The sequence below is a fragment of the Polyangium sp. 15x6 genome, assembly GCF_029960785.1.
Classification (GTDB): domain Bacteria; phylum Myxococcota_A; class Polyangia; order Polyangiales; family Polyangiaceae; genus Polyangium.
In genome coordinates, this window is record NZ_JASBQE010000026.1 from 1 (window position 1) to 57,671 (window position 57,671).

Sequence of the window (57,671 nt, forward strand, 5' to 3'; positions counted from 1 at the left end):
GGTATTGACTCGACCTGTTCGATGAACTGCGCATCGCGCAGTTCATCGACCCTGGGTCCAGCGCTTGCGCTGGTCCGGGTCCAGGGGCGGATAGCCCCTGGTCGGGTCCGGGGTGAAACCCCGGCGCTGCGCCGTGGGTTCGTCCTGCTCAGTTGCCGTCGTTCGAGCAGGCCAGGAACTGCATGCCGCAGCCGTTCGACGAGTTGTCGAGCAGGCAGTTCTCGCAGTCGGACGCGGGGACCTGGCTCGACATGCAGGCTTCGCCGCACACGGACGCGCAGGCGCCGAGACACTTGCAGTCGGTGAAGGCCTCGTAGAGCGGGACGGACTCGGGGCAGAGCTCGGGCGGCATATCGTCGAGCAGGAACTGCTTGCACGACGCGCACGTCGATGCGCCGCCCGATCCTCCCTCGCCGCCGGCGCCGGCCACGCCGCCGGCTCCGCCGCTGCCGAAGCCGCCGACGCCGGGGGCGCCGCCGACGCCCTGGGCGACCGAGGGCCCGGGCGGGAAGGGGCCTGGCTCGGGGACGCAGGTCGCGAAGGTCGAGCTGTCCTCGGTCACGTCGTAACAGCAGGTGTCACCTTCGAATGAGCCCTCGCTGTTCACCTCGGTGATGCTGCTCGAGCAGAAATCACCCTGGAAGAAGTCGAGCGCATCGCCTTGCGCGGGACAGGCGCCTTCGAGCTCGGTCCAGTAGAAGCAGGCGCGATCGGTCCCGCATCCGGAGCTCGACACCGTGAGGAGCAAGCCGGTCGCGAGCGCGAGCGAGAGGAGGGGAAGCGGCAGCGAAGAGAAAGAAAAGAAGCGCGGGTGTCGCATGCCGTTCAGCGTGCCGCCTCGCGATCGAAAATTCAATCAGGCGCGTGAGATCGGCGCCGTCGAGATCGCGCGCCGTTCCCTCGTGCGTGGGAGGTCAGCGCGGCGCGGCGGGCCGGTCCTCGGGCGGCGAGGCGAAGAAGCGGAGCAAGCGCTCGGCGAGCACCTCGGGCGCGGTCCAGTGCATCATGTGGCCGGCGTCGGGCAGGTCGACGTGCAGCGTGCTCGGGATGCACGCGAGCCGTTCGGCCTCATCGGGCAGACGCAGGCCGTTCACGCCGCCGCTCATGTAGAGCGTGGGCGCCGTGATGCGGCGGAGGAAGCATTTGAACGACTCGAGGTGGAACGGCACCGGCGCCGTCGTGCGGTGCATGGAATCGTAGGCCCAGGACAAACGGCCCGAGTGGGTGCGCGTGAGCAGGCGCGCGCGGCTCTCGAGGATCCCGCGCGGGACCTGCGGGTGCCTGCGCGCGAGGCGATCGAGGGCCTCTTCGAAGGAGCCGACGGGGCGCGGGGTGCGATCGAGCGAGCGCATGTCGTCGAGCCAGGTGCGCATGCGATCGACGGCGCTGCTCGGCTCGGAGGCGGGCGCGCCGAGGCCTTCGAGCAGGACGAGCTGATCGACGCGCTGGGGCCGCGCGCCGGCGAAGAGCGCGGCGATCGTGCCGCCCATCGAGTGACCCACGAGCGCGAGGCGCTTCGGCGCGAGGATGTCGAGCAGCGACGAGAGGTCACTGACGTAGTCGGGGAAGTGGTAGTAGCCGCCTGCGCCGACGGAGTCGCTCTCGCCGAACCCGCGAAGATCGGGCGCGAGGACGTCGTGGCCGGCGCGCGCGAGGGGCTCGGCCACGAGATCCCACGTGGCGCCCGAGTCCAGGTATCCGTGGAGGAGCAGGACCGTCAGGCCGCTCGGACGGGCGCTGGCGGGCTGAAAACGGTGAATGTAGAGGCGGATTCCATTGACGAAGACGAGGCCCGACCCGCTCTGCACCTTGCCACCCTTAGCAGGGATGCCGCGGCGCGGATAGTTCTGCTAGCGTCCCGCGCCGGTAGGAGCACTGCCCGGACGAGCCGGGCTCTGCCTCGAACCTCAGCAGACGTTGGGGACTCCGCCCGGACGAGCCGGGCTCTGCCCCCAAAACCCCCCGGAGGCCGGTCGATGGCTGCAGAAGGCGGCAATGGCAAAGGCGCAGCGGGGCCGAGCGGGCCGCGGACGTACCCCGACTTCTCGGCGCCCACCGTGGACAAGGTGATGGTCGAGGAGCGCGCGGCGGCCCTCGGCAAGCGCAGCATCAAGAAGGAAGCGAAGGTCGCGGGGCTCTTGCTCTCCATCGCGATGATGGATCTCACGACCCTCGAAGGGAAGGACTCCCCGGGCAAGGTCACGCAGCTCTGCCAGAAGGCGATGCGCCCCCACGCCTCGCCCGAGGTGCCTCCGTGCGCCGCGATCTGCGTGTACCCGAAGCTCGTGCCCGTGGCCAAGCACGCGCTCGCCGGATCGAGCGTGAAGGTCGCGAGCGTGGCGACGGCGTTCCCGAGCGGGCTCTCGGCGCTCGACGTGAAGCTCGACGACGTGCGGCGCGCGGTCGCCTGGGGCGCCGACGAGATCGACATGGTGATCGATCGCGGCGCGCTGCTCGCGGGGGAGAAGACGCGCATCTTCGACGAGATCGCGGCGACGAAAGAGGCGTGCGGATCTGCGCACCTCAAGGTGATCCTGGAGACGGGAGAGCTCGGCACGTACGACCTCGTGCGCGAGGCGAGCCAGATCGCGATGCTCGCGGGCGCGGACTTCATCAAGACGTCGACGGGCAAGGTCACGCCGGCGGCGACGCCCGCGGTGACGCTCGTGATGCTGGAGGCGATCCGCGACTTCTTCTACGCGACGGGCAAGCGCATCGGCATGAAGCCCGCGGGCGGGATTCGCACGGCCAAGCAGGCGCTCCATTACCTGGTGCTCGTGAAGGAGACGCTCGGGGACGCCTGGCTCACGCCGGATCTCTTCCGCCTCGGCGCATCCACGCTGCTCAACGACGTGCTCATGCAGCTCGAGACGCAGCGCACGGGCGCCTACCAGTCAGGCGATTACTTCAGCAAGGACTGAGGAGACACGATGACCGCCAAGGAAACGATCGCCTCTGCGACGAACGGCGAGACCCACGCGGCCCCGTCGTCGCCTGCGCAGCGAGCTGCGCTCGAGTTCGGCAAGGCGTGGACCTACGCGCCCGCGCCCGAGGCCGCCGATCACGTGCGGATCGATCCGCGTTACGAGCTCTTCATCGGCGGCAAATGGGTCGCGCCGTCGTCGGGCAAGTACTTCGACACCGTGAGCCCCTCGACCGAGCAGAAGCTCTCCGAGGTCGCCGAGGCCAACGAGCGCGACGTCGATCTCGCCGTGAAGGCCGCGCGGAATGGCTACGAAAAATACTGGTCGAAGCTCTCCGGGATCGAGCGCGGCAAGTACATCTACCGCATCGCGCGGGTGATCCAGGAGAAGGCGCGCGAGCTCGCCATCGTGGAGACGATGGACGGCGGCAAGCCCATCAAGGAGTCGCGCGACGTCGATCTGCCGCTCGTGGCGGCGCACTTCTTCTATTACGCGGGCTGGGCCGACAAGCTCGCGTACGCGTTCCCGGGTCGCTCGCCGCGCCCGCTCGGCGTGGCGGGGCAGGTGATCCCCTGGAACTTCCCGCTGCTCATGGCCGCGTGGAAGCTCGCGCCCGCGCTCGCCGCGGGCAACACGTGCGTGCTCAAGCCCGCGGAGACGACGCCGCTCACGGCGCTCTTGCTCGCGAAGATCATCGAGGAGTGTGATCTGCCGCCGGGCGTCGTGAACATCGTGACGGGCGCGGGCGCGACGGGCGCCGCGGTCGTCGCGCATCCGGACGTGGACAAGGTCGCGTTCACGGGATCGACGGACGTGGGCAAGCGGATCCAGAAGGCCCTGTCCGGCACGAAGAAGAAGCTCACGCTCGAGCTCGGCGGCAAAGCGGCGAACATCGTGTTCGCGGACGCGCCGCTCGATCAGGCGGTCGAAGGGATCATCTCGGGCATCTACTTCAACCAGGGGCACGTCTGCTGCGCGGGCTCGCGCCTGCTCGTGGAGGAAGGCGCGTTCGAGCCGCTCCTGCAGAAGCTCCGCGATCGCATGCAGACGCTGCGCGTGGGGGATCCGCTCGACAAGAACACCGACGTCGGCGCGATCAACTCGAAGATGCAGCTCGACAAGATCCGCGAGCTCGTCGAGGCGGGTGAGCGCGAAGGCGCCGAGCGGTTCTCGACGCCGTGCGAGCTGCCGACACGTGGTTACTGGTTCGCGCCGACGCTCTTCACGGGCGTGTCGCAGTCGCACCGCATCGCGCGCGAGGAGATCTTCGGGCCGGTGCTCGCGGTGATGACCTTCCGCACGCCCGAGGAGGCGATCGAGAAGGCGAACAACACGATGTACGGCCTCAGCGCCGGCGTCTGGACGGACAAGGGCTCGAAGAGCTTCTGGGTCTCGCAGCGCCTGCGCGCCGGGGTCGTCTGGGCGAACACGTACAACAAGTTCGATCCGAGCTCTCCGTTCGGCGGTTACAAGGAGAGCGGCTTCGGCCGCGAGGGCGGCCGGCAAGGGCTCTTGCCGTATCTCGAGGTGGACTGATGGCGCGCGCGAAGGACAAGGACACGGCGGGGGCGCCTGCCCGCACGGACGAGCGCGAGAATGGGTTCGTCCCGCCCGCCCGTTTGTCGGTACGCAAGGCGTACAAAATGCTGGTCGGCGGGCAGTTCGTTCGATCGGAGTCGGGCAGGTACATCCAGGTGGCGGATCCGATGAGCCTCGGTGGAACGAAAGAGAACGTGCCGTGGGCGTCCCGCAAGGACGTGCGCGACGCGGTCGTCGTGGCGCGCGGCGCGTGGGAGGGCTGGTCCGGCCGGACCGCGTACAACCGCGGGCAGATCCTCTACCGGCTCGCCGAGATGCTCGAAGCGCGGCAAGGCGAGCTCGCGCGCTCTCTCGAGCGCGGCGGGCTCGAAGCATCACGCGCGGCGACGGAGACGGCGGTCGCGATCGATCGCGTGGTCTCGTACGCGGGCTGGGCGGACAAGTACCAGAGCTTGTTCTCGAGCCTGAATCCCGTTGCCGGGCCGCACTTCAACTTCACCGTGCCCGAGTCGATGGGTGTGGTCGGCGTCGTGGCGCCGGCGCGTCCGGCGCTCCTCGGGCTGCTCGGCGCGGTCCTGCCGATCATCACGGCGGGCAACACGGCCATCGTGCTCGCGAGCGAGGAGGATCCGCGCACGGCGCTCGTGCTCGGCGAGGCGCTCGCGACGAGTGATCTGCCGGGCGGCGTGATCAACGTGCTCACGGGCCGCGCGGCCGAGCTGCTCCCGCACCTCGCGAAGCACATGGAGGTGGCGGCGCTCGATCTGCACGGCGTGACGCCGGAGCTCGCGCGCAAGGCGGAGGAGGCGGCCATCGTGAACGTGAAGCGCGTGCGGACGCGATCGATCGACGAGGCGGCCTGGTTCGACGCGGACGGCGCGACGAGCCCGCGCTGGATCGAGCGGTTCGTCGAGATGAAGACGATCTGGCACCCCTCCGGGGCGTGAGCGCAACTTCCACCCACCGGCATCCCCACCTGCGCTGCGCCGACGCGAGCCGAAGGTTTCCGCGTGCGCGGCGTGTCTTGCGTGCATGCGAGACATGCGGGGCCATGTGCGCGGGGGGGCTTGCGCCGGCGCAAGACACCCCGCGCACTCGTGACGACCCCTCTTGAACGGGCGCAAGAGCATTCGAACACACCGTTTCGGCGTGCTCGCGCCCGCGCAAGCGCCTCCGTGACATGTGTTTGGAGTGTCTTGCATCGGCGCAAGGCACCCCAAACAGTCGCGAGTGCACGGCTTGCGCGGGTGCAAGGGACGTCGCGACGCACGAGGGGTCGATTTGCGTGCGTGCAAGACACGCCTTGCAGAAGGCGTGGGGTTTTGCGTCGTGGATGGAGCCAGGGATCGCGTCTTTGATCTCTCCCGTCCCGAGTTCCAGCCCCTCATCGACTTCCTCCGCCGCCTCTGAAGCGCTACACCCCGCCCGTGCGCGCCCTCTTCTTCGGCACCCCCGCCATCTCCGTCCCCGCGCTCGACGCGCTCCACGCGATCGCCGAGATCCCGCTCGTCGTCTGCCAGCCCGATCGCCCTGCCGGTCGCGGCCTCGAGCTCCGCGCGCCGCCCGTGAAGCAGCGTGCCCTGGAGCTCGGCCTGCGCGTCGAGCAACCGCTCAAGGTCAAAACACCGGACTTCGCCCGCCTCATCGCGGAGACGAACGCCGACGTCGCGCTCGTCATCGCGTACGGCCGCATCTTGCCGAAGGCCGTGCTCGAAGCGCCTCGCCGCGGCTGCATGAACCTCCACGCCTCCATCCTGCCCAAGTACCGCGGCGCCGCTCCGATCACGTGGGCGATCGTGAACGGCGAGCGCGAGACGGGCGTCTGCCTCATGCAGATGGACGAGGGCATGGACACGGGCCCGGTCTTCTCCACGCACCGGATCCCGATCGGGGAGGACATGACCGCCGACGAGCTCTACGTCGAACTCGGCGATCTCGCGGCGCGTGTCGTGCGCGAGGATCTTTTCCGCGCGGTATCCGGAGACCTCGTCGCGCGGGAACAGGATCACGCGGCGGCGACGATGGCGCCGATGCTCGAGAAGGAGCACGGCCGCATCGATTGGTCGAAGCCTGCGCGCGCGGTGCACGATCACGTCCGCGGCATGACCTCGTGGCCCGGCGCGTTCACGACGTGCGCAGGCAAAGGGCTGAAGGTGCTCGCAACGAAGGTGGCCACCGAGCAAGGTGTGCGCGGCGCGCCCGGCGAGATCACCGCCGCGGACAAATGGGGCGCGGAGATCGCGTGTGGCGCGGGCTCGATCACGCTCGTGCGCGGGCAACTCGAAGGACGGAAGCCTCTGTCCGCGCAGGAGCTCGTCGCCGGTCGTGCCCTCGCGAAGGGCATGACCCTCGGCGCCTAGCCGGCGCGCTTCTTCCGCTTCTTCTTCGCCGGCTTCGGCTTCGCGTCGCCGCCGTCGTCTTTCGTTCCGTCGCCGCCGCTCGGCGCCTTCGTCGCATCCGAGAGCTTCCCGGGATCGGCGCAGCAGCGAAAGCCCGTCTCGTAGAACGTGAACGACGGCTCGTGTGCGTCGTTCGTCCCGCGGCAGCCCGTCCACGGCTTCGCCCAGAACCCGCCCATCAGCGCGCCGGGGAATTTGCGTCCGGGCCGCGTCGCCACCCACTCCTCGACGTTGCCCATCATGTCGTAGATGCCGAACGGCGAGACACAACTGAGGTACGAGCCGCTCGTCGACCCTTGCCAGAGCTTCGCGAGCTCCTTCTTTTCGTCCTCGCCTCCGGCCGCGAGCGCCCGCGCGTCGAACGGTCGCCACCCCTTGTCGCTGTTGCATTGCGTCCGGTTCACCTGCCAGCCGTACGCGAGCGGCCTGCGCTCGCCGCCCTCGCAGGCGAGCTCCCACTCCTGCTCGGTGCAGACGCGTTTTCCGCGCTCGCCGCACCAGCGCTCGGCCATCCGGAACGACTGCATCACGAGCGGGCGCGCGCCGCGCCGGTTTGGCGCCTCGAACTGATCCATGCAGACACGGACGTCCGTCCGCGGCCCTTCCTCCCCCGTCAGGCCCTCGAAATAAGCGAAGCAATGCGTCGTCTTCGTGTCCTTGCGGGGATCGGTGCAGAGGTGCTGGACCTCGTCGGCGTGCGTGCCCGTGACGAGGCGCATGTCGCTCGGGCACTCGGGGTTCGGGCCTGGATCGAGCGAAGGCGCTGCGGGGACGTGCAGCAGGAAGGCAGCGAGGGACAACGTCGCGAGGACCGGATCGAGCAAGCGGCGGACTCCCGGGCGCATGGTACCCGCCCCGGACGGGGGCGCTAGCCGTGGCGGGCTCTTCAAAAGCTCGGAGAAGGCCCTACGGGACCCCTGTGGCTCCCGAGGGCGGATGAAATCTCCCGCAGAGGCCTGGCATGGCGCGTGCGTCGTGTCTACGTTGACCGCCGCCTCCGAGACCCCGCTCGGGCGTTGCTTGCTCCGCGGGGCTCGGGAGGACATCAAACCGATTGACGCTATTCGTGAGCTGGCCTCTGTAGGGTCCAGCAATTGCCGCCGATGCCGGTCGGAGCTGCTCCCGTCCCGGGTAGCTTCGCAGAGGAGATCGTCTCATGTCGGAAAAGAAAAACCCGCCGAGTCAGCCGCGTTCCGAGGAGGAGGTGGTCTTCGGCGATGAGCTCCCGGTCCTCCCCATCCGCAACGCCGTGCTGTTTCCGGGAGCGGTCGCGCCGTTCGACGTGGGCCGTGAGAAGAGCGTCGCCCTCGTCGAAGACGTCGACAACCTTCCCGGGCCGGTGATCGCGATCTTCGCGCAGAGGGATCCCTCGACGGACGATCCCGCGGCCGAGGATCTTTACCCGGTCGGTTGTGCGGCCCGCGTCCTCAAGGCGCTCAAGCACAGCTCCGGCAACTACTCGCTCATCCTCCAGGGCCTGACGCGGATCCGTCTCGAAGGCGTGGTCACGATGTCGCCGTACATGAAGGCGAAGATCCGTCGCATCGACGAGCCCGCGACGGAGGACGTCGAGGCCGAAGCGCTCGCGATGAGCCTGCGCGACATCGCCAAGCAGGTCATCCAGCTCATGCCCGAGCTGCCGCGCGAGGCGGGCTCGCTGATCGACTCGATCCAGGCGCCCGGCGCGCTCGCGGATCTGGTGGCGGCGAACCTCGACGCGCCCGTCGAGGACAAGGCGCAGCTCATCGAGACCGTCGACGTGAAGGAGCGCATCCGCAAGGTGCTGCGCCTGCTCACGCGCCAGCTCGAGATCCTCAAGATGCGCGAGCGCATCAACTCCCAGATCAAGGAGGAGATGGGCAAGAACCAGCGCGAGTACGTGCTCCGCCAGCAGCTCAAGGCGATCAAGGAGGAGCTCGGCGAGGACGACGGCGATCAGGGCGATCTCGACGGCCTCGAGGATCGCATCGCGAAGGCGAACCTGCCCACGGAGGCGGAGACCGTCGCGAAGAAGCAGCTCAAGCGCCTGCGCACGATGCAGGTGGGCTCGGCCGAGTACACCGTGGTCCGGACGTACCTCGACTGGATCCTCGACATCCCGTGGACGCAGTCGACGACGGACAACCTCGACATCTCGGCGGTGCGCAAGGTCCTCGACGAGGATCACTACGGCCTCGAGAAGGTGAAGAAGCGCATCCTCGAGTACCTCGCGGTGCGCAAGCTGAAGCAGGACAAGAAGGGACCGATCCTCTGCCTGCTCGGGCCTCCTGGCGTCGGCAAGACCTCGCTCGGGCGCTCCATCGCGCGCGCGCTCGGTCGGAAGTTCCACCGCGTCTCGCTCGGCGGCGTGCACGACGAAGCGGCGATCCGCGGCCACCGGCGCACCTACGTCGGCGCGCTGCCCGGCCAGATCATCCAGGGCATGAAGAAGGCGGGGACCGTGAACCCGGTCTTCATGATGGATGAGGTCGACAAGATCGGGCACGACTTCCGCGGCGACCCGTCCGCGGCGTTGCTCGAGGTGCTCGACCCGGAGCAGAACAACACGTTCGCCGATCACTACCCCGAGATCCCGTACGACCTGTCGCACGTGATGTTCGTGGCCACGGCGAACACGGCCGACCCGATCCCGCCTCCGCTGCGTGATCGTATGGAGATCCTCGAGATCCCGGGCTACACGCGCCGCGAAAAACTCGCGATCGCGCGGCAGCACCTCCTGCCGAAGCAGCTCTCGGATCACGGCCTCACGCAGGAGCAGCTCGAGATCACCGATCGTGCGCTCGAAGAGATCATCGATCGGTACACGCGCGAGGCGGGCGTCCGCTCGCTCGAGCGCCAGATCGCGAGCGTCATCCGCGGCGTGGCGGTGAAGGTCGCCGAGGGCGAGACGCAGAAGCGTCGCGTCGACAACGAGGACGACCTGCACGAGTTCCTCGGCGCGCCGAAGTACACGAGCGAGGTCGCCGAGCGCACGGCGGACACGGGCGTGGCCACGGGCCTCGCGTGGACGAGCGTGGGCGGCGAGATCCTCTTCATCGAGGCGACGCGCATGTACGGCACCGGCAAGCTTCAGCTCACGGGGCAGCTCGGCGACGTCATGAAGGAGAGCGCGCAGGCGGCGCTGTCGTTCGTCCGGACGAATGCCTTGAAGTACGGCATCCCGAAGGACTTCCTCGACAAGAGCGATCTGCACATCCACATCCCCGCGGGCGCGATGCCGAAGGACGGGCCGAGCGCGGGCGTGACGATGTTCACCGCTCTCGTCTCGCTCCTGACGGGCCTCAAGGTCCGGCACGACGTCGCGATGACGGGCGAGATCACGCTGCGTGGTCGCGTCCTGCCGATCGGCGGCCTCAAGGAGAAGGTGCTCGCGGCGCACCGCGCGGGGATCAAGCGCATCATCGTCCCCGAGCGGAACCGCGCGGACCTCGAGGAGGTGCCGAAGGAGGTCGTCGACGAGCTGCAGTTCTTCTTCGTGAGCCGCATGGAGCAGGTGCTCGAAGCGGCCCTCGAGTCGATGCCGCAGCCGACGCCGGAGGGGACCGAAGAGGCCCGCGACGGCGAGAAGAAGGACGCCGAGAAGCAACCGACGGCCAGCAGCAACTGACGCAGGTTTGTCGGTACTGAACATCGGGGGCGGTGCTCCGCGCATCGCCCCCGATGTCTTTTTGTGGCGCCGATCCCCTCGCTCGCCCGACGTTCGCGGAGCGGGAGACCCGCGGCGGACAAAAATGTTAATGTGGCGGGCGGATGAAGCCCTGTCCCAGCTGTCAGTGGATGCTCAAGGACACGGACTCGGTCTGCAACATGTGCGGAGCGTCCGTGGGGGGTGGAGCAGGCGCACCGGCGCCGCCTCCGATGGGTGGAGCGGGGGCCTATGCGCCTCCGGGGCCCCCAGGGATGGGCGGCGGCTACCCCGCGCCTCCGCCGAAGATCAACCCAGGCGGGATGGCGCCTCCGCCGCCCGTCACGCCCGGGGCCTATCCGCCGCCGCCCATGGCCGGAGGCGGGATGCCAGCCGCGAGCGCGTTCTCGTCAGCCGACGCGGACGACAGTCCCATGCGCTCGCCCTGGGCGCGCGAGGCGCCGAAGCCCGCGCCGCAGCAGCCGATGGGCGCGCCGCCCGGGATGCCCGCGGCTCCGGGCTTCGGAGCGCCGCCCGCGCCCGGCGGGATGCAGCCCGGGATGCAGCCCGGCGGGATGCCGTTCGGTGGGGCGCCGCTCGGTGGGGCGCCGCTCGGTGGGGCGCCGCTCGGCGCGCCGCCCATGGGGCAGCCGCCCATGGGGCAGCCGCAGGTGCCCGTCGCGCCTTCGTTCGGACAACCTCCGCCGATGGGGCAGCCCGCGCCGACGTTCGGCAACCCGGGCCTCGGCGCACCGCCGATGGCAGTGCCGCAGATGGCCGCACCTCCGATGGCGGCGCCGCAGATGGCCGCGCCTCCGATGGCGGTGCCGCAGATGGCGGTGCCGCAGATGGGCCCGCCGCCGATGATGCAGCAGGGCGGCGTGGGCGCGATGCCCGCGGCGCCGCCGCGCCTGACGGGGCCAGGTCAGCTCGGTGGGCTTGCGCCGCCGCCGATGGTCGCGCCGCCGCCGATGATGACGCCGGGCGGACTCGGGGGAGGCGGGATGGGGCAGCCGCCGATGGTCGCGCCGCCGATGGTCTCGCCGGGCTCGCTGTCGGGTCCTGCGGCCGCCGCTCCGCCCGTGGTGACGCCGGCGGGGCAACGCGTGCTCGTCGGTTTCCTCGTGACGTTCCAGAACGATCCGGGCGGGAGCTTCTGGCCGATCCACAGCGGCCGGACGCAGCTCGGCCGGAGCGGCGGGGACAGCGGCGTGGACATCGCGGTCTCGGATGGCAGCACGTCGTCGCGCCACGCCACGATCCACGCGGATCCCGCGACGGGTCAGGCGTTCGTCGAGGACGACAACTCGCGCAACGGGACCTTCCTGAACGAGCAGAAGCTCGTGCCCGGCGATCGCCGCCAGCTCCGCGACAACGATCGGCTACGCCTCGGCAGCACGACGTTCGTGGTCAAACTGCTCGTGTCCTGAAAAAACAAGCGAACCGCGCGCGTGGGGCGAACGTGCACCACGCGCGCGGTGTTGCGTCTCAGGGCGTGCCGCCCGAACCGCCGGCACCGCCCGCGCCGCCTGCGCCACCGCCGCCCGCATCAGGCATCGTGCACGCACCGGCGTCGACGTCGGCGCGGCACTTCTTCACGCCGTCCGTATCCAGCACGCAAACAGAGCCGGAGCTGCAATCGTCGTGGAAGATGCAGGTCTTGCACTCGCCACAGGCGTTGTTGCAGATGAGGCCGCAGTCCACGTCGCCCTCGCCGTCGTCGTGCGTCCCGTTCTTGCAGTTCGGGTTCGGTTGGCACACGAGGTCCCCGGGCTCGTTTTTGGCGCAGTTCCGAGAAGCACAGTCAGCGTTGATCGCGCAGTACTTGGTGTCCGCGCAGCCCTTGCCGCAGATCACGCCGCAGTCCACGTCGGTCTCGTCCGGGTCCTTCTGCGCGTTGGTGCACGTGGAGGACGCGCCCGGGACGCTGCATTCGAAGTACTCGACGACCACCGGCGGCTCGCCGCTCAGCGGATATTTCTCGTCGGTCGGCATGGGGATCATCGACGGCGGGTACACCACGCGGAACCGCACGAAGCCGTTCACGCCCACCGCGCCTGCGCTGGACAAGATCTCCGCCCTCGGCATGAGCTGGTCGTAGTCCTGCTCGATCTGCTGGTCGCCGTCGCACTTCGCGAGCTGCAGGCGGTTGAAGCGATGCGTCTCGCCGTTCGGGCATTTCGTGTCGATGAGCTCGCGCTCCGTGATCGACGTGACGGAGAACGTGCCACCGCACGTCTGCAACTCGCTGGAGCAATCCACGGCGCCGGCGTCACCCGTGCCGCCGTCCGGGATGGGCGGGTTCGACTCGATGGAGATCGCAAACGCCCCGTCGTTGCCGACCGCGCCAGCGCCGCACAACGTGGCGTCGGCGTTGATGATGGCGAACGAGGCCGTCTTGACGGGGAACTCCGCGATGTCGAGCGGCGGATCGAAGACGACCCTTCCGCCCGCCGCGCTGTCGAACACGCAGAGGTCGAGTTTGTCGCGCTTGAGGAACGTTCCATGGCGCGGCGAAGGCTGGGCCGGATCGTTCGGCGGGGTATCGGCGTTGACGACCACGCCACACCGGTCCGTCACCTCCTGGGCGAACTTGCGGTAGCAGTTGTTGGTATCGCCGAGCCAGCCGCAGAGGTCCTCGAGGTTGTCGGGGGGGCTGCAGGCGGCGAGGTAGGCGCCGATGGCGGTCGGGATGGCGGTGAGAGCAAAGGCGAGCCGGAAGCGCATGGATCGAGTTTACGTGAATGACACGCATCCGGACTACACCCGCGCGCGTCCTTCCCGTCTCGAGCCCCCTCCGCGGGAGGGCCGTGCGCTCAGAGCTCGGTGTACGGACCCGGGACGCCGTACACGTCGTCGGTGCCCGTGTACGCGAACATGCCCCAGCAAACGAGCTTGTGCTTGAGCGCGAAGGCGACCGACTCGGAGAGGCTCGTCTTCGGCGCGAGGACCGCGAGGTTCGACCGGCGCACCCCCCACCAGCCAGGGCCGTGATCGAGGAGCGATTCCTGCAGATCCCGCGTGGCCGCGAAGTGGTCGTCGAGGACCGCGAGGCGGAGGCGCACGAACTGCTGCGGCTCCCCCTCCTTCTTCTCGCCGGTGGGGAAGTCGAACCAGTAGAGGTTGTCACGCGCCTTCTTGGGCTCGATCTTGAGCCCCTGGGTCTCCAGGAAACGCGCGAAGTCCTCCGGCCCGAGCCGCTGCGTGATCGGGTGGGTGTCGAGCCCCTTGCAGACGTCATCCTTGATGACGAATCCGTTCAGCGAAACGCTGGGGTCCGCGTCGCCCTCCGGTGTCGTCAGGTGCTCATCCGGCGAGGGCAAATCGCTCGGATAGTCGATGCCAGCCTCGAGACCGACGCAGCCGAAGCCGCCGAGCGCGAGGGCGAGGGATAGAAGGACACTACGTTCTGCGAGATACGTCACGGTGCACTCCCCAGGCGCCGCGCGAGCGACGCCGGATCCTGGCATCATCTTGTCCGAAGCCGGCCCGATGATTCAACGGTCTCGGCGAGAAGGCCAAACTCATGAGCGATCATTTGGCCCCGCGACCAGGGTATCCTAAGTTAACCGTGATGAGGCCCGTCGACCTCTCTGCCCCCAAGCTCCGCTCTGTTCGCCGTCTGGCCGTCGTGCTGGGCGCGCTGACCCTGCCCATCGTCTCGCTCGGCTGCGGTGGCTCGCCCACGGCGCCCCAGCGAGACGACGTGTTCTACCTGCACGGCAGCGGGGTCATCGACAAGAACCAGAGCTACGAAGTCTACTTCCCGAAGCTGAACGCCGACGAAAACGAGCGCCTCCCGCGCCGCGTGGGCGTCGGCGTGCTCGACGGTGACGTGCGCCTCGCACGCCCGATCGACTGGTACGTGCGCGACGCGGACTACTCCCCCGGTCAACGCTTCATCTCGTACCAGTCGCCGCGCCAGTTCCTCTTCTCGATCTACGAACGGATCGATCACCCCGAGGACACCTGGCCCGACGTGATGAAGCGCTACGAGCGCGACTGCGAGGAGCAAGGCGCGCAGATCCTCGCAGGCCGAATGCCCGTGGCAACGGCGAACGCGCAAGCACGAAGCTACATCGTGAAGACGCGTGTCCCCGCCAAACCGGCGTATCACTCGTACGCGCACGAAATTCTGATCCGCAGCGGCAATCGCCTCCTGCTCGTGCAGGTCGTTCACGGCGAGAACATCGAGTCGGTCGCCGACGAGATGGCGACAGCGCTGCGAAGCATGCTCGTGTACTGAGCGATTTCCTTCCTCACATCAGGATGGGTCTCTTCGGGGGGCCGCCGCGCCGGGGCGCTGCCCCGGGCCCCGCGGGGGCTATCCGCCCCTCGACCCGGACCAGGGCAAGCCCTGGACTCGTGATGGAAGAACTGCGCTCCGCGCAGTTCTTCCAACGGGCCAGTTGAACCGTGTTGCCAGTCGAAAGGGCAGCTCGGCTGTCTTGGTTGGCAGCGTCCTCGCCGGTCTTGCCCTGGCCTGTTCGATGAACTGCGCATCGCGCAGTTCATCGACCCCGGGTCCAGCCCCTGGCTGGTCCGGGTCCAGGGGCGGATAGCCCCTGGTGGGGCCTGGGGCAACGCCCCAGCGCGGCGGGGCTAGTACGGAAGCGGCGGCGGGTCGAGACGTTCTTCCTCTTCGTCTTCTCCCTGGCCGGTCTTCTGGGGTTTGTCGTTCAGCGGTACTTCGATCACGAAGTTTTGGCCGACGGGGCCGCCGAGCCACGTCGTTCGCGCCAGCGTCGACGCGCGCGGTGATGCGAGCTGGAAGCGCGGCGCGTCCTCCGTCGCCACGTGCAGCTCGAGCATCGCGTCGCATGCGCCGCGCGTCAGCGTGTCGACTGCGGCTTTGAGGACGGAGCGGTTCGAGCCGCCTGGCAAGAACGAGATGTACTCGTCGTACTTCAGCGGCCCGAGCTTGATCTTGAATCGGCCTGTCCCGTCGTAGACCCATCGACCGATCGTCAGGCTCTCGCCGAGCTGATGGTTTGCCACGCCCATCTTGTTGCGCAGCGGTTTTTCCAGCAGCGTCCAGTGCCCGACGAACTGCTCGATGTCCACGCCCATGCTGCCGAAGATGTCCTTCAGCACCACCTCGAGCCCATGCGCGCTGCGGGACTTCGTCGCGAGCAACGGCGCGTAGCGCAGGTAGAGGAACCGGTGCAGCGGGCTCTTGTGCTCGCGGAACCCATCGACGCCTGCCGCGCAGAGCAGGCGCCGCGTGAACGGATCGTCGCCCTTCCTCCGGTAGCCGACCGAGTGCCGGTACTTCGTGAACGCCCGGTAAAACAGCGACAGCAGGCGATGGTTGAAGACGTCGAGGAACTCGCGCTTCGGCTGCGGACCACCCTGGTAGTCCTCCTGCGCGAGCTCCTCGACGTAGTACGTCGGAAGCGGCGAGACCGAGCCGTAGAGCCCGAGGAAGCCCGCCGTGATGCGCGCGCGCTCGACCTCGTCGGGGTACTTCGTCGACTTCAGCTCGCTGACGTCCGTCGACGCGAAGATCAGGCTCGTGTCCGCGCGCAGGCGGATGCGCTCCGTCGCGACGGGCCCGAGCTGACCCACGGGCGCGCTGCCTGGAAAGAGGCGCTCGAGGATGTAGACGAGCCGGAAGAACGAGTAGCGACGCGCGCTGTGCTCGAGCTCGGCCATCTTGGCCGCGATCATGGCCTTCGCCTGCCGCTCCGGATCGGGCGACGGCGCGAACGCCGCGTCGGGTTTGGGCCCGCCGCTCAGATCAGGTTCAGGCTGCCGCTCTTCGGCTCCCATCGATAAACCACGCGCGTATTGGTGCCGGTGACGCTGAGCTGCGTGAAGGAGTTGAGCGAGACGTACGCCGCGAGCATCTCGTTCAGGATGCTCGCGAAGAGATACATCTCGCCTTCACCCGCGAAGCCCCCTTCGTCGAGCTCGACCTCCGTCGCCACGCCGCGCACGGGCGCGCCGCGGTAGAGCCGATCCGTGGGGCGGACGCGGATCGACTTGATCGCCTGCATGCGGAGCTGGTTCGCCCGCGCCGCCTGACGATCGACGAGCGCGGGGAAGTTGTAGATCTCGAGGACGGACCGGAGCACGTCGAGCTCCGTGATCGAGCGATAACTCATCGCCATGTGCGAGAGCACGCGCCACTGAAGCTCGCGGCCCATCGGCGGAGGCAAGGGCGCGGTCACGCCCGTGACGTTCGTGAAGCTCGCGACCGCCGGCGACGTCGCCGTCGGCACGCGCAGATCGCCGACCTTGAGCTGCGCCGGCAGGCGTCGGTTCGTGCACGTCGCCTCGATGCTGATGACGTCGAACTCCGGGATCGCCGCGCCGTCCTGCGCCGAGCCGAACGACACGTAGATGTCCACGCCGTCGCCGATCGCCGCCGGCTTGATGTGCGTCTGGTAAAAGACGCCGCGCGACGACGCTTCCGGATCGAGCTCGTGCTCGAACGAGAAGAACGGCGGGATCTTCACGCGCTGGCTCGTGCGCCGCGCGATGCCGATCACGTTCTCGATGCTGTAGAGCTCGTAGGCGACCGGCGTCGAGCCCGCGGGGCGCGCGAGGTACTCGTACTTGCTCGGATCGGGCTTGATCGGATCACTCGAGTGCTCGAACAGGTTCACGACCGGCGAGCAGAAGAGCCGGAAGTTCTCCTTCGACAGACGTGTCCCCGCCGGCAGACCGTCCTTGAACTGGATCAGGATCGAGAACCGGTCGGTGAGTTTGTCCGCGGGCATCGCTTCGAGGCCCACGACCTCGAAGAACGCGAACTTCTGCGGGAGCGTGAAGTACTCCTGGAGCAGCCGGAACCCTGCGTAAACCGTGGGCGGGTAGGGGATCAGCGCCTCGTCCTCGTCGAACCCGACGAGTTTTACGTTGCGCGCAGGAAGTGTTGCCAGCGTCGTGTCACGACCGGCGGCGTCGACCGCGCAGAGCGCGACGGAGTCGACGTGCGCCCCGAGCCAGACGCGCACGTCGTCCTGGAGCCTGCGCTCGCCGTGGATGTAGAAGCGGATCCTCGAGAGCGCGAGCGCCGCGAGCGCCGCGCCGCCCGTCACCTTCACCTCGATCCGCAAGGACTGCGCGAGCTGCGCGCCCGTCTCGACGCGCACGTCCTCCACCGTGAGCGGCAGGAGCTCCACGTCTTGCGTCGTGCGGAATCGACACGAAACACCGTCGACGGGCACCGAGCCGACCTCGGCGTGCCGCGCGACGATGAGCTTCTCGCGGACCACGTTCGGCAGCGGCGTGAACTCCACGATCGACGTCGCCGGGATCTGCCTGAGGTAGTGCGGGAAGAGCAGCGACGCGACCGAGTGGATGACCTCGGGCAGCTCGTCGTCGAGCTTCTGCCGGATCTTCCCCGTCAGGAACGCGACGCCTTCGAGCAACCGCTCGACGTCCGGATCTGCCCCGCGCTCGGCGAGCATCGGCGCGATCGCGGGGTACGCCTGCGCGAACTCGCGCCCGAGCTCGCGCAGGTAGGATAGCTCGTCCTGGTAGTACTTGTTGAACATGGGGCCCGACGCCGAACAGTCGACCGTTCCGCAGAGGCAGTGTCAACGATCGTGAAGAGGTTCGCGCCTCCGCGAACCGATCAGCCGATCTTGACGTTGCCGCTCCCATCCACGGAGGTGCTGAACCGAAGCCCCGAACGTCGTCCGTCCGGGTAGTGCAGCTGCCCCGTGATCTCGAACTCGAGGTACATGGTCCCCAGGACCTCGTTCTTGATGTGCCGCACCTGCACGTTCTTCAGGCGCGGCTCGTACTGCTGAATGCTGTTCTTGATGGCGCGTTGCACGATGCCGACCGCGTCGGGGAAGTCGTGCAGCATCTCCGACACCTCGATCAGCCCATAATCCGGGCAGGTCAGGGAGCTACCCTGCCGCGTGTTCAGCATCCGCGAGAGGTGCGTGATCACCCCCTGCTCGAGATCCTGATCCTTCCACGTGTGCCTCTCCAGCGAGTGCGGGTTGGCCGCGTGGGCGATGCGCGTGAGCAGCGAGGCTGCCATGCTGACCATTCTACCCGTCGCCCCGCTCGACCAGAAGCCCCGAATCCCCGCGCCGCGCTTCCCCCTCGAAACGGCTCGTTGGCATTGTATCAAAGGTCACCTGCCTTCGTGTGGAGGGGGCGTTGTCGGGGTTCGGGCCGTGGATCGTGCGCGGGGGGCTCACAGGGAATTTTCGTGGCAGGCGCCTTGCGTGATACGAAATGAGGCGTGAAGCCGTCTCTTCAAGACCGCCCGAACCAAGCGAAAACGGCGCGCCGCGGGAGCCTCGCCGCGCTGGCGCTGGGGATCGCCTCCACGATGGGCTGCGGCGCTGCGCCCGAGCAGCCGCACCTCGAGGCCAAGACGCGCGAGCAGACGCCGATCGCCGTGTGCACGCAGAAGCTCTCACCGCTGCGCGGGGGCCGCGGCAAGGCCGTGGTGCGCACGCTCGAGGCCGATCAGTGGGCCGAGATCGCGTTCCCGGGGTTCAACGCGGAGAAGGGGTTGAACCCGACCGACGTCGACTGCACGGGCCACTACGCCTTCGCGAACGAGTCGCTCCGCGGCGGCATCTCGGAGAAAGGCTGGCCGCGCAAGCTCGACGTCGAGGAGGTCGACGTCCGCTCCGGCCCGAACGGCCTGCGCACGCTCTGGTACCGCGTGCTCAAGTTCGAAAACGGCGACGAAGGCGGCCCGATCCTCCTCGCGCGCGCGGTCGACGATCGCGCCGAGATCTACGCGATCGGCAGCTTCCGCGGGCCCGCCAAATCGCAGATCACGCCGGTTCGTCTCGGCGACGACAACCTCGTCGTGGCGGAGGCGAAGCGCTGCCCCGATCCCGATGATTGTCGCAAACAGGCGCACATGTTCCTCGCGCGCCGCGGGCGCTTGATCGAGGCGGCGAAGGTCGACATCGAGCGCGTGCAGGTGCTCCCGTCGGTCACCGAGCGCGGGCTCTACGCGCGCTATCAGCTTCGAACGGACGTCAGCTACAAGCCGAACGGGATCCAGCTCCTCGAGCAGGTGAAGGTGAGCATCATCCACTACGAGGATCCGAACCGGGACAGCGACCGCGCCCTGCGCAAGGTCGAGTTCTCGCGTTTCCTCAAGGTGGAGCGCGACGCGTTGTTCTCGTCGAACGACCCGCTCTGGGAGCGCGTCGTCGGTCAGGACTGAGGTTCCAAAAGGAAAAACCGTTGGCGCTCCGAACTTCGGAGGGCCAACGGTTCAGGGAATGATGGAGACGCCCCGCCCGCGCGGGGCGTCTGTCATTTCACCAGCAGAAGATCGCGTTGCCGTAGCCGCAGGAGGGGCGCTGGAGGAGCGCGTAGGCGCCGCCGACGAGCAGGCCGGTGAAGAAGCCCGCGAACGTGCCGGCGATGATCTGGTTCGAGCTCTCGTAGGGGAGCGTCTGCGTGCCGAACTCGTCGACCGCGGGCGACTCGACGCCGCGCCCGACCGACGTGAGGATCGAGGCCACGAGCGGGACGCCGATGTTGCCGATGAACGAGCCCGCGTTGAAGCGGCCCTTCGAGTACTTGATCGTGTCGACGAGGAAGATGCCCGTGCCGACGCCCGTCGCGCCCCACGACGCGAAGGCGTGTGTCGAGGGCCCGCCGAACGTCTCGCAGCCCGAGTCCGGGTTCGCGACGAGCGTCTGATCCACGGTGCAGCCTGGGCGCTCCGATTGGAAGGCGTTCCGGATGGGGCCGTCGACGAGGAACGTCGCGGCGGCCATCGTCATCGCGGGGGCGAAACTCGAGAAGTGCCAGCGGCCCTTCCAGCCGACCGTCGCTTCCGGGTCGCTGTAGTACACGCGCGGCATGAGAAAGACCGTGCCGGCGCCGACGCCGAGCATGACGTGGCTCACCGTGCCCCACGTCTCGTCGCGCGGCGCGATGGCCGGGACGCCGGCGGTCTGGGCGGATGCCTCCGTGGAGTAGGCGAAGGAGGCTGAGACGAGGCCCAACGTGGCCAGAACGATCTCCCTGATACGCATTCGGATGAGCCTTCCGTATCCGCGCCCCGCGATGCGGGCGCGGCTCATCGTTTGAGCTGGTTCGGCGAGAGAGTGAAGCGGCCGCGGTTCTTCGCACCCGCATCGCCGGTGGTTTTCTCGTCATCCCCGGCAGTCGCAGCGTACGCGCGAGAGAACTGCGGGCCAAAAATAATCAGGAAGGTCTCTTTCTGTTCTCCAGCGTAGTCGCCGTGGACGACCTCGTAGAGCTTCCAGAGAGCTTCGAATTTGTTCGAGAATAGGCCGCCCCGCTTACCACGACGCTCGAGCTCGTCCTCGATCGTCTTCGGCGACAGCTTCGTGAGCAGCGTGCGCACGCCTTCCATCACGCCGTTGATGAGCGCGACCTGGTGGCTCATCACGTCGACGAAGATGTCCTGGAGCTGCCGCGGCGCGTCCGGTCCGCCTTGCTGGCCGAGCAGCACGTTGCCGAGCTCCTTCTCGTCCTTCGCCGAGGCGACGCGATCGTTCTCGTCCGGCGTGACCTCGCGCGCCAGCATCTCGGCCTCGAACTCCTGGTAGCCGTTCCGCAAGCTCACGAAGCACTTGAGGAAGACCTCCATCGCGTCGCGGAGCTTGCGGCCGAACGTCAGCACACTCTCCACGTCCTCGATCGGCTTCGAGCCAGGCGCGAGCGTGCGCGCGAGCTCGATCATCGCGGCGTGCGCGGCCTGCGCGGGGCTCGGCTCGCCGAGCATGCGCGGATCGACGCCGTAGTACTGCGAGAGCTTCTGGAAATCGTTCTCGGCCGCGAGGGTCGGCTGCTCCATCGCGACGCGCTTCAAATAGTTCTGCCGCACCTCGGGCGACAGGCGCGGCAGGTGATCGTAGATCACGCGATACACGCCGCCCCAGGCCGCGCGGTAGGCCTCGACGTAGGGCTGGAGCTGCCGCACGTAGGCGTCCTCGGCGCCGGGCGTGATCGGCTTCTGCTGCTGCCTCCACGACGCGGCGGCGTTGCCGGATTGCTCCTGGGCGAAGTCGAGGACCGTCCCGTCTTTCGGGGCCTCGCGTTTCTTCGGCGCCGCGTCGATGAGCTGCATCCGCATCACGATCGGCCCGATGGTCAGCTCCGGCGTGCTCGTGACGTCGGTCGGCGTGTCGCGCGTGAGGCGCCGACCCGCGAACACGGTCCCGTTCGTCGAGCCGAGATCCTTGACGATGATCTGCCGATCGCGGACGTCGATGGCCAGGTGGAACTGCGAGACGTACGGCCGATCGATGTGCAGGTCGTTGAGCTGGTTTCTGCCGATGCGGATGGGGAAGCGCTCGAATGTGACGTCGAAGCTTTGATTGGCCTGGGTATCGATGACCCGGGCCACGAGCGCCAGCGGCATGGGTGCGAGACTAGCAGACAGTGTCCCGGGACCAGAAGTAGCGGGCGACGATCAAGACGATCCTCCTTCGATCCCGCCAGGTTCGCCGCGGCGCGGCGCGTCACCCCGTTCGCGGGCCTTTGGGTCGGTCGTCCCGGTTTTTTGACACCTTTACCTACATCATGCGACCCTGACCGACATGAGCCTCCTCCACAGGATTCCGCCCCTCGTTTCGGCCCTTGCATTTGGGTACGGCGTGGGGATGAGCGCACCGGACGCGGCGCTGGCGCCTGTCCAGGCCGCCGTGGTGGCGGTCGCGCCGACGCCGGGGGCGCCCCGCCCCGAGGCCGCGCCGGTGCCGCTCGTCGTGGATCCTTCGCGAGCGCCCGCGCGGGGGGAGGCGCCGCGGGGCGGGGTCACGGCGGCGCGGATGGGCGGGCCGGAGTCGCAGCACCTCGGCAGGCTGCGCGAGGTCGAGATGCGGGAGGCGGCGCGCGGCGAGCAGTCCTCGCTCGATCGGCCGATGTACTCGCGTCCGCCGCGGCTCAACTCCGACGCGACGGGGGAGGGGGCCGAGGTCGACGATCTCGACGTGGCGGGCGCGGAGGCGCTCTCGCGGTTGCAGCTGCCGGATCTGAAGGTGTCGATCACGCGGCGCACGTTGAAGTACGTCCGCTTCTTCACGCGGACCGATCGAGGCCGCGGGATGTTCGAGACCTGGCTGAAGCGCAGCGGCCGCTACCAGGACCTCATCCAGGGCGAGCTCCGCGAGTGGCGTTTGCCCGAGGATCTGATCTGGGTCGCGATGATCGAGAGCGGGTTCGACGCGCGGGCGAAGTCGCCGGCGGGGGCGATGGGGCTCTGGCAGTTCATGCCGGCGACGGGCGCGGTGTACGGGCTCGAGCAGAACAAGCACGTCGACCAGAGGAAAAACCCGAGGCTCGCGTCGCGCGCGGCCGCGCACCACCTCCGGGATCTCTACATGCGCTTCGGCAACTGGGATCTCGCGCTCGCGGCGTACAACATGGGCTACGAGCAGCTCCTCGATCGGATCGATCGCTACGGCACGGCCGACTTCAACGAGCTCGCGCGGCAGGAAGCGCTGCCCTCGGAGACGGCGTCGTACGTCCCGAAGATCGCGGCGGCGGCGCTCGTCGCGAACAACCTGGAGCGCTTCGGGTTCGATCAGGTCGAGCTCGCGCGTCCCGTCGACGCCGCCGAGATCGCGGCGCCGCCTGGTTTGTCGCTCAAGACCCTCGCCAAGGCGGCCGGCGTGCCGCTGAAGACGGTGCGGCAGCTCAATCCGGATCTGCTCGGCGATAGGCTGCCGCCGGGGCGTGGCGACTTCCTCGTGAACGTGCCGGCCGAGTCGCTCTCGCGCGCGCATACGATGTTGCCGGTTCTCCTCCAGACCGAGCCGATCGTGACCGAGGACGCGGCCGTGCTCGATCCGGTCGATCTCATCGGCGGGCGCGATTTCGTGCGGCGTCGCGCGGCGACGCGGGACAACGACAGCCTGCTCTCGCTCCTGCCTTCGTACAAGAAGCGGCGCGCGCTCCGGGATCCGGTCGAGGAGCTCGCGGCGCAGGCCGGCGTGGGCCCCGCGGCGGACGACGACGAGGGCGACGAGGAGCCTTTCCGGCCGCGCAAGAAGCGCACAGGGCGAAAGACGCTGCTTTACAAGGTTGGTCCGGGCGACACGCTCATCGGAATCGCGCGTCAATTCGCGATGGATGTGGACGACGTGGCGCGGGAAAACCGGCTCGGCGAAGAGGACAAACTCCGCGCAGGATCCATTTTGAGGCTCCACGTCAAGCCCGGCGTGCTCGGTGCGCTCGATCTCGGCGCGGCCGAGGGGGGTGAGGCGGGCGCCAAAGCGGAGGAGACGCAGCGCCGCATCATCGATCCGGGCACGAGCGCGAACGCGAGCAAAGATAAGGACAAGGGTCCTTCCGACGCAGCGCGCGGTACCGAGAAGACGGACGCGCAAAAGGGTCGCGGCGATGGAAGGAAAGGATCGCGAGGCCGATCCCGCGGGTGACGTCGGGCCCCGGGTCCTTGTAGGATGCCCGGGCCATGATGCTCGTCGAACACAAGTCCATCATCAAGCGGCTCAGCAAAACCTGCATCGCTGCGCTCGAGGCGGCTGCCTCCCAGTGCGTCAATGCGAGGCATTACGAGATCACGGTCGAGCACCTGCTGCTCAACCTGCTCGACGATGCGAACTCCGACATCGCGTTCCTCGTGATGCATTACGACCTCGACCCCGCGCGCCTCCGGCAGGCCCTGCAGCGGAGCCTCTCGGATCTGCGCACGGGCAACGCGGGTAAGCCCGTCTTCTCCCCGATGATGCTCGAGTGGATGCAGGACGCGTTCGTCGTCGGGTCGATGGACTACGGGTACACGAGGATCCGGAGCGGCGTGCTCTTCTCGCGCATCGTCAACCAGCCGACGAAGTACACGATGAGCGGCCTCTCCGCGCTGCTCGAGGGCATCTCGCGCGAAGACGTCAAGAACAACCTCCCGAAGATCATCTCCGGCTCGAAGGAGGACGTGGAGTCGGCCCCGACGGCGACGGGCGGCGCGGCGGGCGGCGCAGGCCCGGGCGGGCTGCCGCAGGGCACGGCGAGCGCGGCGGCGGACTCGGCGCTGGCGAAGTACTGCGTGGACTACACGGGCCGCGCGCGCGCCGGTCAGATCGACCCGATCTTCGGCCGTGAGGGCGAGATCCGGCAGATGATCGACATCCTCGGCCGCCGCCGGAAGAACAACCCGATCATCGTCGGCGACAGCGGCGTCGGCAAGACGGCCCTCGTCGAGGGCATGGCGCTCATGATCGTGAACAACCAGGTCCCGCCGATCATGCAGGGCGTGGAGATCCTGGGCCTCGATCTCGGCCTCCTCCAGGCCGGCGCGGGCGTGAAGGGTGAGTTCGAGAACCGGATGAAGCAGGTCATCTCGGAGATCAAGGGCTCGCCGAAGCCGATCATCCTCTTCATCGACGAGGCGCACACGATCATCGGCGCCGGCAACCAGCAGGGCGCGGGCGACGCGGCGAACCTGCTCAAGCCCGCCCTCGCGCGCGGCGAGCTGCGCACGATCGCGGCCACGACGTGGGCCGAATACAAGAAGTACTTCGAGAAGGACGCGGCGCTCGCGCGGCGCTTCCAGCCCGTGAAGGTCGACGAGCCGAGCGAGGCGGTCGCGATCACCATGATCCGCGGCCTCCGCCCGAAGTTCGAGGAGGCCCACAACGTCATCGTCTCGGACGAGGCGGTCGTCGCGGCCGTGAAGCTCTCGGCCCGCTACATCTCGGGCCGCCTCTTGCCGGACAAGGCGGTCGACCTCCTCGATACCTGTTCGGCGCGCGTGAAGATCGCGCTCCAGCAGAAGCCCGCGCAGGTCGAGGACATCGAGGTCCGCATCGACACGCTCACGCGTGAGCTCGAGGCGCTCAAGCGCGACCGCGACGCGGGCCTCACGATCGAGCAGGAGCGCGTCGAGTATCTCGAGGACCGGATCGCGAAGTCGAAGGTCGAGCTCGAGAACACGCGCGTCGCCTACGACAACGAGTCCGCGGGCGCGAAGAAGGTGCTCGAGGCGCGCAAGCGCATGGACGAGGCGAAGACGACGGAGGAGAAAGACGCGATCCGCCGCGAGGTCGTCGCCGCGATCAGCGATCTCCACAAGAGCCAGGGCGAGGTGCCGTTGCTCCGGCCGGACGTCGACGAGGCGATGGTCGCGGCCGTCGTCAGCGCCTGGACGGGCATCCCCGTCGGCAAGATGGTCTCGGATAGCGTCAAGGCGCTCGTCGAGATGGAGTCGCGCCTGAACACGCGCATCAAGGGCCAGGGTTACGCCCTCGAGACGGTGGCGAAGGAGCTCCGGGCGGCGCGCGCGGGCCTCAAGCCGCAGAACACGCCGATGGGCGTCTTCCTCTTCGTCGGCCCGTCCGGCGTCGGCAAGACGGAGACGGCGCTCGCGCTCGCGGACATGCTCTTCGGCGGCGAGCGCATGATGGTCACGATCAACATGTCCGAGTTCCAGGAGAAGCACACGACCTCCCGGCTCATCGGCTCGCCGCCCGGCTACGTCGGTTATGGCGAGGGCGGCATGCTGACCGAAGGCGTGCGCCAGCGGCCCTACACGGTCGTCCTCCTCGACGAGTGCGAGAAGGCGGATCCGGACGTGATGAACCTGTTCTACCAGGTGTTCGACAAGGGCATGCTCACCGACGGCACGGGCCTGCTCGTCGACTTCAAGAACACGGTCATCATCATGACCTCGAACCTCGCGACCGATAAGATCACGAACCACGTGGTCTCGGCGTGGGAGGAGAACCGCGAGCCGGTCATCCGCGAGATCTACGAGGAGATCAAGCCGACGCTCTCCGCGCACTTCAAGCCGGCGCTGCTCGCGCGTATGACCGTGGTCCCGTACATCCCGATCTCGCCCGCCGCGCTCGGCGAGATCACGCGCCTCAAGCTGAACGGCCTCGTCGATCGCCTGAAGAAGAGCCAGAAGATCGACGCGACGTACTCGGATCGCATGGTCGATCTCATCGCGAGCCGGTGCACCGAGGTCGATACGGGCGCCCGCAACATCGACCACATCCTGCGCGCGTCGCTCCTGCCGATGCTGTCGCAGGAGATCCTCACGAAGATGGCCGAGGGCGTGATGCCGAAGAAGCTCTTCATCGACATCGACGATCAGAAGAACTTCACGGCGACGTTCCCGGAGTGACCGCGTAACACCCGCTCGGGGTCAAGGCCCCTCTCGCGCTCGGCGAGGGGGGCCTTTTGGTTTCTGGGCCGACGCTTTCGGCAAAAAGCTAGGCCACTCGCCACACCTTCCGATAAAAAGGAGGGCCATGGCGGCCTCAGCGTCCACCACCTCCTGGAAACGCAAGCGCGCGGCCCTGGCCCTTGCCTCTCTCTCCTTTCTCGGGCTCGGGCTTGGCGCGCTCTCCTCGTTTGCGATCGGCTGCGGATCCGCGCCGCCACCTGCCGCGCCGAAGCCGTGCGACGTCCAGATCGTCACGCTTCGCATCTACGCCGCGGACAACATCAACCCGAACGAGAACCAGAACCCGCGCCCCGTCGTCATCCGGCTGTATCAGCTCAAGGACGAGATGCGGATGCAGAACGCGACGTACGACGAGGTCCTCCTGTCCGACAAGGAGGTCCTCGCCGACGACATCGTCAAGGTGGACGAAGTCAGCGTTTTCCCGAACGATCTCGTGGAGGTGAAGTTCGAGCGCGCGAAGGAGGCGAGCACGCTCGGAGGCGTCGCGCTCTTCCACAGCCCGAAGGGGCAGAGCTGGAAGACGTTCTACGCATTTCCTCTGATGCCGGGCGAGGCCCAGTGCGGCGGCCGCGAGAGCGACGCCGGTGCGCAGGCCGACCCCAAGACTGCCTTTTTCGTCGAGTCCACGAAGATCGACAACGGCAGCGAATTCGACGAATCGATGTTCCCGAACGCGACATCGGTCCGCAGGGTCAACCTCCCCAAGGCGTCGGGCGGCAACGCTCCGCCGAAGGCCGCTGCCCCGGCCCCCTAGGGCTGCGCGGCGAGTTCTGATAAGACTGACCGGGCGATATGATCCACCCGCGCAAGCCCGTCTGGACCGAGGGGCTCTTCATGACCCCTCAGCATCTTCAGCAAGGGGACCAGTACCACGAGTCGCTGCTCCAAGCGCGCACCAACGCGCTCTTGAGTTATCCGTGGGGCGTGACGGGCGTGCAGTTCGACGAGCGCGCCCTCGCCGCGGGACAACTCAAGCTCGTCAAGTGTCACGGCTTCTTCCCCGATGGCACGCCGTTCTTCGTCGGTGATCGCGGCGAGGACGTGGTCGAGGCGCGGCCGCTCGAGGGCGTGTTCCCGGCGGCCCTCGAGGCGCTCGACGTCTTCGTGGCGATCCCGAACGTGCGCGAGACGCACCCGAACGTCGCGCTCGATCCGGCGAAGGCGAACCCGGCGATCCGGTTCGTCGCGGCGACCACGACGGTCCCGGACATGACGACGGGCCGCAACGACACCTCGGTCGTTTGGGCTCGTTACAACCTCCGCATCCTCTTCGGCACCGAGCCGCGCGACGCGTATCAGACCGTGCGGATCGGGCAGCTCGTGCGGGATCGGACCGGCGCGATCGTCCTCAAGAAGAGCTTCATCCCGCCGATCCCGCACATCGGCAGCTCCGACCACATCATGTCGGGGATGCGGCGCATTCTCTCGGCGATGGTGGGCAAGCAGAAGTCCCTCGCCGAGGGGCGCAGGCTGCGCACGGCGGCGTCGGTCGACTTCCAGTTCTCCGACACGGCGAAGTTCTGGATGCTCCACACGCTGAACGCGTTCATCCCCGCCGTCTCGCACATGGTCGATCATGGCAACGCACATCCCGAGGATTGCTACGTCCTCATCGCGTCGCTGATCGGCGAGCTCTGCACGTTCGCGGCGGACGGCGATCCGACGTCGATCCCGAAGTTCAACTACCTCGATCTCGAGGGCGTGTTCGAGCCGCTCTTCGATCGCGCGCTCACGCTCGTCGCCAGCGTGCTCGCGGAGAACTACACCGTCGTTCCGCTGGAGAAGCGCGAGGACGGCATGTACCTCGGCAAGTTCGAGGATCCGAAGCTCCCGCGCACGCACGAGCTCTTCCTCGAGGCGAAGGGCGCCGACGAGGCGACGCTGCGCGAGCGTTTGCCGCGGCTCCTCAAGATGGGGTCGTGGACGCAGATCGGTTACATCCTGAACGCCGCCATGCCTGGCGTTCGTGTCGCGGTCGAGTACCGGCCCCCGGGCGCGATCCCGGTCAAGCCGGGCGTCATCTACCTCCGCGTCGACCAGGCTGGCGATTACTGGAACGATATCCTCGGCTCTGGCACGATCGCGATCTACCAGCCGATCGACCCGCAGAAGGTCGATCTGCGGCTGATCGCGGTCCAGGGCGGCAAGTGAATGAAGCGCGCGGCTTTTGAGATCATGGGGAGCGCATGAGCCTGTCGCAGTCGATGTATTGGGTCTGCTCGGATGTCCTGTCGCTGATCCTGCAGCTCAGGAACTCTCGGGATCTGCCTGCGCCGGACATCCTTCAGCGCCGCGTCCTGCAGCTCTTCGACACGATGATGCAGAACGGCCGCGAGGCTCGGATCCCCGAGCAGGACATGATCGACGCGAAGTTCGCGCTCGCCGCCTTCGCCGACGAGGTCATCTACCACTCGAGCTGGCCGGGCAAGACGCAGTGGCTCAGTAACCCCCTGCAGCTGCAGTTCTTCCAGCTCAACACGGCCGGCGACCAGTTCTTCGTGAACCTGGACAACCTGCACGGCCAGCGCAACCGCGCGCACGTCGCACAAATCTACTTCCTCTGTTTGGCCCTTGGCTTTCAGGGGAAATATCGTTTGCGGCACCAGGAGGGGCTCCAGGCCGTGGTGGAGGGGCTCGGCAACTACGTCGCGCTGGCGGAGGGCGGGGGAGATCAGCTCTCGCCGAACGCGGAGCGCAAGGACGGCGGCGGCGGCGCTGTTCGTCGCGAGCTGCCGTATCTCTTCATCGCGATCGGGTTCCTCATCCTGGCGCTGATCGTGATCTTCATCCTTTGGCTCATCATCGGCTCGAACGCCGACTCCACTGCCGAAGCCATCAAGAAGCTTTTGGGCGGCGGCAAGTAAGAGTCCCGGGAAGTTGATCCGGACCGAGGGAGACGTTCCATGTGGCTGTGGATCCTGAGCGCGTTGTTCCTCGCCCTCGTCTGGGGCGTATGGTTCATCCTGAGACCCACCGGGCCAGGGCCGAGCGCCGAGGTGTTCCCGACGTGGATCCCGATCGCCATCACGGCCGTCGTGGTCCTCGGGTTGGTTGGTCTCGTCGTGTATCGACGGATCCGCGCGGCGCGTGCGGCGCGCGCGCTGGAGAAGGCGATCGCGCAGCAGGCCCAGGAGCAAGCGCTCAACGCGAAGCCCGAGCGGCGCGCCGAGATCCAGGAGCTGCATCGTCAGCTCCAGGAGGGCATCAACGCGCTCAAGTCCTCGAAGCTCGGGGGCGGCACGAACGCGCTGTACTCGCTGCCCTGGTACGTGATGGTCGGCCCGCCCGGCGCGGGTAAGACGACCGCGCTGCGCCACTCGGGCCTCGTGTTCCCGTACCTCGATCCGCAGGGCGGCGGCGTCCGCGGCGTCGGCGGCACGCGCAACTGCGACTGGTGGTTCACGAACGAGGCGATCCTCCTCGACACCGCCGGCCGTTACACGACCGAGGCCGACGACCACGACGAGTGGATGGCCTTCCTCGAGCAGCTCCTCAAGTACCGCCCCGACAAGCCGGTGAACGGCGTCGTCTGCGCGGTGAGCATCTCGGAGCTCGTCGACGCGACGGAAGAGCAGGTCGAGTCGATCGCGAAGAAGGTCCGCGCGCGCATCGACGAGATGCAGTCGACGCTGAAGATGGTCCTGCCCGTCTACGTGATGTTCACGAAGGTGGACCTCGTCTCCGGGTTCGTCGAGTTCTTCGGCGATCTCAAGAAGAGCGAGCGTGGCCAGGGCTTCGGCGCGACCGTCAAGCTCGACGCGAACAAGAGCGAGCCCGGCAAGATCTTCGACGCCGAGTTCGACACGCTCGTCGAGCGCATGCACGACCGCGCGCTCCGCCGCATGGTCACCGAGCGCAATCGCGGGACGAAGGAAAAAGTCTTCCAGTTCCCGCTCGAGTTCGCGGCGATCAAGCAGAACCTCTCGCACTTCCTGAACGTCGCGTTCCAGCCCTCGAAGACGCCGGGCCTGGCGACGCCGATCATGCGCGGCTTCTACATGACGAGCGGCGTGCAAGAGGGAAAACCCCTCGATCGCGTCCTCGGCACGATGATGAGCGCGTTCGGCCTGCGCCCTGCGATCGCGGACGAGTCAGAGGCGGCGGGCGCCACGGAGGCGAAGAGCTACTTCCTCCGCGACGTCTTCATGAACGTCATCTTCCCGGACCAGGACATCGCGGCGCGGACCGCGGCCGAGGTCCGGAGGCAGAGGATCCAGCGCTTCGCGGCGGCGTTCGCGGCGGCGGCGCTCGCGGTCGTCCTGCTCATCCCGTCGGTGATGTCGTTCGCGAACAACCGCGCGCTCGTCGCCGAGACCTCCCGGATCTCGGGCGAGGCGGCGGGCGTGAAGTGGACCGACGGCAGCTCGCCACTGGAGAAAGTCGACAAGCTCGACAACCTCCGCGCGCACGCCCAGCTCCTCGATCAGTACCGCGAGGAGGGAGCGCCCGTGAGCTACCGCTGGGGTATGTACCAGGGCGACAAACTCTTCGAGCCGACGAAGGACCAGTACATCGCGTCCTTGCGCGAGGGCTTCGTCAAGCCCGTGCGTGCGCGCCTCGAAGAGCGCCTGAACGCGGCGACCGGCGGCAAGTACCTCGAGGAGTACAACGACCTCAAGACGTATTTGTTGCTCGCCGACGAGCACAAGATCCACCTGCTCCCCGAGTCCGAGACCGCGTGGGAGACGGGCAAGCTCTTGCAGCTCTGGACCGACATCCTCCGCCCGACGACGGACATCCCCGAGGCCGACCTCAAGGCGAAGCTCGCGCCTCACGTAAAATACTACGTCGACCTCCTCCGCCGCGGTGCGATCCGGGGCGAGGAGCTCGACAAGCGCACCGTGGAGCGCACGCGCGACATCCTCGCCCGTGTCGGCCCCACGCAGCGGTACTACGACCGGTTCGTCACTGCGCTGATCGACGAGAAGTACGACGAGAACGGCCCGAACACGCGCGAGAACCTGAAGTATCCGCCCCTCTCGCTCGACGATCTCTTCTCGGATCGACCCGAGGTCCTGAGCAAGGTCCGCAGCGCCCAGAAGGAGCGCACGAGCAAGTGGTTCGTCGTGCGTGGTCCGTACACGGCGAAGGGCCACGCGCAGGTCGTGGCGAGCCTCGAGGAGGGCATCAAGGTCCTCGATCGCGAGCGCTGGGTCGTGCCGCTGACGCAGGAGGAAGAGCGCCAGGGCGACAAGATCGCGCAGGCCCTCGCCCGCGTGCGCCAGGACTACGACGCGCAGTACATCCGCGAGTGGCTCGAGTTCTTCCGGGACATCTCGGTCGAGATCCCGCCGAACAACAAAGAGGCAATCGAGGAGTTCCGCGTCCTCTCCACGCCCGACTGGCCCTACCAGCGCCTGCTCCGCGCGCTCGAGGACAACACGCAGTTCGACCTGGTGGAGAACCAGGCCGAGCAGCAGGTCCTCGCGGATGGCGGCGTGCTCGATCAGGTCAAGGAGCGCGTGAAGCGCCGGATCGACTCGTCGTTCAGCACGCGCACCGGCACGAGCGGCCGCCTCTCGCAGCTCGTGAATCTCGGCGGCGGCGGCACGGCGGGTCCGTACGATCCGATCCCGGACAAGTTCCGCTCGATGGTGCGCTTCGGCGTGCCCGAGCAGCCCAAGCAGACTGCGGAGGGCGTGGCTCCGCCGCCTCCGACGCCGGCCGAGCTCTCGAAGTACATCGGTCACCTCGAGCAGCTCGCGGCCGAGATGGGCGGCATCGAGGACGCGCCTCCTGGTGCCAGCACGCAAGCCGCGCGCGAAAAGTTCGGCGAGGCCGTGCGCGAGACCGAGAAGCTCCTGCTCAAGATGGACGAGACGGGCCAGGAGCTCATGACGCCGCTGCTCATGAACCCGCTCCGCCAGGCTTACAAGGCTGTCATGCGCAGCGCCGGCGGGTCCGCGAGCGGGCTCTGGGAGGTCGTCGTTTGGCCGCCCTTCCGCGAGAACATCAAGGATCGGTATCCGTTCGATCTCGCGGCGTCGCGTGATGCTTCGTTCGAGGACGTGGTCGCCTTCTTGAAGCCGAAGGAGGGCATCCTCTGGGGCTTCTACGAGCAGCACCTCGACGACTTCCACATTCGCGTGGGCCACGACTTCATTCCGAAGGGCGGCCTCGAAGGTCGTCCGAAGCCGGCGAAGCCGTTCACGCCCTTCAACGCGATGCTTTATCCGTGCCTGCACAGGGCGCACGAGATCACCGAGGCCATGTGGCCGAGCGGCGGCGGCGAAAAACCGCAGGTGACGTTCCACGTCAACCTGAAGACGGTGAGCCCGATCGTCAGCGAGGTGCTCTTCGAGATCGACGGCCAGAAGCGCCAGTATCGCAACGAGAAGGAGTTCTGGCACACGTTCACCTGGCCGGGCGAGAAGCAGACCGGCGCGCGCCTCCGCGTGCGTGGTGCCGGTGGGCTCGACGAGGAGCTCGTGCGTGAGGGCCCCTGGGGCATCTTCCGCCTGTTCGAGGCGGGCACGACGACGGCCGAGAAGGACAAGGACAGCGTCTTCACGGTGACGTGGCAGATGACTGCGCCTCCCGTGACGGTGACGATGGAAGTGCGCCCCACCCGCGCCAATCATCCGTTCGTCAACAGCTTCTTCCGCGCGACCAACTGCCCCCCCAGCATTGGCGACAGCTTCGGCGGCAAGAAGGGCTCTTGAGATGGTGTTCCACAGGCGCCGCGTAGCAGCCTGTGGAATGCCCTCCCAGGGTTCGCCCGCGGCAGCACGCCCCCTTGTAAAAAGAGGGGGTTCGTGTATTTGTGGGCCGGGCCGGTGATGTTCTGGCGAAAGAAGAAGACGCCTGCGAGCCCCCCGCAGATCGGCTGCTTCGGCAAGCTCCCTGCGACGGGTGATTTCATCCGCTTCAATGCCGGCGGAGACGAGCTCGCGGCGTTCGATCGGTGGCTCGGCGGGGGCCTCGATTTCGCGCGTCGCGCGCTCGGCCCTTCGTTCGACGGGGCGTACCAGCCTTCCGTCGGGCTCTTCATCTTTCACGGCGAAGGCAAAGACAACGAGCCTCCCACGCGCGGCATGGTCGGCGCCTGGGCCGCGAGCGGCGACAACGCGGGTCGTACGTACCCGATGGTCGTTTTTGCTTCGTACGATTACGGCCAGCTCGTGTCGGCCGGCGCATCGCTCCCGATCGCGCTCTGGTCGCTGCTCGCTTCGTCGTACGAGATCGCCACGAGCGGACGAACCCTCCCGGTCGATGCGTTCGTCGATCGTGTTTCGCGCATCGTTCCTCCTTCGCTCGAAGACGCGGACGCCGCGGGCGCCGGTTATCGCTCGTGGCTCACCACGCAGTCGATGAAGGCGCTCTGGGAGACGGGCTTCGGCACGGATGCGGGGCGCTTCTGGGTCTTGCAGAACGTGTTCGCGTCCGTCGAGCCGTTCATGGGCCAGGAGAACCCGAAGACGGGGCTCTGCATTCGCCTGCCGCTCGGCGCGGGCGACGCCTACGCGGCGGCCGTGTGGATGGACATGACGCTGCGCCTGGCGCGCTGGAAGAACACGCTGCTCAATGCCTTCTGGGTCCCGCAGCAGACGATGCTCCTCCACCTCGGCCCGCCGCACGTGGCCTCGTTCCGGGAGCTCATCGCGCCGACGGGATATGCGGATCACATCGTGGAGCTTTGCCGTCCTCCGACGGTCGACGAGCCCACCTCGCGCCGCGCCCTCGGCGTGCAGCTCGACGCCCTCGTGGCGCGTTCGGAGCTGACCATCTCGGGCTTCCTCGACGGCCTCGGCCAATAACGAGCCCCGCGGCCGAACGACGCGCCTTTCGTTCGAGGCGCGCACACGTGGTGCGAACGCACGCGACCCGCGGGTATGATGCCGTCCATGGCGGCGAGTGACGCGGTAGAGGCTGCAAAGAACCGAGTGTCGGCGTTGATCGAGCCGATCTCGGGGGGTGTTGGGCAGGACGTCTCGTACGACGAGTTGTTCGAGGCGATCAAGGCCGAGGTCGACAAGGCGCAGTCCCTCGAGGGCGGCAAGATCGACTGGTCGAAGATCGTGACGAACGCCGAGGAGCTGCTCACCGACAAGTCGAAGGACTTTCGTCTCGCGGTGTATTACGCGGCGGCGAAGGCGCACACGGACGGAGTCCAGGGCGCGGTCGATGGGCTCGTGGTCATCAACGAGCTGAACACCGCGTTCTGGGACAAGATGTATCCGCCCATCAAGCGCCCGCGGACGCGCGGCAACTTGATGAGCTGGTACGGCGATCAGGTCGCGGCCGCGATCGGGACCTTCAACCCGACGGCGAAAGACGCGGACATCATCGGCGCGCTCGATCAGCAGAGCCGCCAGCTCGACGGGGAGCTCCGGGACAAACTCGGCGACGCGTATCCGGGCATGGGGTCTTTGCGTGAGTCGGCGCGGCGCATGCTCGCGAGTGTTCCGAAGGAAGCGCCGCCGCCGCCTCCTCCGCCGCCTCCTCCGCCTCCTCCGCCTCCTCCGCCGCCGCCGCCGCCGCCTCCGCCTCCGCCTGCGGCCGTCGCGCGTCCCGCGCCGCCGCCGCCTCCGCCTGCGTATTCCGCGCCGGTCGTGGAGACGCCGGCCGTCGAGGTTTCGGTTCCGGATGGTACGGCCATCACGGACGCGGACTCGGCGAACGCGGTGCTCGATCAGGTGAGCACCTTGCTCATGCGCGCGGGCGAGGCGCTGCGCGCGGCCGATCCGTCGAGCGCGTTCGCGTATCGCGTGAGCCGCACCGGCCTCTGGCTCTTCATGCAGCAGGATCCGCCGGCCGAGGGTGGACAAACCTACCTGCCTTCGCCGCCGGATCACGTGCGCGGCGCGTTCGACGGCATGTCCGAGGCGAGCAACTGGGATGGGATCCTGGCGTCGGTCGACGAGGTTGTCTCGGAACATCGCCTCTGGCTCGATCCGCATCGCCACGTCTCGAACGCGCTCGAGCAGCTCGGGTATACGGACGCGAAGCTCACGCATTTGCGCGAGGTCGCGCTCCTCTTGCAGCGCGCGCCGACGCTGCCGGATCTCACGTTCAACGACGGCGTCCCGCTCGCCGACGACCTCACGAAGGCCTGGATCGACGCCGAGGTTCGTCCGGTCCTCGGATCGGGCGGAGGCGGCGGGGGCGGCGGCGCAGCGGCGGGCGGCGCGCCGGCAGGCAAGGGCTTCCGCGCGCTCGACAAGGCGATCGGCGAAGCGCGAAACCTCATCGAGAATGGGGATCCACTCGGGGCGATCCAGGCCGTGGCGAAGGTCGCGGGGACGGCGGTGACGCCGGTCGACAAGTTCCGCGGCAAGCTCGCGATCGCGCAGGTTTGCCTGCAGCTCGGGCAGCTCGCGATCGCGCGGGCGCAGCTCGATGGTCTCGAGCGCATGGCCAGGCAGCACAAACTCGACGAGTGGGATCCGGAGCTCTGCGCGGAGCTCTACGGTGCGCTTTACACGGCGCTTCGCGGGTTGAACCAGGGATACGAGGTGAGTGAGGAAGCGCGTAAGAGGGAGAACGAGGCGTTCGAGCGCCTCTGCGAGCTGGATGCCGCGGCGGCCTTCCGCATCTCGGCCACCTGAGCGCCCGCGTAGTGAAAAAGAGCGAACTCGTTCGGAAAGATAAGGATGGACGAAGTCGGGGTAGTTTGCGGTATTCTTCGAGCGCCTGTCGAGGTGGGCCCCGACCTGACGGCAATCACGTTTTCAACGTAGGGCGGCTCGGAACGGCCGCTCGGAGCATGTAGCTCCCAAGCGTAGGGGAAAGGAGCCTTCCGCGATGAAAGAAGGATCAGTCGCGCCGAAAGAACGCGTGAACATCACGTACAAGCCAGCGACGGGGAACGCGAAGGAAGAGGTCGAGCTCCCGCTGAAGCTCCTCATGCTTGGCGACTACACGATGCGCCCCGATCCGACGCCGCTCGAGGATCGGAAGCCCATCAACGTCGACAAGGACAACTTCCAGAAGGTGATGGCGGAGCAGAAGTTGTCCCTCAACATGGCGGTCAAGGATCGTCTGTCGGAGAACGAGGACAACGAGCTCAACGTCAACCTCAAGTTCCGCCGGTTGTCGGACATGGAGCCCGCGGCGATCGCCAACCAGGTGCCCGAGCTGAAGAAGCTGCTCGAGCTCCGCGCCGCGCTCACCGCGCTGAAGGGCCCGCTCGGGAACGAGAAGGCGTTCCGCAACAAGATTCAGACGATCTTGAACGATCCGGCCCAGCGCAACCGGCTCATCAACGAGCTCGGTCTCAAGCAGGGGGAGGAGTAACCGATGGCTTCCGAGCATCAGGCGCAAGGCGGCGCGGGCGTACAGACGCTCGAAGGTGGCAGCCTTCTCGACGACATCCTCTCGGAGACGAAGATGGCTCCGGGCGACGAGGGTTACGAGGTCGCCAAGCGCGGCGTCCAGGCCTTCATCGCGGAGCTCATCGCGCCGAAGCGCGAGGGCGAGAAGGTCGACAAGGCCCTCGTCGACGCGCTGATCGCCGAGATCGACGCCAAGCTGTCGCGCCAGATCGACGAGATCCTCCACCACCCGACGTTCCAGAAGCTGGAGTCGGCGTGGCGTGGTCTCAAGTTCGTCGTGGACCGCACGGACTTCCGCGAGAACGTCAAGGTCGAGCTGCTGAACTGCTCGAAGGAAGACCTGCTCGCCGATTTCGAGGACGCCCCCGAGGTGCCCAAGAGCGGTCTTTACAAGCTCGTCTACTCGGCAGAGTTCGGCCAGTTCGGCGGCCGTCCCTACGGCGCGATCATCGCGAACTACGAGTTCGGCCCCGGCCCGCAGGACATCATGCTCCTGCAGAAGTGCGCCTCCGTCGCGACGATGTCGCACGCGCCCTTCATCGCAGCCGCCGGCCCGCAGTTCTTCGGCCTGAAGGACTACCTGAACCTGCCGAACCTGAAGGACCTCAAGGCGCTCTTCGAAGGCCCGCAGTACACGAAGTACAACGCCTTCCGCGAGACCGAGGACTCCCGCTACGTCGGCCTCGTGATGCCGCGCTTCCTCCTTCGCCTCCCTTACGGCGCGAACACCGTGCCCGTGAAGGAGTTCAACTACGATGAGAACGTCATCGGCCAGCACGATTCGTACTGCTGGGGCAACGCCGTCTTCGCGTTCGCGACGCGCCTGGCGGACAGCTTCGCCAAGTACCGCTGGTGCCCAAACATCATCGGCCCGCAGGCGGGCGGCTCGGTCGAGAACCTGCCGCTCCACCAGTACGAGGCGATGGGCGAGATCCAGACGAAGATCCCCACCGAGATCATGCTCACGGAGCGCCGCGAGTACGAGCTTTCGGAGGAGGGCTTCATCGGCCTCACCTACCGCAAGGACTCGGACAACGCGTGCTTCTTCTCGGCGAACAGCGTGCAGAAGCCGAAGTACTTCGGCCAGAGCGAGGAGGGCCGCGCCGCCGAGCTCAACTATCGCCTCGGCACGCAGCTCCCGTACATGTTCATCATGGCCCGCATTGCGCACTACCTGAAGGTGCTGCAGCGCGAGCAGATCGGTACGTGGAAGGAGCGCGCCGATCTCGAGAAGGAGCTCAACGACTGGATCTCGCAGTTCGTCGCCGATCAGGACGTCGTCTCGGCGAGCATCCGCGGTCGTCGCCCCCTCCGCAAGGCGCGTATCATCGTGACCGAGGTCGAGGGCAACGCGGGCTGGTACAAGGTCGACATGCAGGTGCGCCCGCACTTCAAGTACATGGGCGCATTCTTCACGCTGAGCCTCGTCGGCAAGCTCGACAAGGAATGAGCCGTTTCGGCTGATTCCGACAAACGCCGAAGGCCGGCTCGAAAGAGCCGGCCTTCGTGTTTTTGGGGCCGTCGCGCTGGGGCGTCGCCCCAGGCCCCACCAGGGGCTATCCGCCCCTGGACCCGGACCAGCGCAAGCGCTGGACCGTTTGTCGAAGAACTGCGCGATGCGCAGTTCTTCGAACAGGCCGAAACAAGACCAGAGACGACCCTGCCAACCAAGACCGCCGCGTCGACATTGCGATCGGCAACGCTGTCGCTGGTCTTGCCGCCGGCTCGTGGAAGAACCGCGCATCGCGCGGTTCTTCCAACCCGAGTCCAGCGCTTGCGCTGGTTCGGGTCGAGGGGCGAACAGCCCCCGCGGGGCCCGGGGCAGCGCCCCGGCGCGGCGGCGACGGCTTGAATCAGCCGACGAGGAACTCGAGGGAAAACTCTTCCAGGGCGACGCCGAGGAAGCGGCGCGGGCGGATCGTGACGGCGACGGCAGTGCCGTCCGAGGTCGCGTGCGCGTTCACTGCGATCTCCAGGCTGCCGGGCTTGGCGTCCTCGAAGAGCGCCCAGAGTGAGCGATCCACGACGGATTTCGCCTCGGAGGGCGCGACGTTCCCGGGCAAACGGCCGGCGAGGACACGCAGGAACTGAACGATTCGGGCCACGAAGAGCTGATCGACCAAGGAGACCCGTTCGAGCCGCGCCTCGGGCTCCGTGGAGGCGCTGTCGTACGTGCGCTTGGGCGGCGGCACGTAGGACGTCGGGGCCGCGAGCACGTAAATCGAGTCGCTGTTCGGGGCCGACGCGAGGAGGAGCACGCCCGCCTTGGAGAGCTCGCGCTGCGAGTCTGTCGAGACAAACGCTTGCGTGGGGATCGCCACGACCTCGGCGTCGTCGACCTGCCCACTCACCTCGTGGATCGGCAGGTTTCCGAGCGTGCCGCCGCTGCGGGCGCCCACGACGCGGCAGGGCCAGCGCGTCTCGTGGAAGCTCGTCGTGATGAGCGCGCCCACGCCGTAGGCCGGCGCGATCCAGACCATCGCGCCCTCGTCTGCCGGCTCCTCCTTGACCACCATCTCCCGCACGCGCGACGTCGATTTGTCGTAGGCAGCGCGCGCCAGGATGCCGTTCATCGCCATCGTCACCCAGCGCATCGCGGGCTTCTGCGCCGTGGACTGCCAGCGCACCTGATCCGGCGTGGAGAAGAGAGCGATCTTGTTGTCGAGCCGCTCGAGATCGGCGAGCCGATCCAGGCCGAGGAGCGCGTGCGACGCGTTCACCACGACGGGCACGGTCTGCGCCTCGGCGACGCGGGCGATCTCTTCGAGCTGGGAGAGCGTCGCGGAGGTGCCCGTGATCGTGACGTCCACGATCGCGCAGGAGACCGGGGGCTCGCCGCCGGCGGTTTGACGGGCCGCGCGCTCGAGCGCCATCGCCGCGAGCTCGGGCCGCGCGCAGACGACATCGATCTTGAGGCCCTTGGTCCCCTTCGAGCGATCGGCGAAGAGCTGGAGACCTCGCCAGGCCTCTTCCAGGCGGCGCACCTCGGGGTGCTGGAGGATCGCGCCGAGCTGCGCGCCGATGGCCTTCTCGACGCGCTGGATGGCCTCCTGCGGGCTGAAGCGGGTCGAGCTCGACTTGCCGGCGTTCGCGACGGCCGAGATGAGCGCGCCGAAGCGGGCGTCGGAGGCAGGGGCACTTTGCCGCGCCGGCACGACGGGCGCGGGCGCGGATTCGGCGCGGCTCGGGCCGGTCTCGATCATGTCGAGGATCGAGGCGACCGACGCTTCGCTCGTGTCCCGCGCGGGCGCGGAGAAGCTCGCGGCGCGGGGCGCGCTGCCGGCCTCCGAGACGAGGCGGAGGACATCACGTACGAAGGGCGAGGAGTTCCAGATTCGATCGAGCTCCACGCGGGCCTGATCGCGATCGATCGAGCCGTCGCGGAGCTTCTCCAGCGTGAGCTTGCCGTCGAGGAGCGAGCGGAGAAGCGGGACCTCCGTGAGCAGGCCATCGGGCCGGAAGCTCTTGAGGCTCGTCGGCGCGAGATCGACACGCGCGCGGTTGCCCTCGGCGAGCACGCTCGGCACCTCGATCGACACACGCGGGCGCAGGCGCGTGAAGAGGTCGTCGAACGCGAGCGGATCGACCCGCACCGCGAGCTCGGGCGCGCTGGCGCCGGCGTTGTGCTCGTCGCGCGGCAAGAGATCCGCGACGACGAGCACGCGGAGCGGCAGAAGCGGCCCCTCCGTTTGCTCCAGTTGGTCGGGGGCCTCGTCGCCCACGTTGAAGTTCATCCCACCCTTCATGAAACCCTTCGTTTCGGCGGCCATGGCCGAGGAGTGTAGGGGGGGAGCGCGCGCGGGAGAAGCGGCAAACGCGGCGCTCGAAATCACGGCTTCGCGGCTTTCTTTGACGTGGGCCGGGCCCTGCTAAGCTCCGCGCCCATGCGTGGCCCTGCGAACGCCGAGGAGGCCTCGGCGACGACTCCGCGGCGCGGCTCGATTCGACTCGGCCTGCTCGGGTGCGGCACCGTCGGCGGCGGCGTGCTCGAGCTCTGCGCCGCGAATGCGCGATGGCTCGAAGGGCGGGTCGGCGCGCCGCTCGAAGTGCGCCGTGTGCTCGTCCGCGATCCCCGGAAAGAACGCGTCGCCGCCTGTGATCCGCGCTGGATCACGACACGTCCCGAGGACGTCGTCGACGACCCGGAGATCGACGTCGTCGTCGAGGTGATGGGCGGCGAGGAGGCCGCGCTCGAGCTCGTGGAGCGCGCGATCGCGGCGGGCAAGGGCGTCGTCACGGCGAACAAGCTGCTCCTGGCCAAGCACGGGCCGCGGCTCGTCGACCTCGCGATCGCGCGTGGGACAGATCTCGCGTTCGAAGGCGCCGTCGGCGGAGGCATCCCGATCATCCGCACCCTGCGCGAGGCGTTCGCGAGCGACTGGGTCGAGAGGCTCGTGGGTATCGTCAACGGCACGTGCAACTACGTGCTCGGGCGCATGCGCGAGGGCGGGCTCGGTCTCGACGAAGTCGTGCGCGAGGCCCAGGCGAAAGGGTATGCCGAGGCGGATCCCTCGCTCGACACGGGCGGTCACGACGCCGCGCACAAGCTCTGCGTGCTGGCGATGCTGGCCTTTGGCGCGAGGGTCCCGGCGAGCGCGCTCCACGTGGAGGGGATCGAGGGCATCGAGGAGCGGGATCACCGGTATGCAGAGCGCTTCGGCTACGTGATCAAGCACCTCGCGATCGGCCGTGATTTCGGCGACGCGATCGAGCTCCGCGTACATCCGACGCTCATCCCGAAGACGAGCGTGCTCGCGAACGTGTCGGGCGTCCTGAACGCGATCCTGCTCGAAGGCCGCGCGCTCGGGCCCTGCATGCTCTACGGACGCGGCGCCGGTGATCTGCCGACGGCCGTGAGCGTGGTGAGCGACATCCTCGACGTGGGGCGCTCGATCGTGGCCGGCGCGTCGGGGCTGCTCACGCGGGGCATTGCGATGGATCCGCGCCCGCTCAAGCCGCACGAGGACGTCGAGACCCGGTATTACCTGCGCCTCTCGGCGCCGGAGCGGCCAGGGCTCATGGCGCGGATCGCGGGCGGGCTCGGGGAGCTCGGCGTGAGTTTGGAGCAGATGGTGCAGCCGGAGCGCCCCGCGGCGCCAGGGGATCCCGTGGACATCGTGGTGATCACCCATGTGGCGCGAGAAGGGAATGTGACCGCGGCGCTCGAACGTATGCGGACAGAAGGGCTCTTCGCGGCGCCGCCGCGCCTTTACCGCATCGAGGTTTCGTGACGAGCTTCCACCTGGATCCCGACTCGCCGCTCGGCGTTTTCGACTCTGGACTCGGCGGTTTGACCGTCGTGCGCGCGCTCCGCGAGCGTTGCCCCGCGGAGGACATCGTGTACCTCGGCGACACCGCGCGCGTGCCTTACGGGACGAAATCCGCAGAGACGGTCGTGCGGTACGCGCTCGGTTGCGCGCGGGTCCTCCTGAATCGTGGCGTGAAGGCGATCGTGGTCGCGTGCAACACCGTCAGCGCCGTCGCGCTCGACATGCTGCGCGTAGAGCTCGACAGGCCCGTGCTCGGCGTGATCGTGCCGGGCGCGCGCGCGGGGGTCGCGGCGGCGAAGGGCGGAGCGGTCGGCGTGCTCGGCACGATGGGGACGATCACCTCGGGCGCGTATCCACGCGCGGTGGCCTCGCTCTCCACACGGACCGAGGTGTTCGGTCAGCCCGCGCCGCTGCTCGTCTCGCTCGCGGAGGAGGGGTGGCTCGACGGTGAGGTGCCGCGGCTCGTGTCGCAGCGATACCTCGAACCGCTCGTGCGCGCGGGGGCGCGCTGTGTGGTGCTCGGATGCACGCACTTCCCCCTGTTCCAGAGGGTGATCGAGGCCGAGGCCGCCTCGCTCGCGGGCGCGCCGATCCCGATCGTGGACAGCGCGTCGGCGACAGCGGACGACGTCGCGGCGTTCCTCGCGGAGCGCGGGCAACGAACGACGCGGTCGGGGCGCGGCAAACTCGAGCTCTTCGTGACGGATCTTCCGAAGAGTTTTTCCGTGGTGGCCGAGCGCTTCCTCGGCGAGCCGCTCGGCGACGTGCACCAGATCGATCTCTGAGAGGGGGCTGCCACAGGGATGCGCGGGGCGTTGCCCCGCACCCCAGCAGGGGGCTGTCCGCCCCCTGCACCCCGGACCAGGCACGGCCTGGACCGAGGGCCGAGAAACCGCGCATCGCGCGGTTTCTCGGACGGGCCCGTGGCAAGACCAGCGACGACCTTGCCAGCTGAGACAGCAGCGCTGCCGCTCTCGTCGAGCGGACACGTCAACGCCGCGGTCTTGGCTGGCAACGCCGTCGCTGGTCTTGCCTCGGCCTGTTCGATGAACTGCGCGCAGCGCAGTTCATCGACCCCGGGTCCAGCGCTTGCGCTGGTCCGGGTCCAGGGGTGGACAACCCCTGGTCGGGTCCGGGGTGAAACCCCGGCGCTGCGCCTTCTCGCTAGAACTGGTGCGCCTCGGTCGACTCGTTCAACGCGAGCGTCGAGGCGAGGCCGCCGGAGACCACCTGCGCGACCTGATCGAAGTAGCCCGTGCCCACTTCGCGCTGGTGGCGCGTGGCCGTGTAGCCGGATTTTTCCGCGGCGAACTCGGCCTGCTGCAGCTCCGAGTATGCGCTCATGCCGCGCACCTTGTACTCGCGGGCGAGCTCGTACATCCCGTGGTTCAGCGCGTGGAAGCCGGCCAGCGTCACGAACTGGAACTTGTAGCCCATGGCCCCGAGCTCGCGCTGGAACTTCGCGATCGTCAGATCGTCGAGGTTCTTCTTCCAGTTGAACGATGGCGAGCAGTTGTATGCGAGCAGTTTGCCCGGGAACTTCGCGTGCACGCCCTCGGCGAATTTGCGCGCTTCTTCGAGGTCCGGCGTGCTCGTCTCGCACCAGAGCATGTCCGCGTACGGCGCGTAGGCGATCGCGCGCGCGATCGCCGCGTCGAGACCACCCTTGAACTGGAAGAAGCCCTCGGGCGTGCGCTGACCCGTGAGGAACGGGCGATCCCGCGGATCCACGTCGCTCGTGAGCAACTTCGCGCTGTCGGCGTCCGTGCGGGCCACGAGGAGCGTCGGCACGCCCATCACGTCGGAGGCGAGCCGCGCTGCCACGAGCGTCCGGACGAACTGGCTCGTCGGCACGAGCACCTTGCCGCCCATGTGGCCGCACTTCTTCTCCGACGCCAGCTGATCCTCGAAGTGCACGCCCGACGCGCCCGCCTCGATCATCCCCTTCATCAGCTCGAACGCGTTCAGCGGCCCGCCGAAGCCTGCCTCCGCGTCCGCGACGATCGGCGCGAGCCAGTGCCGCTCGCGCTTGCCCTCGGCGTGATCGATCTGATCGGCGCGGAGCAGGGCCTGATTGATCCGGCGCACCACGCTGGGGACGCTGTTCGCCGGGTAGAGGCTCTGATCCGGGTACATCTCGCCCGCGAGATTCGCGTCCGCTGCGACTTGCCAGCCGCTCAGGTAAATCGCCTTCAGCCCCGCGCGCACCTGCTGCATCGCCTGGTTACCCGTCAGCGCGCCGAGCGCCGCCACGTAGTCCTCGCTGTGCAGCAGCTCCCAGAGCCGCTGCGCGCCGAGCTTCGCGATCGTGTGCTCGATGTGGAACGAGCCGCGCAGCCGCTCGACGTCGGCCTCCGTGTACGGGCGGACGATGCCTTGAAAGCGGTTCGGCACGAGGCCGCTCTCGGAAACGGCAGCGGTGCGGATGGGAAGCGGATACGCGACGGACATGCGACTCTCTCCTTCAGCGGTTCATGCGGCGACGGGCGCCTTCTCGGTTTCCCCCGCGGACGTGGATGAAAGGGCGAGGAGACGTTCGTACGCGGGCAGCGTGAGGAACTCTTCGAGCTCGTCCGACGTGGTGAGCGTGGTGAAGAGCTCGCGCGCCTCCTCGAAGCGCCCGTGGGCGAACGCCTCGGCCCCGCGCTCCTTCGCGAGCTCTTCCATCGTCTCGTCGATCGTCCGGGCGAGCCGCGCACGATCGAGCGGCTCGCCCTCGACGGCCACGCCGTGGTGCTGCCACTGCCACACCTGCGCGCGACAGATCTCGGCCGTCGCGGCGTCCTCCATGAGATCGTAGAGAGGCACGCACCCGATGCCGCGTAGCCACGCCTCGATGTAGAGGATGCCGACCTTGATGTTGTGCCGAAGGCCCGCCTCGGTGCGCGGCCCGTCGGGGACACGCAAGAGATCTGCGGCGAGAACGTTCACGTCCTCGCGCTTCACGTCGATCTGGTTCGGACCGTCCATGTGCGCGTCGAAGATCTGCCGCGCGATCGGCACGAGCCCTGGGTGCGCGACCCACGTGCCGTCGTGACCCGCGTGCACCTCGCGGAGTTTGTCCGCTCGAACCTTGTCCAGGGCGGCGCGACCACGCGCTTCGTCGCCTTTGATCGGGATCTGCGCGGCCATTCCGCCCATCGCGTGCGCGCCGCGGCGGTGACACGTCTTGACGACGAGGTCCGTGTAGGCCTTCAGGAACGGACGATCCATCGTGATCAGACCGCGGTCTGGCAGGATGAATGCCGGGTCCGTGCCGAGCTTCTTGATGAAGCTGAAGATGTAGTCCCAGCGGCCGCAGTTCAGCCCGGCCGAGTGCTCGCGCAGCTCGTAGAGGATCTCGTCCATCTCGAACGCAGCGGGCAGCGTCTCGATGAGCACGGTGGCGCGGAGTGTGCCGGGCGGCAGATCCAGCTCGGCCTGCGCGCGCAAAAAGACGTCGTTCCAGAGGCGCGCCTCGAGGTGGCTCTCGAGCTTCGGCAGGTAGAAATAGGGGCGCTTGCCGCGCTCCACGAGGGCGCGCGCGTTGTGGAAGAAGTACAGGCCGAAATCGAAGAGCGACCCGGGCACGGGCAGGCCGTCCACGAGCATGTGCTTCTCCGGCAGATGCAGGCCCCGAGGACGAACGAAGAGGACGGCCGTGCGCTCGCCGAGCGTGTACGACTTGCCCGATGTGGGATCGACGTACCCGATCGACCCTCGAACGGCGTCGGCCAGATTTTTTTGCCCTTCGACGAGGTTCGCGAATGTCGGCGACGTCGCGTCCTCGAAATCGGCCATGAACACGTTCGCGCCGGAGTTCAGGGCATTGATGATCATCTTCCGGTCGACGGGGCCGGTGATCTCGACGCGTCGGTCCTGGATTTCGTCGGGGATGGCCGCGACGGACCAATTCGCGGCGCGGAGCTCGGCTGTCTCCTCGAAGAAATCGGGGCGCTCGCCGGCGAGAAAATGCGCGCGCCGCTCGGCTCGCCGGGCGAGGAGCGCGTCGATGCGCCCGCGAAAGACGTGCGTGAGGTCGGCAACGAACCGAAGCGCCTCGGGCGTGAGCACATCGCCCTGCGAGGGGGTTCTCGGACCGAGGATCGTGACGGGAGAGGAGGTTCCGTGCATGGCTCAACGCTCCGCGTCCAACGCTGCGCGTCGTGACATACGAACTATTTGGCGTTTGCCATCTGTCGTCAATGAACGAAACAAATTCATGATGTTACGTATGTATGGTTCTCTCGTTTGACTTGCAGTCACACTTGTAAAGGTTGTAAACTCCCTTGCGAGTCATGTAGCAAACTGCAAGAGCTCCGCTGCTTTGCGCTATGGCCGAAAACACGATGCTGGGCGGAAAAGTGAGGGCGCTGCGTCGACGCGAGAACATGACGCAGGGGCAACTCGCCGAGCGTCTGGGGATCTCGCCGAGCTACCTCAACTTGATCGAGAACAACCGGCGCCCGCTCACGGCGCCCATGCTCATCAAGCTGGCGCAGCTCTTCGAGCTCGACCTGTCCACGTTCGGGACGGGCGGTGATGCCTCGATCGTCTCGGATTTACGCGAGGCGTTCGGCGATCCGCTCTTCGACAACCACGGCGTGACGACGGGCGATCTCAAAGAGCTCGCCGGAAGCTCTCCCGCGCTCGCGAAGGCCGTGCTCGCCCTCTATCGCGCCTATCGCGATACCCGAGAATCAGCCGAGACGCTCTCCGAGCGGCTCGAGGGCGGCGAGGGCGTGGCCGGCGTGGAGCCCACACGATTGCCGACGGAAGAGGTCAGCGACCTGCTCCAGCGGCACATGAATCACTTCCCCACGCTCGAGGACGCCGCCGACGAGGTCCGTGCCCGCGGCAGGCTCGAATCCGACGACGTCTACCGTTCGCTCGTGCGTTACCTCGATCAGGAGCACGGCGTCGAGGTACGCCTGCTGCACGTCGCCGACGAACGCAAGGCCATGCGTCGCTACGATCGCGAGGGGCGGCGCCTCAGCCTGTCCGAGCTCCTGCCCCCGCGCAGCCGTCGCTTCCAGCTCGCCCACCAGATCGGGCTGCTCTCCGCGAGCGACACGATCGACAAACTGCTCGAAGGCGAGAGCGGTCTCTCGACGCCCGAGTCCCGCGCGCTCGCCCGCGTGGCGCTCGCCAACTACTTCGCGGCCGCGCTGCTGATGCCGTACGTCCCATTTCACGGCGCCGCGCGCGCCGAGCGCTACGACATCGAGCTCCTGGCCCATCGCTTCGGCACGAGCTTCGAGCAGGTCTGTCACCGCCTGACCACCTTGCGCAAGCCCGGCGCGGAGGGCGTGCCCTTCCACTTCTTGCGCATCGACATCGCCGGCAACATCTCCAAGCGCTTCAGCGGCTCGGGCATCCGCTTCGCGCGCTTCAACGGCGCCTGTCCGCGCTGGGCCGTTCATACGGCGTTCCTGACGCCGGGGATGATCCGGGTGCAGCTCTCGCGCATGACCGACGGGACGAAGTATTTCTGCGTCGCGAGGACCGTGCGCAACGATCGCGGCGGCTACCACGCGCCTCACTCGATGCTCTCCGTGAGCATCGGCTGCGAGGCGAGGTTCGCGCGAGAGCTCGTCTATTCGGACGGCGTCGACGTGGAGAGCAACGAGGCGCTCGTCCCCGTGGGCGTGACGTGCAGGCTCTGCGAGCACCACGACTGCGAGCAGCGGGTCTTCCCGCCGATGCAGCACCCGCTCCGGATCGACGAGAACATGCGCGGCGTGAGCTTCTTCGGGCCCACGCCGAAGCGATGAGCCCGAGAGAGCCACTTATGGAAGTGATTCGTGAAGTCGGTCAAATACCGACGATCGCGGAGAGCGCTTTTTCCAGCTCGGCCATGCGCGTCTTCGCGCGCCCCTCGGCCGCGGCGACGGCCTCGCCCGGCGTGATGGGCTCACGGATGTCGAAGTAGAATTTGATCTTCGGCTCGGTCCCGCTCGGCCGCGCGATGATGCGGCTACCGCCCTCGAGATCCAGCGCGATCATGTTGCTCTTCGGGAGCGTGAGCGGTTCGGTACGACCGTCCGGGAGCGTGCGGACCTGCGCCTGGAAATCGGCGAGCGCGAGCACGGCGAGCGCGCCGACGCGTGAGGGCTTCGAGGCGCGCAGCCGATCCATCGCGGCCTGGATCTGCGCGAGGCCCTCGGTGCCGGGCAACGTCACCGAGCGCTGGCCGCTCGCGTAGAGGCCATACCGACGCGAGAGGGCTTCGAGCTCGTCGAGCACGCTCTTGCCGCCGGCCTGGATGACGCTCGCGAGCTCGGCGAAGAGCAGCGCCGCGCCGATGCCGTCCTTGTCGCGCACCAGCGTGCCCACGGTGTACCCGAGCGCCTCTTCGTACCCGAAGACGAACGCCGCGCCTTCCGTGCGTTCGAGATCCATCGCGCGGTTCGCGATCCACTTGAAGCCCGTCAGCGTCTCCTCGTACCGGACCCCGAGAGCGCGCGCGATCGCGCCGAGCATGGGCGACGAGACGATCGACGCGATCACGAGCTTCTTGCCGGCATCGTCGACGGGCACGTCGTTCGAGAGGCAAGCTGGCGTGCGCGTGAGCAGGTAATGGCCGAGCAGCGTGCCGACCTGGTTGCCCGTGAGCTGCACGTATCCGCCTTCGGGGCGGCGCACGGCGACCGCGAGGCGATCGACGTCGGGATCGTTCGCCAGGACGATCGTCGCGCCCTCGCGCGCGGCGAGCGCAAAGGACAGATCCATCGCGCCCTTTTCCTCGGGATTCGGGAAGGCCACGGTCGGGAACGCGCCGTCCGGCTCCGCTTGCTCGGGCACGGTCGTGACCCGGGAAAACCCCGCCGCCGCGAGCGCCGCCCGCACGAGCCGGTTCCCCACGCCGTGCAGCGGCGTGTACACGATCGAGAGCGATCGATCGCCGTCGCCGCGCACCGAGAGCGCGGCGATCGCAGCGAGGTACCGATCGTCGAGATCGTTTGGGAACGAACGAACGAGCCCTTTCGCCCGAGCCGCGTCGAGGTCCGACCGGGGCACGTCCTTCGCCGCCGGCGAGGCGTCGATCGCGGCCGCGATGCCCTTGTCGTGCGGCGGGATGATCTGCGCGCCGTTGCCCCAGTAGACCTTGTAGCCGTTGTACTCGGGCGGGTTGTGGCTGGCCGTGATCATCACGCCCGCCACGGCCCCGAGCGCTTGTACCGCGTACGCCGTGACGGGCGTGGGGCAGGGGATCGGCGAGAGGATCGCCGGGATGCCGGCCGCGGCGAGGGCGCACGCGGTGTCCTCGGCGAACTCGCGGCTCATCCGCCGGCCGTCGTAGCCGATCGCGACCCCACGCGCGCGCGCGGCGGCCTCGTCCGTCGCGAGCAGGTACCGCGCGAGCCCGGCCGTCGTCCGCAGAACGACCGCGCGGTTCATGCGGGTCTCGCCCGCGCCGATGATGCCTCGCAGCCCCGCCGTGCCGAACTCGAGCGGACCCGCGAAGCGCTCGCCGAGATCGCGCGAGGCGCTCGCCTTCTGCGCCGGATCGGCGGCAGAGGAGGCGACCTCGACGAGGAGGGTGAGCTCTTTGCGGGTCTCGGGATCGGGATCGGCTGCGATCCAGCTTCGGGCGCGTTCGAGAAGGTCGGTCATCGTGCGGAGAGTTGTATCACCGCTTCTCTTTCGCGAGCGCCTCCGCGAAGAGCGTGTCGTACCGTCCACCCACGAACGCCTCCGATGCAAGGACCTGGCGGAGGAACGGGAGGTTCGTCGCGGCCGGACCGGCGGGACCCACGAGCTCGAGCGTGGTCTGGGCGAGCGCCTCGTCGAGCCGGGCGATCGCCTCGGCGCGGCTCCGGCCGGACGCGACGATCTTGGCGATCATCGGATCGTAGAAGGGCGTGACCTCCGAGCCCTCCTCGACCCCGGTCTCGATCCGCAGATCCCCGCCGGCCGGGGCCCAGACGAGCTTCTCGATGCGCCCGGGCTGCGGGGCGAACTTTTTCGCGGGATCCTCGGCGTAGACGCGCGCCTCGATCGAGTGCCCTCGCCCCTCGGCCGCGAGCACCTCGGGCGCGAGGCGCTCGCCGGCGGCGACCCGGATCTGCTGCTCCACGAGGTCGATCCCCCAGACCATCTCGGTCACGCAGTGCTCGACCTGGAGCCGCGCGTTGACCTCGAGGAAGAAGATTTCGCCCTCGCCCGAGGCGACGAACTCGACCGTACCCGCGCCGACGTACCCGACGCTCCGAACGATCCGCTTGGCCTGCTCGAAGAGATCCTTTCGTTTGGCCTCGCCCGCTTCGCCCTGGAAAAACGGGGCCGGCGAGGGCGTCTCCTCCACGATCTTCTGGTGCCGGCGCTGCACGCTGCACTCGCGCTCGCCGAGCGCGACCACGCTCCCGTGCGTGTCGGCCAGGATCTGCACCTCGATGTGCTTGGGCGCGCGCATGTAACGCTCGAGGTAGACGCGCGCGTCGCCGAACGCGCTCTTGCCGCGATCCGAGCAAGCCGTGAGGGCGCGCGGGAGTTTTCCGAGGTCCTCGACGATCTGCATGCCGATGCCGCCGCCGCCGCCCGCGGCCTTCACCAGGATCGGCAGGCCGATGCGCTCGGCCTCGCGCGTGGCGAATTCGACATCATTCGCGCTGATGGGCCCGTCCGTGCCGGGGGGCGGGGACACGGAGACGCGCTTGGCCACCTCGCGCGCCTTGATCTTGTCGCCGAAGGCGTCGAGCGCCTCGGGGCGTGGGCCGATGAAGACGATGCCGGCCTCGTTCACCGCGCGGCAGAAGGCCTCTTTCTCGCTGAGCAGGCCGTAGCCGGGGTGGATCGCGCGCGCGCCGGTCTGCTTGGCCGCGGCGATGACCGCCTCGATCGAGAGGTAGCTGTCCTTGACGGGCGGCGGTCCGATCCGCACGGCTTCGTCGGCCATGCGGACATGCGGCGCGTTCGCGTCGGCGTCCGAGTAGACGGCGACGACGGGAATCCCGAGGCGCTTGCAGGTGCGGGCGACGCGGCAGGCGATTTCGCCGCGGTTGGCGATGAGGATCTTTTCGAACACGGTCCAGCGATGTGGGCGTGTGTCCGCGGGACGTCAAGAGTGGTCGATTTACGAAGCCGACTTTCTGAATCCTTTGACCTTCGGCTTCGCCCCGAGCAGCACGAGCTGCCCGCACGCGGCCGAGACATCGTCGCCGCGCCGGCGCCGGATGAAGCACGAGTAACCCGCGTCCACGAGGACCTTCTGGAACGCGAAGACACGCGCCATCTCCGGCGGGCCGAGCGTCGAGGCCTCGATGGGGTTCATCGGGATCAAATTAATCTTCACGGGCACGCCTCGGAGCAGCTTCGCGAGCTTCTTCGCCTCGGCGACGTCGTCGTTTTTCCCGGACACGAGCGTGTACTCGATGGTGATGCGCCGGCGCCGCTGCATCGGGTAGGCCTTGAGCGCCGCGAGCAGCTCCGCGATCGGGTACTTCTTGTTGATCGGCATCAGCGCCGAGCGGCTCTCGTCGTCGGCGGCGTGGAGCGAGATGGCGAGCGCGATCTGCCCGTTGAAATCGCGCCCGAGCCGCTCGATCTCCGGGACGAGGCCCGAGGTCGAGACGGTCACGCGGCGCGTGGACAGCGCGATCCCGTCGGGGTGCGTGAGCAGCCGGAGCGCGCGTGCCGTGCCGTCGTAGTTGTGCAGCGGCTCGCCCATGCCCATGAACACGACGTTCCGCAGCGCCTCGCCCTCGTCGAGCAGCGCGCGCCCGAGCAGGACCTGCGCGACGATCTCCTCCGGCCCGAGGTGCCGCTTCCACCCGGCCACGCCGCTCGCGCAGAACACGCATCCCATCGCGCAGCCGACCTGCGTGGAGATGCACTGGGTCACGCGGATCTTGCCGCGGAACGCCTCCTCCGCGGCCGCGTCGTCTTCCTCCTCGTCGTCGTCCGCGACGGCCGCGTCGGCGTCGATTTCGGGCTCCGGGCGCGCGCCAGGACCGCTTACCGCGGGAAGGAGGACCGTCTCGATCGTGGCGCCGTCCTTCAAGCGCACGACGAGCTTGCGCGTGCCGTCGGCCGAGCGGTGGACGTGCACGATCTCGGCGATGGATCCGAGCCCCTCCTCGGCGAGGGAGGCGCGCAGGCGCGTGGACACGTTGGTCATCGCGGCGGGATCGACGACGCCGTGACGGTGGATCCAGCCGAAGATCTGCTTGGCCGCGAAGGCCCGCTCGCCGCGCGAGGTGAGCGCGTCGCGCCATTCTTCGGGGAGACGCGCGATGGGATGAACGGATGCGGCAGGCTTCACGATGGCGTCGTGGTTAGTGCGCGCGAGACGGAGCGGCAAGAGAGCGAACAAGAGTTGCCGCGAAGACAGGGTCGAAACGTCGGGATCGGCCGCCGAAACGGCCGAGACGGACGCTTGGGCCCGTTTGCTTTACGGGTGATGGAATCTGTCGTAGCCTGGATGAATCCCGAAAAAGAACGGACCTAGGGAGTCACCATGGGTGTCAGCTTTTCCCAGGCAGCGCGGCGAGTGGCGACGAAGTACGTCGATGGTTCGTCCCTCGACGCCGCTGTGGAGGTACTGGGAGCGCGTGCCGAGAAGGACATCGACGCGCTGGATTCCGAAGGCAAGGCGAGCCTGATCAGCTTCCTCGTGCGCAACCTCCGTGAGCTCAGCGTGGAAGAGGCCACCGAGCTCGAGCGCAAGCTGCTCCGCGAGATGGGCGCGGTGCCGAAGCCGATGAAGACGATCGTCGTGAAGGACGACATCTCGGTGATCACGCTGCGCAACTACGTCCGCTACCTCTGCGTCTACCTCGGGATGGAGTGGAACCGAGGCATGCTCCTGCAGTCGGCCGTCTCGGATCTCGCCCGCTTCGCGCTCACGCGTGGCGCCGGAACGTTCGAGATCTCGGCCGCGCGCGAGAAGGTGAGCTTCCGCGTGCACATCGACGGGCAGGTCGCGATCGGCGGCGCGTGGCTCTCCACGTCGAACGAGCCGTTACTCGCCGGCGTGCGCAACCTCGCGCGAGGCCTCCGGAGCACCTCGGGCGCGCAAGGGTCGCAGCTCGAGTTCGACGTCGAGTGGGCGGCCGTCGCCTGACCGTCGGGCTCGCCTCGCGACTCTCGCGAACAAGGGGAAGAGAAGAACGTCATGGCGATTGTGCTGGACTTGTTCGCGCTTCCGCGGGCCGAGCGCTCGCGGACGCGCAAGCTTCGTAACGCGTTTTTCAGCGCATACCTGGAGAAGAACCCCGACGCGCATCGCGTCGAGATCGATCTCGTGCGCGACGTGGACAAGCTGCCGGCCTGGGACGAGTGGGACGTCCAGACCAAGTTCGAGATGCTGTACGGCGAGGGCAACCTCGACGAGGAGATGGCCACGCGCTGGAACGCGCTCAGCCGGTGGACCGATCAGCTCCACCAGGCGAACCTGATCGTCCTCTCGACGCCCATGTGGAACCTCTCGATCCCGTGGCAGCTCAAGCGCTGGATCGACGCGGTCGTGCAGGCGCGCCTCACGTTCGAGGTGCAAAAAGGCGAGTTCAAGGGCCTGCTTGGCGGGCGCCCCGTCGTCCTGCTCGTCTCGCGCGACGGCGCGTATCCGCCGGGATCGCAGTTCGCGTCGTGGGATTTTCAAGTGCCGTACCTCAAGACGATCCTCGGGCTCATGGGCCTCGGTCCGTTCCACGAGATCATCGCGGAGCCCATGGGCCTCGGTGGCCCGGCTGTCGCGAAAGAGGCGCTCGAAGCGGCCATCGGTCGCGCCGGCGAGCTCGCCAAGACGCTGTAGTCGTTCAAGGCGACGCCGAGGCGCTGTCCTTCGGCGTCCGCTTCACCCGCTCCAGGCTCTGCGTGCTGAAGTAAACGTGCGTCGCGTCCACCGCGACGTAACACGGCCGATCCTGCCCGCTCGCGAGGACTGTCGGCTCACCGCCCGCGAGGGGCTTCTTCAGGATGCGCCCGCGCGTGCTCGCGCCCGTCCCACCGATCTCGCCAGGATCCGACCAGTAGACGGCCTCGCCGTCGATCGCCATCGAGCACATGCGGCTCTCGGCGACCGCGACGTCGAGCGCGGGGCCGCCTTTGATGGGCGCGCTGCGCACCGCGGCGCGCGTCCCATCGAGATCCTTCGCGGAGATCCAGTACAGGTTCGTCCCGACGATCGTGATGCGTTTGACGCGGTCCTGGCCCGACGAGACGACCTCGATCGGGCCGCCGCCGATCGGCATCCGCACGACCTCGCCCTGCTTGTTCACGTCTTGCCGCGCCCAGTACACGTGCGTCGCGTCCACGGCGAGCCCGCTCGGCGCGCGTTCACCCGCCGCGAGCACCGTGTGCGCCCCGCCCGCGAGCGGCGCGCGCGCCACGAAGCCGTCGGTGTAGTCACGCTCCACGGTGCCGCCGTCGATCCAGTACGCGTGCGTCGCGGACACCGCCACCGCGCTCGGCAGCACGAGCCTCGAAGCGAGCACGCGCGGCTCGCCCGATCCATCGAGCGGAAAGGCTGTGATCTTGCCTTGTCCGTCGACCATGAGGCCACCCGCGTCCGCGACGACGAGCACGTCCTTGCCGAGCGCGACGTCGAGCGGCATGCCCCCCGATCCAAGCGTGGTCTCCGCGCCGCCCGCCACGGGGACCGCGAGGATCCGTTGCCCGAGGAGCGACTCGCCGAAGTAGACGCGTGTCCCATCGGTCGCGAGCCCCGCGACGAGCGCCTTGCCCTGCGAGACCACGAGATCCCCGGGCTGCGCCGGCGCGCGCGTGCCGAGCATGCCCCGATCCTGGATGCTCGGTCCATCGAGGTACGGGTTCGGCATTCCAAACGTGCCCTGGGCGCGGCGCTCGTCCCCGTCGCAACGGGAGTAGAAAAACACGGCCTGGGCGGCGACGACGACGGCGAGGACGGCCCAGCGCCACGAGCGCGCCGGCGCGGGCGGAGAGGATTGCGAGGCGTTCACGCGCGGCATGGTAACCGGCCTCGGGAGCGCGTGGGCGGGATAGGAGGACGGACCGCGCGGGCCCCGCGTGCTACGGGTTCGTCATGGCCAGGCCATTTGATCCCGTCGTCGTGCCCCCGCTCGAGGAGCAGCGCGGTCAGACCTTCCCCCGCCTCGTCGAGCTCATGCAACGCCTGCTCGCGCCGGACGGCTGCCCCTGGGACAGAAAGCAATCGTTCGAGACGCTGCGCAAGTACGTGCTCGAAGAGGCGTGCGAGGTGATCGACGCGATCGACGCGGGCGATCGCCAAGAGCTGCGCGGCGAGCTCGGAGACCTCTTGCTGCAGGTCGTGTTCCAGGCGGAGCTCGGGCGCGCGGAGGGAGCGTTTGGTCCGGACGACGTGGTCGCCGCGATCTGCGAGAAGCTCGTGCGACGGCATCCGCACGTCTTCGCGGACATGACGGTCGAGGGCGCGGACGAGGTCCTGCGCAACTGGGAGCTCATCAAGGCGAAGGAGCGCGCGGACAAGCCCGAGCAGGGGATCTTGTCGGGCGTGCCGCGCAGCTTGCCGGCGCTCGTGCGGGCGCAGCGCATCGGCGAGAAGGTCGCGCGCGTGGGCTTCGACTGGCCGGACGTCGCGGGATCACGAGCCAAGGTGGCCGAGGAGATCCGCGAGCTCGACGAGGCCATCGCGACGGGCGACACGGGGGCGATCGAGGCGGAGCTCGGGGACGCGCTCTTCGCGCTGGTGAACCTCGCGCGGCACGTGAACGTGGACGCCGAGAGCGCGCTGCGCCGCACGATCGACAAGTTCACGCGCCGCTTCGACCACGTCGAAGCCCGCGTTCGCGAGCGCCATGGCGGCTGGCCCGATCCGGGCGGGGAGGATCACCTCACGCTCGAGGAGCTCGACGTCTACTGGGAGGAGTCCAAGAAATCGGGTAGGTAAAGCGCATGTCCGAACAGGTCCTTTTGGTCGAGCACGAAGGCCCCGTCGCCGTCGTCACGTTGAACCGGCCCCGGGCGAAGAACGCGCTCGACAACGAGCTCCTCGGCGCGCTCCTCGAGACGTTGCCGCGGCTCGGCGAAGACGCGTCGGTGCGCGCGGTGGTCCTCACGGGCGCGGGCGGCGCGTTCTGCGCGGGCGCCGATCTCAAGAGCGCGATGGGCAGCCTGCAGGCCGCGGGCGGCTTCGACGCGATCATGGATCGCTACCACGGGATCATTCGCGCCATCGTGAACGCGCCGAAGCCGTTCGTCGCGATGGTCGAGGGCCCGGCCGTGGGCTTCGGCTGCGATCTCGCGCTGGCGTGTGATCTCCGGATGCTCGGCCAGGACGCCTACCTGGAGGAGCGCTTCGTGAAGATCGGGCTCATGCCGGACGGCGGCGGATCTTTCTGGCTGCCGCGCCTCGTCGGCCTCGGGCGCGCGATGGAGATCATGCTGACGGGCGATCGCATCTCGGCCGATCACGCGCTCTCGCTCGGCCTCGCGAACCACGTGCACCCTTCGGCCGAGCTCCGCGCGGAGACGATGAAGCTCGCCGGGCGCCTCGCGAAGGGACCGCCGCTCGCGTACGCCGAGATCAAGCGCTCCGTTCGCCTGAGCCTCGGCAGCACCATCGACGAGGCGCTCGATCGCGAGAAGGCCGGGCAGGTGAAGCTCCTGCAATCGGCCGACTGCATGGAAGGCGTGCTCGCCTGGATGGAAAAGCGCGATCCTTCGTTCCAGGGCAAATGATCGGGCCTTGCATCGACCGCACCGCGGTCGATGCACCCGAGGTCCAGGGCTGCGCCCTGGTTCGGGTCCAGGGGCGAAGAGCCCCTGGTCGGGCCCGGGGTGAAACCCCGGCGAGGCGCCTCGAACGCACCTCCTAGTGGAAGCGCCGCCCGAGCTCCTGCACGTTGATCTCCGCGAACACGCCGTAATGATCGGAGGCTGCGACGCCGTCGTGGTTCTCGGTCATCACCACCTCGGCCGAGAGCGGCTTACCGCGGCCCGTGCCGAGCTCGGGTCCGCGCACGAGGATGTAGTCGATGCGCCGCGGGAACTCGTGCGTCAGCGCGGCGTACGGGTTCCTCTCCGAGTCGAACGTGTAGCCCGGGAGCGCGCCGAGGTGCTCGAAGCAGTCGGTGAAGTGCACGCTCTTGCCCCCGAGCGACTGGAGCCCGAGCAAGAAGCGCATCTCGGCCGAGTGCGGCACCGCGTTGAAGTCGCCCACGAGCACGGCCGGAAGATCCGCGCCGATCGGGGTCTCGTGCATCACGTACTCGGCGATGGAGACGACCTGGGACTCGCGCGCCACGCCGTCGTGGAACTTCCAGTTCAGGTGCGTCACGAAAAACGGCAGCGTCCCCGCGGGCGTGCGGATCTTCGCGTGGAGGAGCGCGCGCCGCTCCTCGTCGCCGGCCGTGGGCAGCGGGTGCACGACGCGCTTTTCGATCGGGAAGCGCGAGAGCACGGCGTTGCCGAAGTGCATGCCGTCGCCGAGATCGTGCGCCATCCCGAAGGCGGCTTCGTAGCCGAAGCCTTCGCGGATCTCGTCGGCCTGCGTGCGATCGTTGTAGAAGATGACCTCTTGCAGCCCGATGACGTCCGGCGAGAGGCGGCGGATGCCCTCGCGGATGAGCTCGAGCCG

At 68.1% G+C, this 57,671-nt stretch carries 43 protein-coding genes (1 of these 43 running past the window's edge); 25 read left to right on the forward strand and 18 right to left on the reverse strand.

The window, feature by feature from the left end; all coding sequences use genetic code 11:
* Positions 1-148: 148 nt before the first annotated feature.
* Together QHF83_RS20380 and QHF83_RS20385 are read right to left on the reverse strand one after the other, a co-directional pair.
* The gene (locus tag QHF83_RS20380) at positions 149-820 is read right to left on the reverse strand and encodes a hypothetical protein (protein ID WP_282419547.1); all 672 of its coding nucleotides are present in this window, start codon (positions 818-820) and stop codon (positions 149-151) included.
* A 94-nt stretch (positions 821-914) separates the two neighbouring features.
* Positions 915-1,808, reverse strand: a complete 894-nt coding sequence (locus QHF83_RS20385; protein ID WP_282419548.1) for an alpha/beta hydrolase — start codon at positions 1,806-1,808, stop codon at positions 915-917.
* A gap of 261 nt (positions 1,809-2,069) precedes the next feature.
* On the opposite strand from QHF83_RS20385, the gene deoC reads away from it, so the two are divergent.
* The 4 genes from deoC to fmt all read left to right on the forward strand — a co-directional run bounded on the left by deoC (position 2,070) and on the right by fmt (position 6,823).
* Entirely contained in the window at positions 2,070-2,921 is an 852-nt protein-coding gene (gene deoC / locus QHF83_RS20390; protein WP_348980452.1) for a deoxyribose-phosphate aldolase, read from the forward strand.
* A gap of 9 nt (positions 2,922-2,930) precedes the next feature.
* On the forward strand, positions 2,931-4,460 hold the full coding sequence (locus QHF83_RS20395) for an aldehyde dehydrogenase family protein (protein WP_282419550.1): 1,530 nt from the start codon (positions 2,931-2,933) through the stop codon (positions 4,458-4,460).
* On the forward strand, positions 4,460-5,410 hold the full coding sequence (locus tag QHF83_RS20400) for an aldehyde dehydrogenase family protein (RefSeq protein ID WP_282419551.1): 951 nt from the start codon (positions 4,460-4,462) through the stop codon (positions 5,408-5,410). The genes QHF83_RS20395 and QHF83_RS20400 overlap by 1 nt, the downstream gene beginning before the upstream one ends.
* Positions 5,411-5,890: 480 nt before the next feature.
* The gene (gene fmt, locus QHF83_RS20405) at positions 5,891-6,823 is read left to right on the forward strand and encodes a methionyl-tRNA formyltransferase (RefSeq protein ID WP_282419552.1); all 933 of its coding nucleotides are present in this window, start codon (positions 5,891-5,893) and stop codon (positions 6,821-6,823) included.
* Here the strand turns inward: fmt and QHF83_RS20410 are convergent.
* On the reverse strand, positions 6,820-7,707 hold the full coding sequence (locus tag QHF83_RS20410) for an SUMF1/EgtB/PvdO family nonheme iron enzyme (protein ID WP_282419553.1): 888 nt from the start codon (positions 7,705-7,707) through the stop codon (positions 6,820-6,822). The genes fmt and QHF83_RS20410 overlap by 4 nt on opposite strands.
* 311 nt (positions 7,708-8,018) lie before the next feature.
* Here QHF83_RS20410 and lon point away from each other — a divergent pair, with 311 nt between their 5' ends.
* A complete protein-coding gene (lon, locus tag QHF83_RS20415; protein WP_282419554.1) occupies positions 8,019-10,469 on the forward strand; it encodes an endopeptidase La in 2,451 nt (816 codons plus the stop codon).
* Between the two features lie 143 nt (positions 10,470-10,612).
* A complete protein-coding gene (locus QHF83_RS20420) occupies positions 10,613-11,917 on the forward strand; it encodes an FHA domain-containing protein (protein WP_282419555.1) in 1,305 nt (434 codons plus the stop codon).
* Between the two features lie 58 nt (positions 11,918-11,975).
* Here the strand turns inward: QHF83_RS20420 and QHF83_RS20425 are convergent, their stop codons facing one another.
* Both QHF83_RS20425 and QHF83_RS20430 read right to left on the reverse strand, forming a co-directional pair.
* Complete coding sequence (locus tag QHF83_RS20425) at positions 11,976-13,214, reverse strand: hypothetical protein (protein WP_282419556.1); 1,239 nt, start codon at positions 13,212-13,214, stop codon at positions 11,976-11,978.
* 89 nt (positions 13,215-13,303) lie between these two features.
* Positions 13,304-13,912 carry a hypothetical protein gene (locus QHF83_RS20430; protein ID WP_282419557.1) on the reverse strand — a complete coding sequence of 203 codons (609 nt, stop codon included), beginning with the start codon at positions 13,910-13,912 and terminating at the stop codon, positions 13,304-13,306.
* Between the two features lie 149 nt (positions 13,913-14,061).
* On the opposite strand from QHF83_RS20430, the gene QHF83_RS20435 reads away from it, so the two are divergent.
* Positions 14,062-14,733 carry a hypothetical protein gene (locus QHF83_RS20435; protein WP_282419558.1) on the forward strand — a complete coding sequence of 224 codons (672 nt, stop codon included), beginning with the start codon at positions 14,062-14,064 and terminating at the stop codon, positions 14,731-14,733.
* Between the two features lie 356 nt (positions 14,734-15,089).
* On the opposite strand, the gene tssG is transcribed toward QHF83_RS20435, so the two are convergent.
* The 3 genes from tssG to tssE all read right to left on the reverse strand — a co-directional run bounded on the left by tssG (position 15,090) and on the right by tssE (position 18,489).
* A complete protein-coding gene (gene tssG / locus QHF83_RS20440; protein WP_282419559.1) occupies positions 15,090-16,259 on the reverse strand; it encodes a type VI secretion system baseplate subunit TssG in 1,170 nt (389 codons plus the stop codon).
* A complete protein-coding gene (tssF, locus tag QHF83_RS20445; RefSeq protein ID WP_282419560.1) occupies positions 16,223-17,992 on the reverse strand; it encodes a type VI secretion system baseplate subunit TssF in 1,770 nt (589 codons plus the stop codon). The genes tssG and tssF overlap by 37 nt, the downstream gene beginning before the upstream one ends.
* A gap of 80 nt (positions 17,993-18,072) precedes the next feature.
* Positions 18,073-18,489: a type VI secretion system baseplate subunit TssE gene (tssE, locus tag QHF83_RS20450; RefSeq protein WP_282419561.1), complete on the reverse strand. Its 417-nt coding sequence runs from the start codon at positions 18,487-18,489 to the stop codon at positions 18,073-18,075.
* A gap of 207 nt (positions 18,490-18,696) precedes the next feature.
* Here tssE and QHF83_RS20455 point away from each other — a divergent pair, with 207 nt between their 5' ends.
* Positions 18,697-19,644 carry a hypothetical protein gene (locus QHF83_RS20455; protein ID WP_282419562.1) on the forward strand — a complete coding sequence of 316 codons (948 nt, stop codon included), beginning with the start codon at positions 18,697-18,699 and terminating at the stop codon, positions 19,642-19,644.
* Between the two features lie 97 nt (positions 19,645-19,741).
* Here the strand turns inward: QHF83_RS20455 and QHF83_RS20460 are convergent, their stop codons facing one another.
* Together QHF83_RS20460 and QHF83_RS20465 are read right to left on the reverse strand one after the other, a co-directional pair.
* Positions 19,742-20,467: a hypothetical protein gene (locus QHF83_RS20460; protein ID WP_282419563.1), complete on the reverse strand. Its 726-nt coding sequence runs from the start codon at positions 20,465-20,467 to the stop codon at positions 19,742-19,744.
* A 44-nt stretch (positions 20,468-20,511) separates the two neighbouring features.
* Positions 20,512-21,822: a type VI secretion system-associated FHA domain protein gene (locus tag QHF83_RS20465; protein WP_282419564.1), complete on the reverse strand. Its 1,311-nt coding sequence runs from the start codon at positions 21,820-21,822 to the stop codon at positions 20,512-20,514.
* A 241-nt stretch (positions 21,823-22,063) separates the two neighbouring features.
* On the opposite strand from QHF83_RS20465, the gene QHF83_RS20470 reads away from it, so the two are divergent.
* From QHF83_RS20470 to tssC, 10 genes are all read left to right on the forward strand, one after another.
* A complete protein-coding gene (locus QHF83_RS20470; RefSeq protein ID WP_282419565.1) occupies positions 22,064-23,842 on the forward strand; it encodes a lytic transglycosylase domain-containing protein in 1,779 nt (592 codons plus the stop codon).
* A 35-nt stretch (positions 23,843-23,877) separates the two neighbouring features.
* A complete protein-coding gene (gene tssH, locus QHF83_RS20475) occupies positions 23,878-26,544 on the forward strand; it encodes a type VI secretion system ATPase TssH (protein WP_282419566.1) in 2,667 nt (888 codons plus the stop codon).
* A gap of 127 nt (positions 26,545-26,671) precedes the next feature.
* Entirely contained in the window at positions 26,672-27,361 is a 690-nt protein-coding gene (gene tssJ / locus QHF83_RS20480) for a type VI secretion system lipoprotein TssJ (RefSeq protein ID WP_282419567.1), read from the forward strand.
* Between the two features lie 38 nt (positions 27,362-27,399).
* The gene (gene tssK, locus QHF83_RS20485; protein ID WP_281312229.1) at positions 27,400-28,758 is read left to right on the forward strand and encodes a type VI secretion system baseplate subunit TssK; all 1,359 of its coding nucleotides are present in this window, start codon (positions 27,400-27,402) and stop codon (positions 28,756-28,758) included.
* Positions 28,759-28,793: 35 nt separating this feature from the next.
* The gene (locus tag QHF83_RS20490) at positions 28,794-29,471 is read left to right on the forward strand and encodes a DotU family type IV/VI secretion system protein (protein WP_282419568.1); all 678 of its coding nucleotides are present in this window, start codon (positions 28,794-28,796) and stop codon (positions 29,469-29,471) included.
* A 39-nt stretch (positions 29,472-29,510) separates the two neighbouring features.
* Entirely contained in the window at positions 29,511-33,269 is a 3,759-nt protein-coding gene (gene tssM, locus QHF83_RS20495) for a type VI secretion system membrane subunit TssM (protein ID WP_282419569.1), read from the forward strand.
* A gap of 93 nt (positions 33,270-33,362) precedes the next feature.
* A complete protein-coding gene (gene tagF / locus QHF83_RS20500; protein ID WP_282419570.1) occupies positions 33,363-34,364 on the forward strand; it encodes a type VI secretion system-associated protein TagF in 1,002 nt (333 codons plus the stop codon).
* A gap of 87 nt (positions 34,365-34,451) precedes the next feature.
* Entirely contained in the window at positions 34,452-36,155 is a 1,704-nt protein-coding gene (tssA, locus tag QHF83_RS20505; protein ID WP_282419571.1) for a type VI secretion system protein TssA, read from the forward strand.
* Positions 36,156-36,351: 196 nt separating this feature from the next.
* Positions 36,352-36,843 (forward strand): type VI secretion system contractile sheath small subunit, encoded by a 492-nt coding sequence (tssB, locus tag QHF83_RS20510; protein ID WP_136927924.1) that lies wholly within the window; start codon positions 36,352-36,354, stop codon positions 36,841-36,843.
* A 3-nt stretch (positions 36,844-36,846) separates the two neighbouring features.
* Positions 36,847-38,331, forward strand: a complete 1,485-nt coding sequence (gene tssC, locus QHF83_RS20515; protein ID WP_282419572.1) for a type VI secretion system contractile sheath large subunit — start codon at positions 36,847-36,849, stop codon at positions 38,329-38,331.
* Between the two features lie 403 nt (positions 38,332-38,734).
* On the opposite strand, the gene QHF83_RS20520 is transcribed toward tssC, so the two are convergent.
* Positions 38,735-40,651, reverse strand: coding sequence for a type VI secretion system contractile sheath large subunit (locus QHF83_RS20520; protein ID WP_282419573.1), 1,917 nt, complete (start codon positions 40,649-40,651; stop codon positions 38,735-38,737).
* Between the two features lie 114 nt (positions 40,652-40,765).
* Between QHF83_RS20520 and QHF83_RS20525 the strand changes: the two genes are divergently transcribed.
* Both QHF83_RS20525 and murI read left to right on the forward strand, forming a co-directional pair.
* On the forward strand, positions 40,766-42,112 hold the full coding sequence (locus tag QHF83_RS20525; RefSeq protein WP_282419574.1) for a homoserine dehydrogenase: 1,347 nt from the start codon (positions 40,766-40,768) through the stop codon (positions 42,110-42,112).
* Positions 42,109-42,936, forward strand: coding sequence for a glutamate racemase (gene murI, locus QHF83_RS20530; RefSeq protein WP_282419575.1), 828 nt, complete (start codon positions 42,109-42,111; stop codon positions 42,934-42,936). The genes QHF83_RS20525 and murI overlap by 4 nt, the downstream gene beginning before the upstream one ends.
* 379 nt (positions 42,937-43,315) lie before the next feature.
* Here murI and aceA read toward each other — a convergent pair whose 3' ends face one another.
* The gene (aceA, locus tag QHF83_RS20535; RefSeq protein ID WP_282419576.1) at positions 43,316-44,602 is read right to left on the reverse strand and encodes an isocitrate lyase; all 1,287 of its coding nucleotides are present in this window, start codon (positions 44,600-44,602) and stop codon (positions 43,316-43,318) included.
* Positions 44,603-44,623: 21 nt separating this feature from the next.
* Positions 44,624-46,264 carry a malate synthase A gene (gene aceB / locus QHF83_RS20540; RefSeq protein WP_282419577.1) on the reverse strand — a complete coding sequence of 547 codons (1,641 nt, stop codon included), beginning with the start codon at positions 46,262-46,264 and terminating at the stop codon, positions 44,624-44,626.
* Positions 46,265-46,464: 200 nt separating this feature from the next.
* Here aceB and QHF83_RS20545 point away from each other — a divergent pair, with 200 nt between their 5' ends.
* The gene (locus QHF83_RS20545) at positions 46,465-47,904 is read left to right on the forward strand and encodes a short-chain fatty acyl-CoA regulator family protein (RefSeq protein ID WP_348980451.1); all 1,440 of its coding nucleotides are present in this window, start codon (positions 46,465-46,467) and stop codon (positions 47,902-47,904) included.
* A 40-nt stretch (positions 47,905-47,944) separates the two neighbouring features.
* On the opposite strand, the gene QHF83_RS20550 is transcribed toward QHF83_RS20545, so the two are convergent.
* The 3 genes from QHF83_RS20550 to rlmN are packed head-to-tail and all read right to left on the reverse strand — an operon-like array spanning position 47,945 to position 52,394.
* Positions 47,945-49,747, reverse strand: a complete 1,803-nt coding sequence (locus QHF83_RS20550) for a phospho-sugar mutase (RefSeq protein ID WP_282419578.1) — start codon at positions 49,745-49,747, stop codon at positions 47,945-47,947.
* Between the two features lie 16 nt (positions 49,748-49,763).
* Complete coding sequence (locus tag QHF83_RS20555) at positions 49,764-51,158, reverse strand: biotin carboxylase N-terminal domain-containing protein (protein ID WP_282419579.1); 1,395 nt, start codon at positions 51,156-51,158, stop codon at positions 49,764-49,766.
* Between the two features lie 48 nt (positions 51,159-51,206).
* On the reverse strand, positions 51,207-52,394 hold the full coding sequence (gene rlmN, locus QHF83_RS20560) for a 23S rRNA (adenine(2503)-C(2))-methyltransferase RlmN (protein ID WP_282419580.1): 1,188 nt from the start codon (positions 52,392-52,394) through the stop codon (positions 51,207-51,209).
* A 195-nt stretch (positions 52,395-52,589) separates the two neighbouring features.
* Between rlmN and QHF83_RS20565 the strand changes: the two genes are divergently transcribed.
* Together QHF83_RS20565 and QHF83_RS20570 are read left to right on the forward strand one after the other, a co-directional pair.
* A complete protein-coding gene (locus tag QHF83_RS20565) occupies positions 52,590-53,195 on the forward strand; it encodes a hypothetical protein (RefSeq protein ID WP_282419581.1) in 606 nt (201 codons plus the stop codon).
* A gap of 51 nt (positions 53,196-53,246) precedes the next feature.
* Positions 53,247-53,885: an NAD(P)H-dependent oxidoreductase gene (locus QHF83_RS20570; RefSeq protein ID WP_282419582.1), complete on the forward strand. Its 639-nt coding sequence runs from the start codon at positions 53,247-53,249 to the stop codon at positions 53,883-53,885.
* A 4-nt stretch (positions 53,886-53,889) separates the two neighbouring features.
* Here the strand turns inward: QHF83_RS20570 and QHF83_RS20575 are convergent, their stop codons facing one another.
* Positions 53,890-55,053, reverse strand: coding sequence for a hypothetical protein (locus tag QHF83_RS20575; RefSeq protein WP_282419583.1), 1,164 nt, complete (start codon positions 55,051-55,053; stop codon positions 53,890-53,892).
* An 83-nt stretch (positions 55,054-55,136) separates the two neighbouring features.
* On the opposite strand from QHF83_RS20575, the gene mazG reads away from it, so the two are divergent.
* Both mazG and QHF83_RS20585 read left to right on the forward strand, forming a co-directional pair.
* Positions 55,137-55,982: a nucleoside triphosphate pyrophosphohydrolase gene (mazG, locus tag QHF83_RS20580; protein WP_281312212.1), complete on the forward strand. Its 846-nt coding sequence runs from the start codon at positions 55,137-55,139 to the stop codon at positions 55,980-55,982.
* A gap of 5 nt (positions 55,983-55,987) precedes the next feature.
* On the forward strand, positions 55,988-56,773 hold the full coding sequence (locus tag QHF83_RS20585; protein ID WP_282419584.1) for an enoyl-CoA hydratase: 786 nt from the start codon (positions 55,988-55,990) through the stop codon (positions 56,771-56,773).
* 133 nt (positions 56,774-56,906) lie between these two features.
* Here the strand turns inward: QHF83_RS20585 and QHF83_RS20590 are convergent, their stop codons facing one another.
* Positions 56,907-57,671, reverse strand: the 3' portion of a protein-coding gene (locus QHF83_RS20590; RefSeq protein ID WP_282419585.1) for an endonuclease/exonuclease/phosphatase family protein. Its footprint extends 60 nt past the window's final position; 765 of the gene's 825 nt are visible here — the last part of the coding sequence; its start codon lies beyond the right edge, outside the window; the stop codon is at positions 56,907-56,909.

Bases quoted from the DNA above. Each gene is read 5' to 3' on its own strand.
- QHF83_RS20380 (WP_282419547.1), bottom strand. From the start codon at position 820: ATGCGACACCCGCGCTTCTTTTCTTTCTCTTCGCTGCCGCTTCCCCTC.
- deoC (WP_348980452.1), top strand. From the start codon at position 2,070: ATGGTCGAGGAGCGCGCGGCGGCCCTCGGCAAGCGCAGCATCAAGAAG.
- QHF83_RS20395 (WP_282419550.1), top strand. From the start codon at position 2,931: ATGACCGCCAAGGAAACGATCGCCTCTGCGACGAACGGCGAGACCCAC.
- QHF83_RS20400 (WP_282419551.1), top strand. From the start codon at position 4,460: ATGGCGCGCGCGAAGGACAAGGACACGGCGGGGGCGCCTGCCCGCACG.
- QHF83_RS20410 (WP_282419553.1), bottom strand. From the start codon at position 7,707: ATGCGCCCGGGAGTCCGCCGCTTGCTCGATCCGGTCCTCGCGACGTTG.
- lon (WP_282419554.1), top strand. From the start codon at position 8,019: ATGTCGGAAAAGAAAAACCCGCCGAGTCAGCCGCGTTCCGAGGAGGAG.
- QHF83_RS20420 (WP_282419555.1), top strand. From the start codon at position 10,613: ATGAAGCCCTGTCCCAGCTGTCAGTGGATGCTCAAGGACACGGACTCG.
- QHF83_RS20425 (WP_282419556.1), bottom strand. From the start codon at position 13,214: ATGCGCTTCCGGCTCGCCTTTGCTCTCACCGCCATCCCGACCGCCATC.
- QHF83_RS20435 (WP_282419558.1), top strand. From the start codon at position 14,062: ATGAGGCCCGTCGACCTCTCTGCCCCCAAGCTCCGCTCTGTTCGCCGT.
- tssG (WP_282419559.1), bottom strand. From the start codon at position 16,259: ATGGGAGCCGAAGAGCGGCAGCCTGAACCTGATCTGAGCGGCGGGCCC.
- tssF (WP_282419560.1), bottom strand. From the start codon at position 17,992: ATGTTCAACAAGTACTACCAGGACGAGCTATCCTACCTGCGCGAGCTC.
- tssE (WP_282419561.1), bottom strand. From the start codon at position 18,489: ATGGCAGCCTCGCTGCTCACGCGCATCGCCCACGCGGCCAACCCGCAC.
- QHF83_RS20460 (WP_282419563.1), bottom strand. From the start codon at position 20,467: ATGCGTATCAGGGAGATCGTTCTGGCCACGTTGGGCCTCGTCTCAGCC.
- QHF83_RS20465 (WP_282419564.1), bottom strand. From the start codon at position 21,822: ATGCCGCTGGCGCTCGTGGCCCGGGTCATCGATACCCAGGCCAATCAA.
- QHF83_RS20470 (WP_282419565.1), top strand. From the start codon at position 22,064: ATGAGCGCACCGGACGCGGCGCTGGCGCCTGTCCAGGCCGCCGTGGTG.
- tssH (WP_282419566.1), top strand. From the start codon at position 23,878: ATGATGCTCGTCGAACACAAGTCCATCATCAAGCGGCTCAGCAAAACC.
- tssJ (WP_282419567.1), top strand. From the start codon at position 26,672: ATGGCGGCCTCAGCGTCCACCACCTCCTGGAAACGCAAGCGCGCGGCC.
- tssK (WP_281312229.1), top strand. From the start codon at position 27,400: ATGATCCACCCGCGCAAGCCCGTCTGGACCGAGGGGCTCTTCATGACC.
- QHF83_RS20490 (WP_282419568.1), top strand. From the start codon at position 28,794: ATGAGCCTGTCGCAGTCGATGTATTGGGTCTGCTCGGATGTCCTGTCG.
- tssM (WP_282419569.1), top strand. From the start codon at position 29,511: ATGTGGCTGTGGATCCTGAGCGCGTTGTTCCTCGCCCTCGTCTGGGGC.
- tssA (WP_282419571.1), top strand. From the start codon at position 34,452: ATGGCGGCGAGTGACGCGGTAGAGGCTGCAAAGAACCGAGTGTCGGCG.
- tssB (WP_136927924.1), top strand. From the start codon at position 36,352: ATGAAAGAAGGATCAGTCGCGCCGAAAGAACGCGTGAACATCACGTAC.
- tssC (WP_282419572.1), top strand. From the start codon at position 36,847: ATGGCTTCCGAGCATCAGGCGCAAGGCGGCGCGGGCGTACAGACGCTC.
- QHF83_RS20520 (WP_282419573.1), bottom strand. From the start codon at position 40,651: ATGGCCGCCGAAACGAAGGGTTTCATGAAGGGTGGGATGAACTTCAAC.
- QHF83_RS20525 (WP_282419574.1), top strand. From the start codon at position 40,766: ATGCGTGGCCCTGCGAACGCCGAGGAGGCCTCGGCGACGACTCCGCGG.
- aceA (WP_282419576.1), bottom strand. From the start codon at position 44,602: ATGTCCGTCGCGTATCCGCTTCCCATCCGCACCGCTGCCGTTTCCGAG.
- aceB (WP_282419577.1), bottom strand. From the start codon at position 46,264: ATGCACGGAACCTCCTCTCCCGTCACGATCCTCGGTCCGAGAACCCCC.
- QHF83_RS20545 (WP_348980451.1), top strand. From the start codon at position 46,465: ATGGCCGAAAACACGATGCTGGGCGGAAAAGTGAGGGCGCTGCGTCGA.
- QHF83_RS20550 (WP_282419578.1), bottom strand. From the start codon at position 49,747: ATGACCGACCTTCTCGAACGCGCCCGAAGCTGGATCGCAGCCGATCCC.
- QHF83_RS20565 (WP_282419581.1), top strand. From the start codon at position 52,590: ATGGGTGTCAGCTTTTCCCAGGCAGCGCGGCGAGTGGCGACGAAGTAC.
- QHF83_RS20570 (WP_282419582.1), top strand. From the start codon at position 53,247: ATGGCGATTGTGCTGGACTTGTTCGCGCTTCCGCGGGCCGAGCGCTCG.
- mazG (WP_281312212.1), top strand. From the start codon at position 55,137: ATGGCCAGGCCATTTGATCCCGTCGTCGTGCCCCCGCTCGAGGAGCAG.
- QHF83_RS20585 (WP_282419584.1), top strand. From the start codon at position 55,988: ATGTCCGAACAGGTCCTTTTGGTCGAGCACGAAGGCCCCGTCGCCGTC.